44 protein-coding genes and 1 tRNA gene (1 of these 45 running past the window's edge) are annotated in these 57,671 nt (G+C 71.0%); 30 read left to right on the top strand and 15 right to left on the bottom strand.

What is annotated here, in order from left to right:
* A protein-coding gene (locus AB0F15_RS14020; protein ID WP_360269837.1) for an esterase-like activity of phytase family protein crosses the window boundary here: on the bottom strand, positions 1-1,041 show its 5' portion. It extends 120 nt beyond the left edge of the window; the window shows 1,041 of its 1,161 coding nt (coding positions 1-1,041); it begins with the start codon at positions 1,039-1,041; its stop codon lies beyond the left edge, outside the window.
* Between the two features lie 66 nt (positions 1,042-1,107).
* Here AB0F15_RS14020 and AB0F15_RS14015 point away from each other — a divergent pair, with 66 nt between their 5' ends.
* Positions 1,108-1,527 (top strand): SdpI family protein, encoded by a 420-nt coding sequence (locus AB0F15_RS14015; protein WP_360269835.1) that lies wholly within the window; start codon positions 1,108-1,110, stop codon positions 1,525-1,527.
* A gap of 10 nt (positions 1,528-1,537) precedes the next feature.
* Here AB0F15_RS14015 and AB0F15_RS14010 read toward each other — a convergent pair whose 3' ends face one another.
* Positions 1,538-2,119, bottom strand: a complete 582-nt coding sequence (locus AB0F15_RS14010) for a YqgE/AlgH family protein (protein WP_360269834.1) — start codon at positions 2,117-2,119, stop codon at positions 1,538-1,540.
* A gap of 202 nt (positions 2,120-2,321) precedes the next feature.
* Here AB0F15_RS14010 and AB0F15_RS14005 point away from each other — a divergent pair, with 202 nt between their 5' ends.
* The 9 genes from AB0F15_RS14005 to AB0F15_RS13965 all read left to right on the top strand — a co-directional run bounded on the left by AB0F15_RS14005 (position 2,322) and on the right by AB0F15_RS13965 (position 20,467).
* Complete coding sequence (locus AB0F15_RS14005; RefSeq protein WP_360269832.1) at positions 2,322-3,614, top strand: MFS transporter; 1,293 nt, start codon at positions 2,322-2,324, stop codon at positions 3,612-3,614.
* 144 nt (positions 3,615-3,758) lie between these two features.
* On the top strand, positions 3,759-4,292 hold the full coding sequence (locus tag AB0F15_RS14000; protein WP_360269830.1) for a YbaB/EbfC family nucleoid-associated protein: 534 nt from the start codon (positions 3,759-3,761) through the stop codon (positions 4,290-4,292).
* Positions 4,292-4,615, top strand: a complete 324-nt coding sequence (locus tag AB0F15_RS13995) for a WXG100 family type VII secretion target (protein ID WP_360269829.1) — start codon at positions 4,292-4,294, stop codon at positions 4,613-4,615. Before AB0F15_RS14000 ends, AB0F15_RS13995 begins: the two co-directional genes overlap by 1 nt.
* Positions 4,616-4,624: 9 nt before the next feature.
* A complete protein-coding gene (locus tag AB0F15_RS13990; protein ID WP_360269827.1) occupies positions 4,625-11,377 on the top strand; it encodes a toxin glutamine deamidase domain-containing protein in 6,753 nt (2,250 codons plus the stop codon).
* Entirely contained in the window at positions 11,374-11,811 is a 438-nt protein-coding gene (locus AB0F15_RS13985; protein WP_360269825.1) for a hypothetical protein, read from the top strand. The genes AB0F15_RS13990 and AB0F15_RS13985 overlap by 4 nt, the downstream gene beginning before the upstream one ends.
* Positions 11,808-13,223: a TNT domain-containing protein gene (locus AB0F15_RS13980; RefSeq protein ID WP_360269823.1), complete on the top strand. Its 1,416-nt coding sequence runs from the start codon at positions 11,808-11,810 to the stop codon at positions 13,221-13,223. Before AB0F15_RS13985 ends, AB0F15_RS13980 begins: the two co-directional genes overlap by 4 nt.
* A complete protein-coding gene (locus AB0F15_RS13975; protein ID WP_360269822.1) occupies positions 13,224-15,467 on the top strand; it encodes an ADP-ribosylglycohydrolase family protein in 2,244 nt (747 codons plus the stop codon).
* 16 nt (positions 15,468-15,483) lie between these two features.
* Complete coding sequence (locus AB0F15_RS13970) at positions 15,484-18,525, top strand: ADP-ribosylglycohydrolase family protein (protein ID WP_360269820.1); 3,042 nt, start codon at positions 15,484-15,486, stop codon at positions 18,523-18,525.
* 34 nt (positions 18,526-18,559) lie between these two features.
* Positions 18,560-20,467, top strand: coding sequence for a TNT domain-containing protein (locus AB0F15_RS13965; protein WP_360269818.1), 1,908 nt, complete (start codon positions 18,560-18,562; stop codon positions 20,465-20,467).
* Here AB0F15_RS13965 and AB0F15_RS13960 read toward each other — a convergent pair.
* The 3 genes from AB0F15_RS13960 to AB0F15_RS13950 are packed head-to-tail and all read right to left on the bottom strand — an operon-like array spanning position 20,454 to position 24,071.
* A complete protein-coding gene (locus AB0F15_RS13960; RefSeq protein WP_360269817.1) occupies positions 20,454-21,305 on the bottom strand; it encodes a class I SAM-dependent methyltransferase in 852 nt (283 codons plus the stop codon). The genes AB0F15_RS13965 and AB0F15_RS13960 overlap by 14 nt on opposite strands.
* 12 nt (positions 21,306-21,317) lie before the next feature.
* Complete coding sequence (locus tag AB0F15_RS13955; RefSeq protein WP_360269815.1) at positions 21,318-22,625, bottom strand: ATP-binding protein; 1,308 nt, start codon at positions 22,623-22,625, stop codon at positions 21,318-21,320.
* Positions 22,626-22,628: 3 nt separating this feature from the next.
* Entirely contained in the window at positions 22,629-24,071 is a 1,443-nt protein-coding gene (locus AB0F15_RS13950; protein ID WP_360269813.1) for a CCA tRNA nucleotidyltransferase, read from the bottom strand.
* A gap of 101 nt (positions 24,072-24,172) precedes the next feature.
* Here AB0F15_RS13950 and AB0F15_RS13945 point away from each other — a divergent pair, with 101 nt between their 5' ends.
* Together AB0F15_RS13945 and AB0F15_RS13940 are read left to right on the top strand one after the other, a co-directional pair.
* Positions 24,173-24,727: an NUDIX hydrolase gene (locus AB0F15_RS13945; RefSeq protein WP_360269811.1), complete on the top strand. Its 555-nt coding sequence runs from the start codon at positions 24,173-24,175 to the stop codon at positions 24,725-24,727.
* Positions 24,724-26,877, top strand: a complete 2,154-nt coding sequence (locus tag AB0F15_RS13940) for a DUF6049 family protein (RefSeq protein WP_360269809.1) — start codon at positions 24,724-24,726, stop codon at positions 26,875-26,877. Before AB0F15_RS13945 ends, AB0F15_RS13940 begins: the two co-directional genes overlap by 4 nt.
* Positions 26,878-27,001: 124 nt before the next feature.
* Here the strand turns inward: AB0F15_RS13940 and AB0F15_RS13935 are convergent, their stop codons facing one another.
* Positions 27,002-27,676, bottom strand: coding sequence for a hypothetical protein (locus tag AB0F15_RS13935; RefSeq protein ID WP_360269807.1), 675 nt, complete (start codon positions 27,674-27,676; stop codon positions 27,002-27,004).
* Positions 27,677-27,961: 285 nt separating this feature from the next.
* Here AB0F15_RS13935 and murJ point away from each other — a divergent pair, with 285 nt between their 5' ends.
* From murJ to AB0F15_RS13900, 7 genes are all read left to right on the top strand, one after another.
* Positions 27,962-29,686 carry a murein biosynthesis integral membrane protein MurJ gene (murJ, locus tag AB0F15_RS13930; protein ID WP_360270005.1) on the top strand — a complete coding sequence of 575 codons (1,725 nt, stop codon included), beginning with the start codon at positions 27,962-27,964 and terminating at the stop codon, positions 29,684-29,686.
* Between the two features lie 79 nt (positions 29,687-29,765).
* Positions 29,766-31,358: a protein kinase family protein gene (locus tag AB0F15_RS13925; RefSeq protein ID WP_360269806.1), complete on the top strand. Its 1,593-nt coding sequence runs from the start codon at positions 29,766-29,768 to the stop codon at positions 31,356-31,358.
* Between the two features lie 31 nt (positions 31,359-31,389).
* Positions 31,390-32,013: an RNA polymerase sigma factor SigM gene (gene sigM / locus AB0F15_RS13920; protein WP_360269804.1), complete on the top strand. Its 624-nt coding sequence runs from the start codon at positions 31,390-31,392 to the stop codon at positions 32,011-32,013.
* Positions 32,010-32,798 carry a hypothetical protein gene (locus AB0F15_RS13915; protein ID WP_360269803.1) on the top strand — a complete coding sequence of 263 codons (789 nt, stop codon included), beginning with the start codon at positions 32,010-32,012 and terminating at the stop codon, positions 32,796-32,798. Before sigM ends, AB0F15_RS13915 begins: the two co-directional genes overlap by 4 nt.
* A 122-nt stretch (positions 32,799-32,920) precedes the next feature.
* Positions 32,921-33,913 (top strand): thioredoxin-disulfide reductase, encoded by a 993-nt coding sequence (gene trxB, locus AB0F15_RS13910; protein WP_360269801.1) that lies wholly within the window; start codon positions 32,921-32,923, stop codon positions 33,911-33,913.
* 34 nt (positions 33,914-33,947) lie between these two features.
* On the top strand, positions 33,948-34,271 hold the full coding sequence (gene trxA, locus AB0F15_RS13905) for a thioredoxin (protein WP_020642536.1): 324 nt from the start codon (positions 33,948-33,950) through the stop codon (positions 34,269-34,271).
* Positions 34,272-34,552: 281 nt separating this feature from the next.
* Positions 34,553-35,704, top strand: a complete 1,152-nt coding sequence (locus AB0F15_RS13900) for an N-acetylmuramoyl-L-alanine amidase (RefSeq protein ID WP_360269798.1) — start codon at positions 34,553-34,555, stop codon at positions 35,702-35,704.
* A gap of 210 nt (positions 35,705-35,914) precedes the next feature.
* On the opposite strand, the gene AB0F15_RS13895 is transcribed toward AB0F15_RS13900, so the two are convergent.
* On the bottom strand, positions 35,915-36,559 hold the full coding sequence (locus tag AB0F15_RS13895) for a GNAT family N-acetyltransferase (protein WP_360269796.1): 645 nt from the start codon (positions 36,557-36,559) through the stop codon (positions 35,915-35,917).
* Between the two features lie 212 nt (positions 36,560-36,771).
* Between AB0F15_RS13895 and AB0F15_RS13890 the strand changes: the two genes are divergently transcribed.
* Positions 36,772-38,091 (top strand): PLP-dependent aminotransferase family protein, encoded by a 1,320-nt coding sequence (locus AB0F15_RS13890; RefSeq protein WP_360269794.1) that lies wholly within the window; start codon positions 36,772-36,774, stop codon positions 38,089-38,091.
* A 37-nt stretch (positions 38,092-38,128) separates the two neighbouring features.
* Positions 38,129-39,073 (top strand): D-alanine--D-alanine ligase, encoded by a 945-nt coding sequence (locus AB0F15_RS13885; protein WP_360269792.1) that lies wholly within the window; start codon positions 38,129-38,131, stop codon positions 39,071-39,073.
* 133 nt (positions 39,074-39,206) lie between these two features.
* Here the strand turns inward: AB0F15_RS13885 and AB0F15_RS13880 are convergent, their stop codons facing one another.
* From AB0F15_RS13880 to rpmH, 8 genes are all read right to left on the bottom strand, one after another.
* Positions 39,207-40,208 carry a ParB/RepB/Spo0J family partition protein gene (locus AB0F15_RS13880; protein WP_360269790.1) on the bottom strand — a complete coding sequence of 334 codons (1,002 nt, stop codon included), beginning with the start codon at positions 40,206-40,208 and terminating at the stop codon, positions 39,207-39,209.
* Positions 40,205-41,149 (bottom strand): ParA family protein, encoded by a 945-nt coding sequence (locus AB0F15_RS13875; RefSeq protein ID WP_360269789.1) that lies wholly within the window; start codon positions 41,147-41,149, stop codon positions 40,205-40,207. Before AB0F15_RS13875 ends, AB0F15_RS13880 begins: the two co-directional genes overlap by 4 nt.
* A 56-nt stretch (positions 41,150-41,205) precedes the next feature.
* Complete coding sequence (rsmG, locus tag AB0F15_RS13870; RefSeq protein ID WP_360269788.1) at positions 41,206-41,898, bottom strand: 16S rRNA (guanine(527)-N(7))-methyltransferase RsmG; 693 nt, start codon at positions 41,896-41,898, stop codon at positions 41,206-41,208.
* 299 nt (positions 41,899-42,197) lie between these two features.
* A complete protein-coding gene (locus AB0F15_RS13865; RefSeq protein WP_360269787.1) occupies positions 42,198-42,752 on the bottom strand; it encodes a R3H domain-containing nucleic acid-binding protein in 555 nt (184 codons plus the stop codon).
* Positions 42,753-42,782: 30 nt separating this feature from the next.
* A complete protein-coding gene (yidC, locus tag AB0F15_RS13860; RefSeq protein ID WP_360269785.1) occupies positions 42,783-43,943 on the bottom strand; it encodes a membrane protein insertase YidC in 1,161 nt (386 codons plus the stop codon).
* Between the two features lie 5 nt (positions 43,944-43,948).
* Positions 43,949-44,290 (bottom strand): membrane protein insertion efficiency factor YidD, encoded by a 342-nt coding sequence (yidD, locus tag AB0F15_RS13855; RefSeq protein ID WP_360270003.1) that lies wholly within the window; start codon positions 44,288-44,290, stop codon positions 43,949-43,951.
* 5 nt (positions 44,291-44,295) lie between these two features.
* Positions 44,296-44,733, bottom strand: coding sequence for a ribonuclease P protein component (gene rnpA, locus AB0F15_RS13850; protein ID WP_360269783.1), 438 nt, complete (start codon positions 44,731-44,733; stop codon positions 44,296-44,298).
* A gap of 20 nt (positions 44,734-44,753) precedes the next feature.
* A complete protein-coding gene (rpmH, locus tag AB0F15_RS13845) occupies positions 44,754-44,897 on the bottom strand; it encodes a 50S ribosomal protein L34 (RefSeq protein WP_013231070.1) in 144 nt (47 codons plus the stop codon).
* A gap of 606 nt (positions 44,898-45,503) precedes the next feature.
* Between rpmH and dnaA the strand changes: the two genes are divergently transcribed.
* The 9 genes from dnaA to AB0F15_RS13800 all read left to right on the top strand — a co-directional run bounded on the left by dnaA (position 45,504) and on the right by AB0F15_RS13800 (position 57,618).
* Entirely contained in the window at positions 45,504-47,117 is a 1,614-nt protein-coding gene (gene dnaA / locus AB0F15_RS13840) for a chromosomal replication initiator protein DnaA (protein WP_360269781.1), read from the top strand.
* A gap of 879 nt (positions 47,118-47,996) precedes the next feature.
* Positions 47,997-49,130, top strand: a complete 1,134-nt coding sequence (dnaN, locus tag AB0F15_RS13835) for a DNA polymerase III subunit beta (RefSeq protein ID WP_360269779.1) — start codon at positions 47,997-47,999, stop codon at positions 49,128-49,130.
* A 32-nt stretch (positions 49,131-49,162) separates the two neighbouring features.
* On the top strand, positions 49,163-50,053 hold the full coding sequence (gene gnd / locus AB0F15_RS13830; RefSeq protein WP_360269777.1) for a phosphogluconate dehydrogenase (NAD(+)-dependent, decarboxylating): 891 nt from the start codon (positions 49,163-49,165) through the stop codon (positions 50,051-50,053).
* Positions 50,054-50,080: 27 nt separating this feature from the next.
* Positions 50,081-51,235 (top strand): DNA replication/repair protein RecF, encoded by a 1,155-nt coding sequence (gene recF / locus AB0F15_RS13825; protein ID WP_360269775.1) that lies wholly within the window; start codon positions 50,081-50,083, stop codon positions 51,233-51,235.
* 259 nt (positions 51,236-51,494) lie between these two features.
* A complete protein-coding gene (locus AB0F15_RS13820) occupies positions 51,495-51,983 on the top strand; it encodes a DciA family protein (RefSeq protein WP_360270001.1) in 489 nt (162 codons plus the stop codon).
* Positions 51,984-52,180: 197 nt separating this feature from the next.
* Positions 52,181-54,148 (top strand): DNA topoisomerase (ATP-hydrolyzing) subunit B, encoded by a 1,968-nt coding sequence (gene gyrB / locus AB0F15_RS13815; RefSeq protein WP_360269774.1) that lies wholly within the window; start codon positions 52,181-52,183, stop codon positions 54,146-54,148.
* Positions 54,149-54,200: 52 nt separating this feature from the next.
* Positions 54,201-56,765 (top strand): DNA gyrase subunit A, encoded by a 2,565-nt coding sequence (gene gyrA, locus AB0F15_RS13810; protein WP_360269772.1) that lies wholly within the window; start codon positions 54,201-54,203, stop codon positions 56,763-56,765.
* A gap of 49 nt (positions 56,766-56,814) precedes the next feature.
* Positions 56,815-57,495 carry a DUF3566 domain-containing protein gene (locus AB0F15_RS13805; RefSeq protein WP_360269771.1) on the top strand — a complete coding sequence of 227 codons (681 nt, stop codon included), beginning with the start codon at positions 56,815-56,817 and terminating at the stop codon, positions 57,493-57,495.
* A gap of 49 nt (positions 57,496-57,544) precedes the next feature.
* Positions 57,545-57,618, top strand: a tRNA-Ile gene (locus AB0F15_RS13800).
* Positions 57,619-57,671 lie beyond the last annotated feature (53 nt).

Here is a 57,671-nt window from a genome sequence, read left to right as displayed (position 1 = left end):
CATGCCCTCCAGGTTGTCTACAGTGGACAGACCGAGGTCGGCGGCGTCGAAGAGGAACCGCTTCTTCACCGGCCTGACGTGCTTCGCGTCGGCCAGCGACTTCACGTCCAGGACGTTCGTCGCGCCCTTCGTGTCGATCTCGTAGACGCGCACCTTGTTGCCGACACCCGTGCTGAACGAACGCTCCATCATGAGGAACTTCGTCGGGTCGGCCTGGTCGACGGCCAGCATCGAGGACACGCCCGTGGTCGCGAACGCCGTCGAGGGCACCGGCGCGGCGAACAGCGGCTCCTGCGGGTAGGCGTACTGCGCCAGGACCGGGCCGAACCGGGACTGCAGCGTGATCCGCGAGAGCGCGCCGGTGGTCGTGGTCGCCTCCGGGCCGTCCTGGAGCAGCGGGCCCTCGACCTCGCTGGCCAGCAGCGAGCCGAAGCCGGTGAAGGTGATGCCCTCGAGCACGAGGTTCTGCCGCGGCCCCGCCGTCGGCGTCATCTTCTCGTTCGCGGGGATCGGCAGGTCACGGACGTACCGGCCGTCGCGGCGGGCCTCGCGGATCGACGGGTCGATCAACGTCGTCGCCGTCCGCTCCCCCTCCTGCGACCAGTAGTAATCACCGCTCCAGGGGTCGACGCGCAGCTCTTCGGGGTCGATCGTCTGCTCGTTCTGCGGCTGCGCCGGGTCGTTCCGCGCGAGCGGCGGGTACGGCGTGCCGTCCGGGCGCAGCAGCGGCTGGGTCCCGGTGAGGGTGACCGGGCCGACGCCGTTCACCGACACCGGGAAGTTCGCCGTGTAGAAGCGGGCCGGGTTGATCGCCGACCGGTCGTCGCAGATCAGCGCGTAACCGCCGGTCCGGGGGTCGTAGTCGATGCTGGACAGGCCGCCGACCGTCGTGCCCTGGACCTGAAGGGCGTTCGGGACGATCTGCTCGCCGAGCAGCCGGATCGGCCGCTGGTGACTCTGGGTGGCCTCGGCCGGCGCCGCGGCGAGGGTTCCCCCGATCAGGGCAGCGGCCAGGAGGGTGGGCAGTACACGCGGTGACATGGCCTGTAGCACAGTCGATCAGGGTATCCGGCAGGTTGCCGCGAGGTCACGCTTATCCTTGACCTCGTGTTCGCTATCGCGCTGGTTCCGATCGTGCTGGGTCTGCTCGTCGGCTTTGGTGGGTTGCTCGGGTTCCGCGAGCGCTTGACGCGCGAGGGCGGCACCGGGGTGCGCACGCAGGCGGCGTTGCGCAGCGAAGAAGCCTTCAAGCTGGCCAACCGCGTCGCGGGCCTGCCGACCATGGCCGGAGGCGCGATCTCCGTGCTCGCCGGGCTGGCCGGGCTCGCCATGCCGACGACCGGCGGCCTGATCGCCGCCGCGTTCGCGGGCGTGCTCGCCATGCTGCTGCTGGTCATGGGCGGTGGTGTGCTCGGCAACCGGGCCGCGCTGAGCGTGCCCGCCCCGGCTCCCGCGGCCCCCGCCGGGTGCAGCGGCTGCGCGTGCGGCGCAGGCGGCTGCGGCGTCTTCAAGAGGGAAGACGCCTAGCCTTGCCCGGCTAGTTCCGCTGGAGGTCGCCCGGGTGGGTGGCCAGCAGCGCCAGCGGGATGCCCTGACGGCGCAGCACCTGGCTCCACAGGTCGCCGTCCGGTGAGGCCAGGATGTCGCTCGGCAGCGCCGGCACGATGACCCAGTCGTCGCGCTCGATCTCGCCGGCCAGCTGCCCCGAGTCCCAGCCCGCGTAGCCGGCGAACACGCGCACGCCGCGGACCTTCGGCACCAGCACCTCGGGATCGGTGTCCAGGTCGACCAGCGCGACCGGCCCGCGGACCGCGATCACGCCCGGCACGCTCGCCGCCGTTTCTCCGGTGCGCAGCGCGGCCAGGCACAACGCCGTCTTCTTCTCGACCGGCCCGCCGACGAACACCGCCTGCGGCTCGGCGACGTGCCCGCCCCAGCTGGGCAGGACGTCGTGCACGGCGACGTCGCTCGGCCGGTTCAGGACCACGCCGAGCGTGCCTTCCTCGCGATGGTCGATGACGAACACCACGGTCCGGCGGAAGTTGGGGTCGACCATCGTGGGGGCGGCGACCAGGAGCGTTCCCGGTTCAACCTCGGCATCCGCTGGCACGCGACCCATGATCCCACCCTTGGCCCGGCGAATTACTTCGGCTCGGGAACAATCGTCCCAGCAGCCTCGTTTGAAACAGTGGTCGGTGCACTCCGTGTCCCCCGGGCTCACTGAAGAACCGCCTTTGTGGAATACCGTCCGGCTGGAGCCACACTGCGCATAGCCGCCGAGAGGCGACCTCAGTGCGCCGACCACCTACTACTCTGGTTCCGTGACGATCAGCGCCCACACGGCGACAGTGCGAAAAGGGCCGCGGGCACTGCTCAAGGACCCGGCGTTCCGCCGTCTGCTCTTCACCCGCTTCGCCGCCAGCTGGGGTGACGGCGTCTTCCGCGCCGGGCTCGCCGGCGCCGTGCTGTTCAACCCCGAGCGCGCTGCCGACCCGCTGGCCATCGCCGGTGGGTTCGCCGCGCTGCTGCTGCCGTACTCGGTCGTGGGGCCGTTCGCCGGAGCCCTGCTGGACCGCTGGGACCGCCGTCGCGTCCTGATCTTCGCGAACCTCCTGCGCGGGCTGGCGATCGCCGCCGCGTCCACCGCCGTCGGGCTCGGGTTCGGCGGCCTCGGCCTGTTTTCGCTGGCCCTGACCGCGGAAGGGATCTCGCGCTTCATCGGCTCCGGACTCTCGGCGTCCCTTCCCCACGTCGTCGAAGAAGAGAGCGTCGTGACGGCGAACGCGTTCGCCACGACACTCGGCTCGGTCGTCGCGGTACTCGGCGGCGGCTGCGCGATCGGCCTGCGGGCGCTGTTCGGCAGCGGCGACATCGGCTCGGCCTACACCACGGCGTTCGCCGTCCTCGGCACCCTGGTTTCGGCGTTCATCGCGCGCGGTTTCACGCGCGGAGTGCTCGGGCCGTCGGTGGTCGACGAGCCGCCGAACCCCGTGCTGGCCGTCGCGCGCGGGCTGGCCGACGGCGCGAAGCACGCGTGGCGCGCGCCGAGCGTCACCGCCGGGTTCGTCGCGCTGTTCGCGCACCGGGCGTCGTTCGGGGTGTCGCTGCTGGTCACGGTGCTGTTGATGCGCAACTACTTCACCGACCACGGCGTCTTCCGCTCCGGACTGCCCGGGCTGGGGCAGATGGCCGCGCTCGCCGGGGCCGGGCTCCTGCTGGCCGGGCTGCTGACCGCGCGGATCATCCGCGTCTTCGGCCGGTTGCGCGCGGTGCTCGGCGCGTTGCTGCTGGCGGCGATCGCGCAGTCCGCGCTGGGCCTGCCGATGGTGCTGCCGCTGGCGCTGGTCGCGTCGTTCGTGATCACCGGGGCCGGGCAGGTGCTCAAGCTCTGCGTCGATTCGTCGATCCAGCTCGACGTCGCCGACGAAGCCCGCGGCCGGGTGTTCGCGCTGTACGACACGCTGTTCAACATCACGCAGGTGGCAGCGGTTTCCCTGGGCGCGCTGGTGGTGCCGGACGACGGCCGTTCGCCGGGCCTGCTCATCGCCGCGACGGTCTGCTACCTGGTCGGCGGAGCGGGTTACGTGGTCGCTCGGCGTCGCACGATTCGCTGAGGCAAACCCCCGAACCGGTCACGGTGACTGCTCCATTGGCATTAGGGTGACGGGCAAGTCATCAGAAGGTTCGAGGGAACACCGGGGGCACCTGTGACCACCGCGGGCGACGACCGTGCTCGGCTCGAAGCACGCAATGCCGCGATGAAGGACCAGATGGACACCCTCCTGGAGAACTTCGAGCGGCAGACCGCGCAGCTGCGCGACGCCCAGGCCGCGGCGGCGGAAACCACCGCTCAGGTGCAGTCGCCCGACGGGCTGGTGCGCGCCACCATCGACGCCGGCGGCGGCCTCGCGAACCTCGAATTCGCCTCGAACACCTTCGAGCGCACGACGCCCGCCCAGCTCGCGACGACGGTCCAGACGTTGGTGCGCCAGGGATCGTTGCAGGTCAAGCAGAAGATCGCCGCCCTGATGGCGCCGATCACCGAGGGCCTGCCCGACCTCGCCGACCTGGTCGAGGGCGCGCCGTCGCTGGCCGGGCTGGTGCCACCGATGCCCGAGTTCGCCGAGGACGCTCCGGCACCGCGTCCGGAGTCGTTCGAAGACACCGGTTCGATCCTGCGCAACGAGCAGGCGCCGCCGGCTCCCGCGCCGAAGCCGGCTCCCCAGCGCGTCCGCCCGCCGCGTGACGAGGACGAGGAGCCACCGTCGTCCTGGATGACGAGGGGCGACTGATGCCGGACGGGGGTTCCGGGTTCACCGCGGAGCCGGACGCGGTCCTGCGCGCGTCGAACGGCCTGGTGACGGCGGCCGACGGGCTCGACAACGCGGCGAAGGCGCTGCAAGCCGCCCTCGCGTCGCAGGGCGAGTGCTGGGGCGGCGACGACTCCGGCAAGGAGTTCGCCAAGGACTACGTGCCGGGTGCGCAGGGCGCCGTCGAGGGGTTCACCAACCTCGTGCAGGGGTTGCGGGGGATGCAGCAGAACGTCGCCAAGTCGATGAAGGCCCTTTCGGGCGCCGACGAAGACGTGACGTCCCAGCTCGGCAAGGGGCAATGACGCGTGGGGATGGAGATGCCCGACGCGGTCAAGTGGCTGCTGCCGATCGTCGTCGGGGAGAGCTGGCCCGAGGGCGACGAGACCAAGCTGCGCGCCCTGCGCGACGCGTGGCACACGGCGTCGTCGGCGATCGGCCCGGTGTCGGAGACGGGTGGCCAAGCGGCGTCCGGCATCCGCGACAACTGGACGGGTGACGGCGCCGACGCGTTCGCGGAACAGTGGAAGAAGTTCGTCGAAGGCGACGAGGCGTACTTCAAGCAGCTGGCCGACGCGACGAAGGCCCTCGGGGATTCGTGCGATCAGACGGCACTGGACGTCGAGTACACGAAGTACATGATCATCATCTCGCTGATCGTGCTGGCGGCCCAGATCGCGGCGATGATCGCGGCGGCGGCGGTGACGTTCGGCGGCTCGACGGCCGGGATCGCGCCCGCCCAGATCGCCACCCGGATGACCGTGCAGATGCTGTTCCGGCAGCTGCTCGAGAAGCTGGCTCAGCAGGGGTTCAAGCAGGTCGCCAAGGAGCTGCTGGAGAAACTGCTCAAGCAGGGCCTCAAGAAGATCGGCATGGAGGTCCTGAAGAACGAGGCCATCAACCTCGGCATGGACGTGGGCATCCAGGGCCTGCAGATGGCGAAGGGCGATCGGCAGAGCTGGGACTGGTCCAAGACGTCCGACGCGGCGATTTCGGGCGCGGTGGGCGGAGTCGTGGGCGCGGCTTCGGGATCCATCGGCCGCGGCGCCACCGAGGGGCTTTCGCACAGCGCCGGCGGCCAGATCGCGGACGCCGCGATGCGCGCGGGAACCCGAGGCGCGGTCGAGGGCGTGGCGCAGACGGTCGGGCAGGCGGCGGTGACCGGCGATCTGGGGTCGCTGACGCCGGAGCAGCTGCTGATGGGTGCGTCCAGCGGGGCGGTGGGGGGTGCGGTCGGGGGCGCGAAGGAGCAGCTGCACTCGGTTCACGAGACGAATATTCCGGGGGAGCCGGGAGGTTCGGGTTCTTCGCCGGAGCGGTCGTCGCGGGGGGAAGACGCGTCGGGTGGGGAGCGGCCGGAGACCCGGGAGGCGCCTTCCGAGGCCGAGTCGCGGGGGGAGGACGCACGCCGGGAGCCGTCCGCGGAACCTGAGTCGCGCGGCGAGGGAACCCGGCGTGAAGCGTCGTCCGAGCCTGAAGAGCCACGGCGCGAGGCGTCGTCTGGACCGGAGACGCGGGCGGCTGCCGAACCGGAGGTTCAGCGGGAACCGCAGCGTGCGGACAGCGCGCCTGAACATCGCGCGCCCGAGGCATCGCGGCTGGGTGCCGATCCGGTTCACCAAGCGGAACGGCAACCCGAGGCACACCGCGCGGTTGCCGAGCAGGCCCCGCCGGCGGCCGGACCGTCGCAGGGCGGCTACGGCATGGCTCCACCACCGGGCTCCGGCCCGGAACCAGGTCGGCCGAGCGTCGGACGCCCGCAGGAAAACGTCGGAGCGGCCGGCTTCACCGGCGGCCCGAGCCAGCCGTTCGCGGCGGACGGGGGTGCGGCGCCGTTCCAGAACGGTCCGTCTCCGCAGCAGGTGCCCCCCGCGGGTGGGTTCACCCCGCCCCCGCCGGGTGGGATGCCGAACGCCGGCGGCCCGGGAAGCGCGGGTGGTCCCGGCCCTCGCTCGGGTGGGCCGACACCGCCGCCGATGGCACCGCGTGGTGGGCAGCCCACGCACGAACAGCCGCGACGGGTCCCACCGCAGGATCCCCGCCGGTTGTTGCAGGGTGGGCAGCCGCCCATGTCGCGTGGAGGCCAGCCGACGGCCCGGGCAACCGGCCGGCCGCCCCAGCCCGTCCAGCCCGGCGGGCAGCTTCACCAGGGCGGACAGCCGCCGGCCCAGCCGGGCTCGCAACCGCGCCACGGCGGGCCGCCCGCTCAGCCCGGACACCCACCGGTTCAGCCCGGCGGGCCGCCATATCAAGGCGGACCGCCGCACCAGAACGGGCAGCAATCCGTCCAGCCGGGAGGACAGCCGCCGCAGGGTGCGCGGCCACATCCAGGCAGGCAGGCATCGCCGGGTGGGCCACTGCCTCAGGGCGGGCAGCCGACGCAGGGTGGGCCGCCGCCGCAGCACGGTGGGCAGCCGCAGCACGGTGGGCCGCCGCCGCAGTGGGGGCCGCGGGTGGCCGGTCAGCCGCACTTCGGGCCGCCGGTACAGGGTGGGTTGCCGCCGCACGATCCGCGGGCGGTGCCGCCGGCGCGTCCGCCGGTGCCTCCTCACGGGGGGCCGCGGCCGCCGATGGCTGGGGGGCAGCGTCCTGCCGGGTATCCGAACCAGCCGCGGGGGCCGCAGGGACCCGGGCCCCATCCGGGTGGGCGGCCGCCCGTGCCGCCGCAGGATCCGCGGTTGGGGCCGTCGCGGCCGGCGGGAGCGCCTCAGGTTCCGCCGCCACGGTTCGGTCCGCCGCAAGAACACCTTCCGCGCGGTCCTGTCGAGCAGCCGCGGCCGACGGATCCGCGGATGCCCCACGAGCGGCCGTTCGAGCAACCGGTCGTGCAAGAGCGGCCGATGCCCGCAGCCGAATCGGGATCCGCTCCGGCAGAGCCCGCCGCCGAACCGGTGGCGCGCGAGCAGGCGGTGCGGGAGCAGCCGGCCAAGCACACGCCGGAGGCGGCCGACGCCCAAAGCCCCGTCCAGCACGAACAACCCGCCGGACACGGGACCGACGAGCCCTACCTCGCCGACCCGGGATTCCGCACCGAGGATCCCGCCGGGGTCCGGCGGATCGAGGACACCTTCCTGGACTCCGGGCGGCACAGCCCGGAGTCCGGCGAGTGGCGGCACGAACAGGTCCGGCGCGAAGCCCTCGCCAAGCGCGACGAATTCCACCCCGGTGTCTCCGATGCCGGCGCATTCGCCGTGCACGCCTACACCCGGTACGAAATGGTCGGTCCGCTCAACCACGCGCTGCGGACGGGCGGTCCCGAACTCCTCGACCTGGCTCCGCAAGCGGGCGCGCTCGTCTCCGGGCTGAACGAACTCCCGCCGCACGCCGGGACCGTTTCGCGGCGGATCGACTTCCACGGGGATCCCGCGCGGCTCCAGGCTTTCCTCGGGCGCTTCCACGGGGGTGCCCACATCACCGAACCGTCGTTCCTCAGCTCGTCGAAGGTCGACGCGGAGCATCCGCGCAGCAGCTTTCCCGGCGAGGTCGAGATGCGGATCCAGGCCAAGACCGGCCGGGACGTCGAAGCCCTGGCCAGCATCGGGCACGAGCGCGAAGTCCTCTTCAAAGCCGGGACGCAGTTCGAGATCACCGGCATCGAGAAGGGCCCCGGGCACCCGGACAACCCGAACCGGCGGCCCGGCGAGCCGCAGTGGGTCGTGCACGCCGAAGAGATCGCTCCCGGCGATCCGCGGCACCTCGGCGAGGCCGAGGCCCGGAACGCCGTCGAGCAGCGCCGGGCGGATGAGCGCGCCGACGAGGAACGCTTCCAGCGGGAAGCCGATGCCGAACTCGAGCAGTTCTACGCCGAGCACCCGCACCTGAAGCCGACCGGCGAGATGTTCAAGCTGACCGCCTTCGACGACCCGGGTGCGCCGCCCGCGCCCGTGCGGCGGCCGCCGGCCACGGGCGAGCCCGAAGGTGGCTGGGCTCAGCTCGCCGAGCCACTCCGCCCGGGCGGCGCGCCCGTGCTGCACGCCGGGTCCGTCGAGACGCCGCAGCAGCACGCTCGTCTCGTCCGCGACGCCGTTCCCGAGCTCGGCGCGGTCAACACCCGCAACCACTACAGCGCGGACGCGCTCGAAACCGGCTTCCGGACCAACGCCGCCGAGTCGATGGTTGCCTTCGAACGGCGGATGACCGGCGAGGACGTCGTCGCCGGGCCGGCCCGGCAGCAGAGCCTCGCGCACGTCGGCGACCAGCTCGGCGGGCGGTGGAGCAGCCGGGAGAGCTTCGACGGCGTCGCGCAGGAGCTGGGCGAACGCCCCGTCGGCGCGCGGACGGCCGTCGCGTTCGAGCATGTCACCGGGGAGCCGCCCCACGTCGAGTCGCGGCTGGTCGCCGCCGTGCACACCGAGCACGGGATCGTGTTCGCCGATCCGGTCACCGGACGGCTCGCCGAGCTGCCGCACGACGCCACCGGCATCCACGCCATGCCGCTCGGCGGCGGGGAAGTACCGCACCAAGCCATCGCCGACCGGCTCAACCCGGCGCCCGAGCGGGTGCCGCACGACGAGGGCTACCTCTTCGACGGTGACCACCGCGGCACGCCGGCCGACCACGAAAGCATCCGCCGCGCGGTCGGCGACGAGGGCATCTACCAGCAGATCCACGACCGCGCGCTGGCCCGCCGGGACGCCGCGGGCCTGCCCCTCACCGACGAGGGCGCCGTCGCGGTCCACGGCTACACGCGCGGTGAGTACGCCTACGACGTCAACGAGGCCCTGCGCCGCGGCCCCGGGCACCCCGGGTTCGACCTCGCGCAGGCGAACACCCGCGCCATCACCGACGGCCTCAACCAGGTCCCCCGCGAGTCCGGGGAGACCGTCCGCGGCATCGACGCCGGCGGCGATCCGCGGCTGGCCGAGCTCGTCGCCGGGCCGTACGAGCCGGGCGCGGTGGTCGTCGAACCCGCGTTCTCCAGCGCGTCGATCAAAACCGGCGAGTTCGCGACGTCCAAGTTCGGCGACGACGTCGAGCTGCACGTCCGGTCGGACAACCTCCGCGACATCTCGAAGCTCGCCGAGAACCCCTCCGAGCGCGAGTCGCTCTCGCCGCCCGGCACGCAGCTGCTGGTGCACGAGCGACGGCTCGAAGTCACACCCGAGGGCCGCCGCAAGTGGATCATCGAGGCCGAGGAGATCGGGCCCGGCCACCCGCGCTACCTCGACCCCGAGGCCGCGCAGCACAAGATGGCCGAGCGGCGGGCCGAAAACGACCACAACGCGGCCGAGTTCGAACGGCGCAAGCAGGCCGCGCTGATGGAACGCCTCGGCGGCTTCGGCGAGCCGGAGCACGTCGCCTCGCCGCCCGAGCACCCCTCGGTCAGCGACGCCCTCGACGGCTCGGAACCCCCCGTGGTCCCGCAGCCGCAGCCGGACTACGGGCACTTGGCGCGGGCAACGAACCCGCCGTTCGAACCGGCCATCCACGCCGGCTCGGCGACACCGGCGGAGCGCGCGGCCTACGTCCAGGACCGGCACCCGCACCTGCGCGACGTCAACCCGGGCTTCCACCAGCCGGGTGCGCTGGAGAACGGGTATATGGCCAACTGCACCCGCGGACCCGAGGCGTACGTGGACCGCCTGCGTGGCGGCGCCATGACGGCGGAACCGATCCTGTTCCACGAGATGGGCACCCGCGGCACGCTGGAGCACATCGAGGGCCGCTTCGGCGAGACGTTCTCCGAGCGTGGCAGCTACGACGACGTCATCCGCGAGATGCGCGACAAGCCGCTCGACCACCACGCCGTGGTCGCGGTGAAGTACGAGGGCCCGAACGGGGTCGTGTACGGGCACGTCGCGATGGTCGTGCACACCCGCGACGGCGTCGCGTTCATCGACCCGCAGTCCGGCGACCTCATGCACCTGCCGCAGCCGCCGAAGGGCATCAAGCTGATGCACGTCGGCACGCCGGACGAGGTGCACCTCCAGACCGGGCACACCTCGGACGAGACGCACGGTGGGTACGGGTCCGCGGAGCCGGCGAGCGCCCACGCGGCCGCGGAACGCTTCCTGGGCCGGGAAGACCTGCAGGCCGCGCTGGCGCACCCGGATCTGGCGAACGCGCGTGTCGAGGCCAAGGACGAGTTCGGCCGCGCCCACGACCTCGGCCCGCTCAAGGACTACCTCGAAGCGCAGCTGCCGAGCCGGCCGGAGCTGGTCCGGCTGCTGAACGACGAGGCCAACGCGTACATCGCCGGCTCGCTGGCGAAGCGTCCCCTCGCGCTGGGCAACCTGCTCGCGCACGACGAAGCCGTGCGGATCTTCGAAGACTCCCTCCAGGACGTCCAGGAGCAGCGGGAGCGCGGCACGCTCCCGGAGGAGATCCCGGCGGAACCCCAGCACATCGAGCTGGGCGAAACCGAGCGGCGGGTGTCCGAGGAAGCGACCGCGGACAACGCCCGGTACGAGGACGCCGACCGTCGTCAGCCGCCCTACCCGCGGGAGCACCTCGGCAACGCGACGGAGTTCAAGAGGTACCTGGACGACGTGTACGCCCGGGCCGAGGTCGCGATGGAGAAGCTGCGCGAGGTCGTGCCGGACATCGCCGCCGACACCGAGGGCGAAGCCGACCTGCGCAAGACTCTCAAGGGCCGCGGCCGCGCCGAGGACAAGATCGAGTCGAACTACGGCGGTGACCCGTCCCGGCTGACCGACATCGCCGGCGGCATCGTCCGCTTCGAGAAGATCGAGATGCTGTACGCCGCGCTGGAAAAGATCCGGGCGCGCGACGACATCGAGATCGTCGAGTTCGAGGACCGGTTCGTGAAGCCGCAGCCCGCCGGGTACAGCGATCTGCAGATGAAGGTCCGGATCGAGGGCCACGTCGCCGAGTTCCGGCTGCACCTCAAGGCGGTCGACGCCGTCTCGGCCTACGACCACGCGCTCTACGAGGTGCGCCGGGACATCAAGGCCCGGGCCGTCGACGAAGGCCCGGGGCCCGATCCGGAGACCGGGAAGAAGCGGCCGCGGCCGTACACCCCGGAGGAACAGGCTCTGCTCGACGCCCTGTTGAAGCGGGAGCGGGAAAAGTTCTGGGAAGCGCTGAACAAGAGGCCGGAGCAATGACGATCGAGACGCCGGCGTACTTCCGCCACCACGACAGCCCGTACCGGCTCGACACCACGGCCGGCGGCGGACTGGCCGGGTCCATCCTGAACTGGAAGACCGGGCGGTTCGTCGAGGACAACGACAAGATCGACGACGTCCTCTTCGCGCGGGCCGGTGACATCGGGACGCTCACCGAGCAGCAGTTCGTCATCCGGACCGAGGACCTCCGGCGGGAGTACCTCCGCGGCGGGGGCCCGATCTTCGCCCTCTACGACACGATCAGCGCCATGCACTCGGTGGCCAGGGAGGAAGGGCGGCCGCTCAGCCGGGAGGAGGCGGCGCTCAAGGTTTCGCTGTACCGCCGCACGTTCAAGATGTGGGAGGACGAGTTCGCCCGCCTCGACGCCGGGCAGCCGCCGACCTTCGGCTACACCTCGACGTTGGCGCAATGATTCACGTGGAACATCGGCTTTCCCCCGAAGAGCAGCGCACCCTCTTGGTGCGGCTGGGAAAGCTCGTGCGCGAGCACCGGACCGACGCCGCCGCGCCCGCCGTCGTCGACTTCCGGCAGATGGGGAAGCACACCGAGAGCGCGGGGCACAACACGGCGACGCCGGACGAGCTGACCGACCTGTTCACCGAGCTGCGGGCCGGCATGTACGCCGAGGACCGCGGCACCTGGCTGCAGGCGCGGTTCACGCTCGACCCCGACGGCACCTTCGACTTCGACTTCGCGCTCGACGACGATCCGGTGTGGACGGCGGCACCGGAGCCGGCCGCCTACCCGGAGGAGCTCGCCACCTTCCCGCGCGCCGACGAGCACATCCCGGACTGGTGGCGGCTGCGTGCCCAGCTCCCGCTGGGCGTGGTGTTCCGGCACGCCGAGGTCGGCGGCCCGGACGTCGAGCGGCCGCCGCTGACCGACACCGAGGTGCCGCTCGTGCTGCAGTACCTCGAGCGGGAAGCCGTCGTGCACGGAGAGGACGACGAACGCTTCCACACGGACGGCACCTGGATCTGGCCGGCCGCGGTGCCGGACCTCCTGGCGGAGTACGGCGTGCCGCCGGAGCCGGACCTGGTCGCGCACATCCGCCGCCACCACTTCCAGCCGCCGTACGTCGAGCCGCTGGTCCGCCGGACCGCCGAGGCCGACCTGCGGGGCACCCCGCGGCCGAAGCCCGGCCGGGCCGACGTGAAGAAGACCGCCGGAGACGTCCTCGCCGAGCTCGAGACAACGCCGGATCCGCGGCTCGCCGACGACGAGCTGCTGATCGTGCTGGTGCAGCGGCTCGGCGAACACGGGGTGTGGCCGGAGGCGTATCGGGTCGGTGCGCGCGCGGATGGCGCGTGGTGCCTCAACTTCACCGCCGACGGCTGGGAAGTCGCCGCCTACGCCGGCGGAAAACCCCGTGAGCCGAAGCACTTCGCCCGGCTCGAGGACGCCGCGCAGCAGCTGCTCGGCGCGTTGCTGCTGCACCCCGCCCGGATGACCGCCGGGCACGAAACCCCGTTGGAAACCGCGAAAGAGCTCGACGACTGGCCGGTGCACCCGGCGCCGGGTGAGCCTCCCCTCACCCTGCTCCGCAACAAGCGCATCACCAGGCTGGTGGCAGGTACGGTCGTGCTGCGCTTCGGCGAGGAACCCGGCAATCTCGTTCACCACGGCGAGGTACGGTTCGCCACGACGTCGCTGCCGCTCGAACGGGAGCGGGTGCGGCGGAGCTACCGGCTGAGACGCCCTCTGCACGTGATCACCGGCATCACGGTTCCGTGGGCGAACCTGCCGGGTGGCGCGGCGGCCTTCGTGCTGCCGAAGACGATCGCCGAGCACGAGTCCGACGGAAGCCTGGAGAGGATCGAGTAGGTGGAAGCGGCGGAAGCGATTGCCAAGGTCGGCCAGTGGCTGCGCGCGGTGCACGGCCCGGACGTCTCCGGCCCCGCCGGGCTCCGGGTGGACACCGAGAGGGTGCTGCGCATCCCCGAGGGCTGGTCGGTGCCCTACAACACCATCGCGTTCCTCGACGAGGGCCGGCCGGAAAAGGAGATCTTCCCGCCTCCGTCGGTCGTCGTCCGCGAGCCGGACGGCGAGCTGCGCCAGGCGCACCCGCACCCGGGCGGGCTGTCGGTGCCGGTGGCGTTCCCCGGCCAGGAGAACTGGCGCGAGGTCGTCGACCCCGAGTACGTCAAGGCCGGGCTCGGCGAGCTGGGCGTGCCGCTGCAGGCCGTCGCGGGCTGGGTGAAGGTCGACGCCGAGGGCAACCAGACCGGTGAAGAGCGGGAGAACCCCGAGTACAAGGCCGGCCCGATCCGGCGCGGCTACCCGAAGCCGGAGAACGCGCTCGAGACGCTGCTGTCGTTCGCCAGTGTCGGCTGGCTGACCCGCGAACTGCTGCTCATCGGGCTGATCCGCTGCGAGGTGTTCATCCCGCTCGACCTGGAAACCGGCAAGACCGACCGGTTCTACTTCGCCGAGGAACGCAACGAGCTCAAGGTGTTCAGCTCCACCCGGCACCTGCCCTCGCGCGAGCACGGCTGGTGGAAGGTCGACGTCGCGACGCTGGCCGAGTTCGAGCACCCGCCGAACCTGGTGATCAACGGCGGCCCGACGACCATCGAGGACGTCTCCAGCGGCGAGCTCGCCCAGATCGTCAAGCGGTTCCCGCGGCACGAGCCGCGTATCGACGTGCACGGCCGCTGCCCGGAGGCGGAGGAGGACCTGATCCGGGTCGCCACCGAGACCGCGGCCCGGATGGGCCTGCCGGATCCGGTGCAGCCGCCGCTCCTGGCGGCCGAGAAGGCCCGGCGGCGGGGCTTCGAGCTGACGGCCGAGGAATGCGCGAAGACCGTGCTCGGCGAGTCCTGGCTGAAGCGGCTGAGCATGCCCGAGCCGCCCCGCGCCAAGCCCAACGACCTGCGCTCCAACGGCCTGGCCCCGGCGTACGACAACGCCGGCCGCACCCAGCCACGGCTCGACACGTTCGGCAAGTACTTCGAGCGGGACCTCGACGGCTTCCGCTACGGCTGGCAGCGCGTCACGGGCGCGTACGTCGGCTTCGCGCTCGGTGAGGCGCTCGGCGCGGCCGTCGACCGGATGCCGCTGCACGACATCCACGCGAAGTACGGCATCGAAGGCATCGCCGACCTGATCCCTGCGTTCGACCAGCCCGGCCGGATCGGCTCGCTCACGCAGCGGCTGCTGTTCTACACCGAGGCCGTGATCCGCAGCCCGCACCGCGAGCAGCCGGAATCCCGCGAAGCCGAGCAGCTCTTCCCCGACGTCGTCCGCGGGGCGCTCCAGCGCTGGCTGCGCACCCAGGGCGCGCCGATGGACGCCCTGGACGGCTGGCTCGTGCAGGTCCCGGACCTGCACGCCCGGCGCGACGTCGACGACGCCGAGCTCAACGCCTACCACCAGCTCGCGACCGGTGCCGACGGCGCGCAGCCGATGACCGGCCCGGCCGCGCTGATCCCCGCGCTGCCCGCCGCGCTGACCATGGGCGGACCCGGCAGCGGGCTCAGCGGCGGCGCGCGGCAGGCAGTGCGCGAACTGGCCGGCGTCACGCACCCGGACGAGACCGATCTGGCCGCCGCGACCTACCTGACCTGGCTGTTCGAGCACGCGCTGACCAAGGACGCGTTCAGCTTCCCGATCTGGAACACCAGCCGCGAGGTGCTCAACCCGGACAACCAGTTCCAGCAGGGCCCGGAGTGGACGGCCATCGCCGAGACCGTCGCGGCGTCGGTGCCGTTCTTCGGCGAGCACGGGCTGCCCGACCTGCGGATGCCCGAGCTGATCGGCGACGGCAAGACGACGCTGTCGGTGCTCGGACGCGCTTTCGCCGCGTTGTCGGGCTTCGAAAACTACCCGGAGCAGGCGCTGCTTCGCGCCGTCAACCACTCCGGCCGCAGCGCGCTCACCGGGGCGATCGCCGGTGCCCTGCTCGGCGCGCGCACCGGGATCCCCGGGCTGCCGCAGAAGTGGGTCGACCAGCTGGAGCTGCGGTACCTGGTCGAAAACGTCGCTTCGGACGCCTTCTGGCACTTCGACCGGCACTCGGCGCTGAGCGCGCTCGGCGACGCGTGGATCGAGCGGTACCCGCGGCATTAGCGCGAGGATGGGGAGAATGGACGAACAGGACGCCGTCGCTCGCGTGCGGGAGTGGTTGCGCACGCGTCCCGGCGGTGACCGGCTGCGGATCCGGCCGCAGTACACCGCGCGCCGCCCGGACGGCTGGAGCTTCACGGTCAACGCGGCCGGTTACCTGGACGGCACCGACATCGGCGCGGGACTGTTCCCCAGCCCGGTGGTGTTCGTGCCGGACGACGGCGGCGAGGTCACGCTCGACCGGGCGGCGATGGCGAGCACACCCGCCGAACCGGGGTGGCGACCGGACGTCGACCCCGAGTTCGACGAAAAGGCGTTCCCCGAGCTGGACCTCCCGGTCCGGGCGATCCGGGGCTGGACCCGCTCGAACGGGGAGCACCGGGTCAACGAGCAGTACATCCCCGGCCCGGTCTGGCGCGGCTTCCCGGTGCCCACGACCGACGCCGAGAAGCTGCTGAACTACCTGGCCGTGAACTGGATCAGCCGCGCCGAGTTCGTCCGTGCCCTGCTGGACTGCGAGGTGTTCGTTCCGCTGCCGGACGGCGAGCCGCTGCTGCGGCCGGTCCCCGGCACGGGCGGCCGCGAAGTCATCGCCTACAGCTCGTCGGCGAAGGTACCCGGGCGGTACCCGCGCCGGTGGCGGGTGCCGGTCCGGGACCTGCCGCCGTCGTCCGGGCTGACGCTCGACCCCGGCACCGGGCTGGTCCGCAGCCTCACCGCCGCCGAACTGGGCACGACCGGGGAGCGCCGGCTCATCGTGGAGGAGCTCGCGCCGGAAGCGGGGCCCGAAGTCGCCGCGGCGCTGCCCGCGCTGGCCACGGAGTCCGGCGTCGAGCCACCCGGTCTGCTGGAACGGCACCTGCGGTACGCCGTGGACCACGCCCGCGACCAGCACTTCGAGCTGACGCCCGAGGAGTGCGTCCGGTACCTGCGCGGGTTCGCCCGGCAGTACCGCAACGGCGTTCGCCGCCGAGCCGGCCAGGAGCCGGAATGGCCCGCCGACCTGGGCGCGAACGGCCTGATCGCGCACGTGGACGAAGACGCCCGCCCCCGGCCGGTGCCGTGGACGTTCGGGAAGTTCTCCCCCTCCGGGACACCGGCCGACCGCTTCGCGTGGCACCGGATCGTCGGCGCGTACGTCGGCTTCGCGATCGGTGACGCCCTGGGCGGCGGCGCGGACCCGGCGAGCCCACTGCCCCTGGGCGGCCTGACGCGGCACCTGCTGTTCCACACCGACGCGCTGCTGCGCGGCCTGCCGCCGGTGCCGACCGGCGAGGTCCCGGCGACGCTGCCCGGACCGGACCCGGCCGGCTGGCTCGCCGTCGCGACCCGGCACGCCGGTCCGGCGCCCGCCGAGTTCTCCGCGCTGCTGGCCACGGCGCTGGCCGCGGCCCCGGCCGGGGCGGTGGCCCTGGCGGACGTCGACGGTGAGCGGTACGCGAAGGACGTCGCCCGCGAGCTGACCGGCAGCGCGGCCGGCGCCGAGGTCACCGAAGGCGTCGAGCTGCTGGTTTCCCTGTTCCAGGCCCTGCTGACGCGGGAGACGTTCGCGCTGCCGGTGCACGTCCGCCTGCACGAGGTGGGTGGTGACCTGGCGGCGTCGACGCTGGCGCTGCGCGAGGACCGCGACGCCGACGACGTCACGCAGCTGGAGTCCATCGGCGACGGCCGGAGCGTCCGGTCGGTGCTCGGCCGCGCGCTGTTCGCCGCGGCCAAGCGCGGCTACGACCCCGAAGCCGCGATCACCCTCGCCGCGCGATCCGGCCCGGTCGCGGGGGCGATCGCCGGCGCGCTGGTCGGCGCCCGGGTCGGGGTGCCCGGCCTGCCCCTGTCCACCGCGCTGGCCGACCTCGGCCTGCTCGACGACGTCGCGAGTGACGTCTTCTGGTACTTCAACCGCAACGGCCTCCGGACGGAGACCGCCGAGCACGCACGCTGGGAGCGCCGGTACCCGAGCGGCCGGTTCACCCCGAAACCGAAAGGACCGGACTTGCGAGCGCGACTGCGGGGGAGCCTGCTGGCCGGGGCGATCGGCGACGCACTGGGCGCCAAGACGGAGTTCGACTCGATCGACCGGATCCGCGAAATCGCCGGACCGGACGGCATCACCGACTTCATCCCCGCGTACGGCGGCATCGGGCGGATCACCGACGACACGCAGATGACGCTCTTCACGCTCGAAGCGCTGATCCGGGCGCACGCGCAGCGGCGGAAGACCGGAGCCGCCGACGTCGTCCACTCGCTGCAGCTGGCCTACCAGCGCTGGCTGCACACCCAGGGCGTCCCGTGGGACCGGGCCCGGGGCCCGCAGTCGGCGGTCGAGGAGGCCGACGGCTGGCTGATCACGCACCGGGAGCTGTTCAGCCGGCGCGCACCGGGGCTGACCTGCTTCGGCGAGCTGGAGGCGTACGGCCGCTCGGGCGTGCGGGGGACCATCGAGCGGCCGGTGAACAACTCGAAGGGCTGCGGCGGCGTGATGCGCGCGGCGCCGATCGCGCTGTGGTCGGACGACCTCGCCGAGGTGTTCCGGCTCGGGGCCGAGAGCGCGGCGCTGACCCACGGTCACCCGAGCGGGTATCTCTCGTCCGGGTGCTTCGCGGTGATCGTGCACGAGCTGCTGCACGGAAAGCCGCTGCTCGACGCGGTCGCGACCGCGCGGGCCGAACTCGTGAAGCACGCGGGGCACGAAGAGCAGAGCGCGGCCCTCGACGCGGCTTTGGCGATGGAGGGACCGCCGACGCCGGAGAAGCTGGAGCGGCTCGGACAGGGCAACGTCGGCGAGACGGCGTTGTCGATGTCGGTGTACGTCGCGCTGACCACCACGGACGCCGACTCGGCGTTGCTGGCGGCGGTCAACCACAGCGGCGACAGCGACTCGACCGGTTCGGTCTGCGGCAACCTCGTCGGCGCGATGTACGGCGAGGATGCCCTGCGGGAAAGCTGGCTGGACCAGCTGGAACTCCGCGACGTCATCGTCGGCCTCGCGGACGACGCGCTCATCGAGTTCGGCCCGGATGCGCCGGGCGACGACCGGTGGTTCGCTCGGTACCCGGTCGACTAGGTTCTTGGGGCTACTGGGGACGGGGAGGACAAACGTGCGTTACCGGGTTGAAGTGGCCGAACGCCCGGACGGCCTGTACGCGACATGGGGTGAGGGGACCTTCCGCGCGCAACGGTCGACCACGGACGGCACCGTGTTGCTGTCCGTGCTGCCGGAGGAAGAAGCTCCCGACGGCTTCGACAAGGAGTTCGAAGGCCGCCCGGCGCGGGTCGTGCCGGCGAGCGAGGTGCCGTCGACGTTCACGCTGCGCACCTTCGCCGAGTACGACGGCGAAGTCTTCGAGGTCGCGCCGGGCGCGCGGCCCGAGCTGACGCTGCGCTGGGTCCACGACGACGCCGCCCGCGCGGCGCAGCTGGGCCTGACCGACTTCTCGGTCATGGTGCCGGCCAAGCAAGTCACGGCGTTGTGGCAGACGCGGCTGGACTTCACCGAGGCGCCGGAGGCGCGGCCGCAGCCGGGGGCCGGCGACCAGAACGCGCTGCTGCGCGCCATCGGCCGGACGCTGCTGCACACCGTGCCCGGCGGCTGGGCGCGGGTCGGCGCGCAGTTCCGGCAGGTCGGGGACTACTCGGAGATCGAGGTCCGCGCGGTCGGCGACGAGGACGGCCCGGTGTCGGTGGCGCTGCCCGCCGCACCCCGGCTCGGCGGGCTCTTCGCGCGGCTGCGGGCGGCGATGTACCAGGCCGAGGCCGGTACGTGGTTCCAGGGCACGTTCACCCTCGACGCCGAGTCGAAGTTCGACTTCGACTTCGACGCCGACCGCGAGCCCGACTGGCGGGTGCCGCCCAACGACGGCGGCCGCCCGTCGACCGCCGCCTACGAGCTGGAGCTGGCGACCTTCTCGCGGACGTCGAAGCACCTGCCCGCGTGGCTGACGGCGAAGGCGGGGCTGCCGCTGGACGTCGTGTTCCGGCACGCGCGGGTCGCCGACTCGCACGTCGAGGGCGAACGCCCGGTGGTCACCCGGCCGCCGGTACCGCCGGACCAGGTCCGCGGCCTGCTCGACTACCTGTTCCGGGCGCCGGTGGCGTTGCACCGGCCCGCGCCGCTGCCGGACATCTTCGGCGCGCCGGGGGCGCCGCCGGACGTGCCGAACGCGTTCCACACCGACGGCACCTGGATCTGGCCCGCCGCCGTACCGCACTACCTGCGCAAGTACGGGGTGCCACCGGAGCCGGAGCTGGTCGAGCACGCGCGCGCCGCGGGCTGGCGACCACCGTTCGTCGGGGAGCTCGTCCGCGCGACGGCGGAGGCGGAAGTCCTCGGCACGCCGCGGCCACCGCAGACGACCGCCGACCTGCCGGACGAGCGCGCGCTCACCCGGGCCACCCGCGGTGAGCAGGTGCGGAACCTGCGCGGCGCGGAAACTCTGGAGCTCCTGCAGCAGCGGCTCGCCGAGCACGGTGTGCCGCTCGCGGCGTACCGGATCGGCGCCAAGGAGATCCCCGCCGAAGGCGTCTGGACGCTGCGTCGCGCCGAGAACGGCTGGGAGGTGTCGCGGCCGCCGTCCGACGAGCCGGTGGCGTTCGGCTCGCTCGGCGACGCGGCCCGGTTCCTGCTGGGTGTGCTGCTGATGCTGCCGCCGCGGCCGGCGGAGGAGTCCGACCTGCCCGCCGACTGGCCGATCCTGCCGATGCGCGGCGAACCGCCGTTGAACTTCTACCGCGGCAAGCGCCTGATCGTGCTCCCGCCGGGAACGACGGTGGTCCGGTTCGGCACCGAGACCGGCAACCTGGTGCACGCCGGCGGCTCGCGGTTCGTCGAGACGGCGCTGGCGTTCGAGCGGGAACGCGAGAGGCGGCTGTACCGGGTGCACCGCGCGGTGCGGGTGCTGACCGGCGTGGCGGCGCCGTGGGGCGGGATGCCCGGCGGCGCGATCGCCTACCTGCTGCCCCGGCCGCTCGCCCAGCACCTCGAGACGGGCTCGCTCAGCAGGCAGTGATCAGGACGGCGGGCGACCACCAGTAGTCGGCGAGCGGTTCGACGCCGACCTCGGCGAAGCCCGCCGTCGTCAGCTGCTCGGCCCAGACCGACGCCGGGTGTTCCCAGTTCGTCCGCTGCTGCCCGGAGACGATCCCGAGCAGCACCGGCAGCAGGAAGCCCTGCGCGACCAGCGTGGCGTCTTCGCCGTACTCGGCCACGCCACGCTCGTAGCGCTCGACGAGCGACCGGAGGTGTTCCGGCGAGCCTTCCTCGAATTCGGGGACGTCGAATTCGGCGAGCACCAGCGTCCCGGTGCGCGGCTGCAGCGCGCGCAGCACCTCCGCCCGCTGCTCCGGCTCGATGGACTGCAGCGCGAACGTCGACTGGACGAAGTCCCACCCGAGGTCGTCCCGCGCCAGGAAGTCCTGGGCGGTCGACTGCCAGCACTGGGCGGAGGGCACCCGCTCGTGGACGCCCTCGAGCAGCGCGGCCGACGGTTCGACCAGGTCGATCCGCGGCGGGAGGTGCGACGCCTGCTCCAGCGCGGGCACGACGGCGAGGCCGTCACCACAGCCCAGGTCGAGCAGCGACTCCGGCTTCCCGGCGTCGTACCGGGCGGCCAGCTCGGCGCTCAGCGCCCGGTACAGCTCGACGTTGCCGCCGCCGCGGATGAACGCCGTGAACGCGCTCGGCTGGTCGTACACCGGCGTCGAGTCTTCCCCGGCCAGGTACGTCCGCAGTTCGTCCGCCAGCGTGGAGCCGGCCCGCCCGGCCTGGGCCGCGAGTTCGGCGGCCTGGTCGCGGTCACCGGACCGGTAGGCGGCGAGGGCGTCGGCGAGCAACTCGATCGAGGTCATGGTCAGGAGATATCAGAACGGGACCCACAACGTCACCCGCGTGCCGCCTCCGGCGAGTCCCGACTCGACCAGCGACGTCCCGCCGACCTCGGCCAGCCGCGCGGTGATCGACTCGCTGATGCCGAACCCGGCGGGCCGCTCGGCCGCGCTGAACCCGGCGCCGTGGTCGCGCGTGATCACCGCGATCCCGCCGTCGCGCTCCTCGACCCGGACCACGACCCGGTCGGTGCCGGAGTGCTTCATCGTGTTCCGCAGGGCCTCGCGCACGGCGTCACGGATGGCGATCTGCCGCACTTCCGACAGCGTGTCGTCGTCCAGTTCGGCCACCACGAGCTGGGCGCGCAGCCCGTCGCGGGCCATCTCGGCGGCGAGCGCGGCGAGCTTCTCGCCCAGCGGCCGCACGCCGGCTTCGGCCCGCTCGGCCGCCGCCGACTCGATCGTGTGCCGGATCTCCATCGCCTGCGCCCGCGCCAGCCGCCGGATTTCCACCAGCCGCTCCTCGGCGTCGGAGGTGCCGGACAGCGCCATCGCCTCCAGCGTCTGCAGCACGGTGTCGTGCAGCATCCGGTGCTGCTGGGCGCGTTCGGCGAGCCGCCCGTTGCGGGTGCCGTAGGCCAGGGCCAAGCGCGTGCCGAGGCCGGTCAGCACCAGCGCGGCGGTGGCCAGGAACAGCTCCGCGAGCAGCACGGAGTACGTCGAGAAGGCGGCGCCGACCTGGAACCGGCCGGTGTTCAGCCAGTTCGCCAGCATCCGCAGCGGGAACCCGAGCAGCCCGAACACCACGCCGCTCGGCAGGCCCAGCGCGAGCGTCAGCAAGCCGACCTCGCCGAACACGTGGACGCTGCTGACCGCCAGCGCGTCGAGGTACACCTCCGACGGCACGGTCAGGGCCAGGACGAGCGGCGACAGCACCGTGAAGGCCAGGTCGACAGCCAGGAGCTTCCCCGCGTTGCGGCCGCGGAACGGCGCCGAGCGGAACATCCAGCGGAGGCCGGCGACGTTCAGCGCAACCGACAGCAGGGTGAACACGCCGACCGGCAGCAGCCCGGTCGCGCCGTGCTGGAGGACGTAGACGCCGAACTGGCCTGGCACCGCGAGCAGCCGGTAGGCCAGCGGGATGAGCACGACGTAGCGGGTCGCGCGCAGCATCAGGCCGTCGCGCTCGGTCGGGTCGATCGGCCCCGACATCCGCGAGATGCGCCGCAGCGCGTGCATCGGGGCCGGGTCGGCGATCTCGTCGGGCAGTTCACTCGTGGCGGTGGCGATCGCCGGGGCGCCGCGCCTCAGCAGCGCCACCAGGAAGCTGCCCCCGCCCGCCACGTCTCACGCGTCCCCGACGCCGTTTTCCGCGGCCCACTTCTTCAGCTCGGCGACGGCCACGTCGTGCTCCAGCGGGCCGCGGTCCAGGCGCAGCTCCTTGAGGAACTTCCACGCCTTCCCGACGTCCGGCCCCGGCTTGAGGCCGAGCAGTTCCATGATCTCCTCACCGTTGAGGTCCGGCCGCACGCGGTCGAGGTCCTCCTTGGCCTTGAGCGCGGCGATCCGGGCCTCGAGATCGTCGTAGGTCGCCTGCAGCGCGGCCGCCTTCCGGCGGTTGCGGGTGGTGCAGTCGGCGCGGACCAGCTTGTGCAGCCGGGTCAGGAGCGGCCCGGCGTCGGTCACGTACCGGCGCACCGCCGAATCTGTCCACTCGCCCTTGCCGTAGCCGTGGAACCGCAGGTGGAGGAACACGAGCTGGGAGACGTCGTCGATGATCTCCTTCGAGAACTTCAGCGCCCGCAAACGTTTGCGGGCCATCCGCGCGCCGACCACCTCGTGGTGGTGGAAGCTGACGCCGCCCCCGGGCTGGAACTCCCGGGTCGCCGGCTTGCCGACGTCGTGCAGCAGCGCCGCCAGCCGCAGGATCAGATCGGGCTCCGACGCCGGCTCGTGCGAGGTCTCCAGGTCGATCGCCTGGGCGAGCACGGTCAGGGAGTGCTGGTAGACGTCCTTGTGCTGGTGGTGCTCGTCGATCGCCAGCCGCATCCCGGGCACTTCGGGCAGCACCTGGTCGGCCAGCCCGGTGTCGACCAGCAGCTCCAGCCCCGGCTGCGGGTCGGCCGCCAGCAGCAGCTTCGACAGCTCCGCCTGCACCCGCTCGGCGGTGATCCGGTCGATTTCGGCCGCCATCGACGTCATCGCGTCGACCACCCGCGGGGCGGCGGTGAACCCGAGCTGCGCGGCGAAGCGGGCGGCGCGCAGCATCCGCAGCGGGTCGTCGGCGAACGACTCCTGCGGCGTCGCCGGCGTGTCCAGGACCTTCTCCCGGAGCGCGCTCAGGCCGTCGTGCGGGTCGATGAACGTCTTCGACGCCAGCTCCACGGCCATCGCGTTGACCGTGAAGTCGCGGCGCAGCAGGTCGCCCTCGATGCTGTCGCCGAAGCTGACCTCGGGGTTCCGGCCGACCCGGTCGTAGCTGTCGGCGCGGAAGGTCGTGATCTCGAGCTGCATGCCCTTCTTCGTCACGCCGACCGTGCCGAAGGCGATCCCGACGTCCCACACCGCGTCGCCCCACCCGCTGACGATCTTCAGCACGCGGTCGGGCCGCGCGTCGGTGGTGAAGTCGAGGTCGACGGACCGGCGGCCGAGCAGCGCGTCGCGCACGCTGCCGCCCACCAGGTACAGGCGATGCCCCGCCTTGGCGAACTTTTCCGCCAGCTCCTCCGCCAGGGGGGAAACCCGCATCAGCTCCACCACGGCGTTCTGCTTGGCGACCACGTCGTTCACTAAAATCCCACTACGTTCCAGGTGCGATTGCTCCAGGCACCGCCGGACACGGACACGGAGAGCCAGCCTACCGGGGCAACCGTTTGCTCTAGCATCGCAGCATGTCTGGATCAGCCGGCCGCCCCGGCGCCTCGAAGCCGCGCAGGCGGCGGAGGCGTCAGCGCGGCAGGCGCCTGACCACCGTCGACGAGACGTCGTGCGGTGGCCTCGTGGTGGACGTGGAGCGCGAACAGGCGGTGCTGATCGGCCGGCTCGACCGGCACGGCAGACTGCTGTGGTCGCTGCCCAAGGGCCATATCGAGGACGGTGAGACGGTGGAACAGACGGCCGTGCGCGAGGTGAAGGAGGAAACCGGCATCTCCGCGCGTGTCATGCAGCCGCTGGGCACCATCGACTACTGGTTCGTGGCCGAGAAGCGGCGCATCCACAAGACCGTGCACCACTTCCTGCTCGAAGCGCTCGGCGGTGAGCTGTCCGACGAAGACGTCGAGGTCACCGAGGTGGCCTGGGTCCCGCTGGCCGAGCTGGAGACCAAACTCGCCTACTCCGACGAGCGCAAGCTCGTCCGGAAGGCCAGTCAGCTGTTCAAGGAACTTTTCGCGCGCCCGGACGTCCACGGACGAGACGAGCACGCCCCTGAGGGAGCCCCCGAGTGAAGCGGTTCGCCGCAGCCTTCCTTTCCGCCCTCTTCCTGGCGGTCCCCGCCCTCGCCGGGGCCTCGGTGGCCCAGGCGGAGGAGGGCGCCCGCCTGCGCGTCGACCTGGCCGAGCTGAGCCCGCGCGTGATCACGACCTCGACGACGACGCTGACCATCGCGGGCACGGTGACCAACACCGGCGACCGCAGGATCACCCGGCCGCAGGTGCGGTTGCAGGTCGGGGACCGGGCGACGACCGAACGCGGGATCGGCGACGTGCTGTCCGGCGCGGTCATCAGGGACAGCCCGCTGACCGACTTCACGCCGGTCGCCGACGCGCTGGCCCCCGGGCAGAGCGCCCCGCTGAACATCACCGTGAACCTCACCGGTCCACGGGCGGACCGGTTCAGCCGCCCCGGCGTCTACCCGCTGCTGGTCAACGTCAACGGCACGCCCGAGTTCGGCGGCCCCGCGCGGCTCGGCGCGGTCAGCATGCTGATGCCGGTGCTGACCGGGCCGGGCAAGCAGGTCACCAGCCACGCCGGCGCGCCGAGCATGACCCTGCTTTGGCCGCTGACCAGCAACGTCCCGCACGTCTACGCGGCGCCGTACGGCAGCCCGCTGGTGCTGGCCGACGACCGGGTGACCGGCGAGATCTCCGCCGACGGGCGGCTGAACGCGCTGGTCACCTCGGCCGCGTCGGTCGTGCGGAGCAACTCGGACCTGGCGAAGTCGATGTGCTTCGCCCTCGACCCGGACCTGCTGGCCACCGTCGACGCGATGAGCCGCGGCTACCTCGTCCACACGGAATCCGGGAACGTCGACGGCAAGGGCGCCGACGCCGCGAAGACGTGGCTGGCCGAGCTCCGCACGCTGGTCGGCAACCGCTGCGTGGTGGCGCTGCCGTTCGCCGACGCCGACCTCGACGCCCTCACCCGCATCCGGCCCGGCGACTCCACCCTGGTCACCCGGGCGGCCGCCGGCGCCGCGACCATCCAGCAGCTGACCGGCGTCACCCCGCAGACCGGCGTGCTCTGGCCGGACGGCACGCCCAGCACCTCGGTGCTCACCGCGCTGAGCGAGGCCGGCGTGCACTCCGTGCTCACCGACGCGGGCAAGCTCGCCCCCGCGGCGGCCGGCGGCGGCGTCACCGTGCCGGGCAGCACCGTCCGCGTGCAGCCGACCGACTCGCTGATCTCGGCCGCGATGGCGGGCGTCCCGAGCGTGCCGGACTCCGTCACGGTGGCCGCCACGACCGAGCGGGCCGTCGCGAGCCAGAACGGCCTCGGCGCCCTCGCCTTCCGCGCCGGGCTGGGCCAGCCCGCGGGCCAGCAGCGGCCGAACCACCTGCTGGTCGCGCCGCCGCGGCGCTGGGACGCCTCGGCCGAGGAGTTCACCGCGTACCTGCGGCAGGTCGGCGGCTTCCTGGACGCGGGCGTGGTCAACCCGACCGGGCTCGCCACGCTGCTCGCCACCGATCCGGCGACCTCCGGGGCGGTCGGCGACGGCGGCCAGGACCCGGCCGCGGGCATCGACCCCGCCGTCGTCTCGACGCTGTCGACCCTCGACGTCCAGGCCACCGGCCTGGCGTCCGCGATGCAGCTCGATCCCACCAAACGGGTGAAACCGGACGACATCGTCGAGCCGGTCCGGCTGGCCGAGCTGCGCGGTGCCTCCACGGCGTGGCGTGGCCTGCCCGCGGACGCGGCGACCACGAACGCCCAGGCCGAGCTCACGGCGATCAGCGGGCGGGTGACCGTCTCGCAGCCGAAGCAGACCATCGCGCTGGCGTCCGGCAACTCGCCGCTGCCGGTGTACGTCAGCAACGACCTCCCGGTCGGGATCAACGCCCGGTTCGCGCTCAGCAACAACACCGGCCTGCGTCCGGAGGACGCCAAGGACGGGTTCTTCCCGGCCAGCGGCGGCAAGAACTACTTCCTCCCCGTCGAGGCGCTGCGGGCCGGCCGGTTCAGCGTCGATGTGTCGTTGCGCACGCCCACCGGTACCCCGCTCGGGTCATCCGCGCGGTTCGAGCTGACGTCCACCGACTACGGCGCCATCACCATCATCGCGACCGTCGCCGCAGGTGTAGCCCTGCTTCTGCTCGCGTCCCGGCGGATCTACCGGCGGGTCAAGGACGCCCGCGCCGGGCGCGACGTCGTGGACTGATCGCTCGGCCTTTGAGTGTTCCGGGCCGTTCGCGATTACCCTTGGTCCGCACGTGCGCGGCACCGGGCCGCGGCACCGGGGAAGAGCACCGAGGATTGGGCACGCGTTGGAGAGAGAGCCGGGCTTACCACCCGAGCGTGCGGGTCGTCCTCGGCGCGAAGGCCCCCCGCCCCCGAACCGGGGTGACGGGCCCCCGCGGGCGTCGCAGCCGGGCCGCCGCCAGCCGCCGCCGCAGACACCGCCACAGCAGCCGCCGCCGGTCCCGCCGGAGCGCGGTCGCCGCCAGCCGCCCCGCAACGGCCACACGCGGCAGATGCCGCCGCCCGACGACGCGACGGTGCGTGACCGCCGTCCGGTCCGCGACGACGGCTCCCCCCGGCGCCCGGCCCGCGAAGAAGACCCCGCCCGGCGCCGCGACCAGCGGCGGGCACGCGACGACGCGCCCGCCCGTGACGGACGTGGACCACGACCGCCCCGCGACGACGGACCGGCTCGCGAGGGCCGTCCCGTCCGCGACGACGGCCCCCCGCGCGACGGCTGGCCCGTCCACGACGAGGCCCCGATCCGCCCCGTAGGCGACGAAGCCCTCCGCGACGGCCGCCCGGTCCGTGAACCGCGTCCGGTCGGCGACGACGGCCCCGGCCGCCCGGTGCGGCGCGTCCCGCCGCCTCCGGGCCCGCCGCAGCCGCCACGAGGGGGTCAGCCGCCGCGCGGTGCGGGCCCGGCGCCCACCCGCGTCCAGCCCGTGCCGCCGCCGAACCAGCCGGGTCCGCCGCCGCAGCAGGGCGCGTCGCTCCAAGGGCGGCTGCCGCAGCCGTCCCCGCCGCCGCCGCTGCCACCGCCGGCGACCCCGCCGCCGGGCAATCCGGCGCCCGGCACCCCGCCTTCCGGCGGCCCGGCCCTCGGCACCCCGCCGCCGGGCGGTCCCGCGCCCGGTACCCCACCGCCGGGCACGCCGGTGCCGCCCCGCGGCCGCGGTTCCCGGCGTCCGGCACCGGTCCGGCCGTGGCAGGAGGAGGCCCAGCAGGCCCCGCCGCGCGACCCGGAGGCGACGCGGTTCATCCCGCGCACCGCCGGCGTCCCGATGAACTCGCGCTGGCCGGTCGCCGACCCCGACGTCATGCGCCCGTACGATGCGCTGGCCACCCAGGTCATGCCGGCGTTCAAGGGGCCACTGGTCAAGCCCCGGCCGGGCGAGGACGCGCCGGAGGCCCCGGCCAAGGCGCCGTCACTGGCGAAGGCGTCCGGGCGGATGGCCATCGCGTCGCTGATCAGCCGGATCACCGGCTTCCTGTGGAAGCTGCTGCTGGTCGGCGCGATCGGCCAGGGCATCGCGAACGACTCGTTCAACGTCGCCAACACGATGCCGAACATCATCTTCGAGCTGCTGATGGGTGGCGTGCTCGCCAGCGTGGTGGTGCCGCTGCTGGTGCGTTCGCAGGACGAGCCCGACGGCGGCGCGGCCTACACCCAGCGGCTCATCACGGTGGCGTTCACGTTGCTGCTGGTCGGCACGATCGTCGCGGTGATCGCCGCGCCGGCGTTCACGAGTCTCTACGTCGACTCGTCGGGCAAGGCCAGTTCCGACCTGACCACGGCGTTCGCCTACCTGCTGTTGCCGGAGATCTTCTTCTACGGCGTGTTCGCGCTGCTCTCGGCCGTGCTCAACGCCAAGCAGATCTTCGGGCCGACGGCGTGGGCACCGGTGATCAACAACCTGGTCGTCATCTTCACGATCCTGGTCGTCTGGATCATGCCGGGCGACATCGACACCGGGCACGTCTCGATCACCGACCCGAAGGTGCTGACGCTGGGCATCGGCGTCACCACCGGCATCGTCGCCCAGGCGCTGCTGCTGGTCCCGCCGCTGCTGCGGTCCGGTTTCCGGTTCAAGTGGCGCTGGGGCATCGACAAGCAGATGAAGGAGTTCGGCGGGCTCGCGCTGTGGATCCTCGGCTACGTCGCGGTGAGCCAGATCGGCTACACGATCAACACGCGCGTGCTGACCAGCGGTTCGCCCGGTGGTGTGACGGCCTACAGCAACGCCTGGCTGCTCTTCCAGCTGCCGTACGGCGTCATCGGCGTCTCGCTGCTGACGGCGATCATGCCGCGGATGAGCCGCGCGGCCGCCGACGGCGACCACAAGAAGCTGATCGGCGACCTGTCGTACGCGTCCCGGATCTCGACGGTGATGCTCGTGCCGATCTCCGCGGTGATGACCGTGGTCGGCGGCTCGATCGGCATCGCGCTGTTCACGTTCGGCAAGGGCACGGTCGAAACGGCCGAGCGGCTCGGCGACGCGCTCGCGATCTCGGCGTTCGCCCTGCTGCCGTACGCGCTGGTGATGCTCCAGATGCGCGTGTTCTACGCGATGAAGGACGCCCGCACACCGACGCTGATCATGATCGTGATGACGCTGGTCAAGGTGCCCTTGCTGTACCTGTGCCCGGTGCTGCTGACGCCGGACAACGTCGTGCTCGGCGTGATGATGGTCAACGCGCTGACGTTCGTGGTCGGCGCGATCCTCGGCCAGGTTTGGCTCTGGGTGACGCTGGGCAACTTGCGCAGCAAGCGGGTGATCGGCGTGATCCTGTTCACGGTCGTGGCGAGCGTCCTCGGTGTCGCCGCCGCGTGGGTCGCGGGCAAGCTCGTGCCGGACTCTTTCGGGCCTACTTTGGGGGCGTGGGCGAAGCTTCTCCTGCAGAGCATCGTGGGCATCGTCGTCTCGTTCGGCGTGCTGATGGCCTTGAAGGTGGAAGAACTGGCGCCGGCCACTTCCCGATTCAGCCGGCTGATCAAGCGCGGGTAACGATTCCGGTACGGATGACGACGACTCCCGCGTCGTATTCTGGGTAACCTTGGAGCGGGGAGCTAACGGGAGAGTGCGGGTGGACACGAGGCGGAGCGAACAGGCGGGGGGTGCGAACCACGTGGGCAAGGCCCAGGTCGGATCGCTGGCCCCCGGGCGTGTGGTCGGCGACGGCCGCTATCGCCTCCTCGCGCAGTTCGGCGTGGACGAGCGGGGCGACGCGCACCTCTGGCGTGCCCGTGACGGGCAGCTCAAGCGGGACGTCGCGCTGACCTTGCTGGTCGGCGATCCGGCGGACCCCGAAGCCGCCCGGCTGGCCCGGCGGACTCTCGAACGCGCGACCCACGCGTCCAAGTTCGGCCACGGCGGCGTCGCCCGCGTGCTGGACGTGCTCGCCCTCGGCAGCGGCATCACGTCGAGCGAGGGCCTGCTCGGTGTCGTCGTCGCGGAGTGGACCAAGGGCAGCGACCTGGTCGACCTCGTCGCGCAGCGGCCGGTGGCGCCCGCCGCGGCCGCGCGGATGGTGCAGGCGCTGGCCGAAGCCGTCGAGCAGGCGCACCAGAACGGGCTCGTCCTCGGGCTCGACCACCCCCAGCGCCTGCGGCTGACGCCGAGCGGCGCGCTCAAGCTCGCGTTCCCCGGCCCGCTGCCGGAGTCGACGCTGCGTGACGACGTCAAGGCGCTCGGCGCGGTCCTGTACCTGCTGCTGACCGGCCGCTGGGCGCTGCCCGGCGGGCCGCCCGCGATCCCGCCGGCCCCGATGACGCCACAGGGCCGGATCGTCCCGCCGCGCCAGCTGGTGCCCACGATCCCGGCCGACCTGTCGTCGCTGGCCGTGCGCACGATCGAGGACGGCGGCAACGGCGGCATCCGCACCAGCGCGGCCATCCTCCGCGTCCTCGACCAGGTGGCCGAGGAAGAGGAGCGCACCCAGCTGATCAAGGCCGTCGGTGGGGACGTCGCGGAGCCCGACGGCACGATCTGGACGACGAAGAAGCCGGTCAAGGACGTCGCCCGGCGGCGCAAGCTCGCCCTCGGCGTCACCGTGCTGGTGGTCGCGACCGTCGTCATCCTCGCCTGGGGCGGCCTGATGCTGATCAACGTCTTCCAGGGCGATTCCAAAGCGAGCGGGCCGTCGATCAACGTCGCCGCGCCGCCCGCGTCCAGCCAGCAGAGCGCGGCGCCGCCCGCGTCTTCGTCGGCACCGGCTCCGCCGCCGTCGCCGTCCGTGGGCGCCGCGGTGCCCGCCCAGTCGGTGGCCGTCTACAACCCCGAGGGCCGGGGCGACAACACCAGCCGGGCGAAGTACGCGATCGACGGCAAGGCCGAGACGGAGTGGCGGACCGAGAAGTACAGGCAGCAGTTCCCCACCATCAAGCCGGGCGTCGGGCTGGTCGTCTCCTTCGAGAACCCGATCAACCTCAGCCAGGTGAAGGTGACCGGGGGCACCCCGGGTTCGAAGGTCGAGATCCGCTCCACGACCGAGAAGAACCCGGACCTGGCCGACACGAAGGTGGTCGGCAACGGCGACCTGAAGGACGGCGAGACGACGATCCCCCTGGCCCAGCCGACGCAGGGCGAGTTCTTCATCATCTGGATCACCCAGCTGGGCGACGCGGACGGGCAGTTCATGACCAAAATAGGCGACCTGTCCTTCCTGCCTGCGGGGTGACGCACCCGACAGGGTCAGTAGGCTCTGGCGGGTGACAGCTGCAGCTCCCACGGATGCGGATCTGATAGCGGCTCACGCCGCGGGGGACCCCCATGCGTTCAGCGAACTCGTCCAGCGACATCGCGACCGCATGTGGGCAGTCGCCCTGCGCACGGTCCGCGACCCGGAAGAGGCCGCCGACGCGTTGCAGGACGCCTTCATCTCGGCGTTCCGCGCGGCCGGGAACTTCCGGGCGGAGTCGCAGGTCACGACGTGGCTGCACCGGATCGTGGTGAACGCCTGCCTCGACCGGATCCGCCGCCGCCAGGCGCGTCCGACCGTGCCGTTGCCGGAGACCGGCTTCAACGAGCCGGCCACCCCCCGTGACTCGATGGCCGAGCGGGAGACCAGCCTGCTCGTGCGCGCGGCCCTCGACCAGCTGCCCGAAGACCAGCGTGCCCCGATCGTGCTCGTCGACGTGGAGGGATACTCCGTCGCCGAGACGGCCAAGATGCTCGGCATCGCCGAAGGCACGGTGAAGAGCCGCTGCGCGCGGGGGCGGGGCAAACTCGCGAAGGTTCTCGGGCACCTGCGGAACCCCGATGCGATTGCGAACGTCCCAACTCACGAAAGCAAACGGGCCGGGCGTCAGCCGGGTAGCGGGGAGGGACGATGACGGACGAAAGCCGGGGGATCGGGGGGACCGTCGGTCCGCCCTGGTCTGTCGACGTGCTCGCCGACCTCCACGCCGGTGTCCTGGACGACACGCGGGCGGCCGAGCTGTGGCCGCTGGTCACCGCCGACCCCGAAGCCAGGGCGATCCTGGACGCCCTCGACGCCACGCAGGCCGACCTGGCCTCGCTCGCGGACGCGCCGGCCCCGCCGATGCCCGCGGAGTTCGCCGCCCGGCTGGACGCGGCACTGGCCGCCGAAGCAGCCGCCCGGTTTCCCCGCCGGACGCCGTCGATCCCCCAGCAGGCAGCCCCGGCACCGCAGGACGCCCCGGTGGTGGACCTCGCGGCGGCCCGGCGGCGCCGGAACAAGCGGCTCGGCTGGGCCGCCGGCGTCCTGACCGCGGCCGCGGCGGCGGTCGTCGCCGTGACCGTCGCGCTCCCGGACACGTCCCAGCAGACCGGCACCCCGAACGTCGCGGCGCCGACCGGCCCCACGGTGGGCAGCGACGGCGCCGGCGCGCAGGCGCTGGTCGGCAAGGCGGTCGGCGTCCGCGACTTCGGCCCGCTGCAGAACGAGGACCGCCTCGACGCCTGCATCGCGGCCGCCGGCCTCGACCCGAAGGTGCGGCCGGAAGGCGTCCGCCCGGTGAACGTCGGCGGCAAGGCAGGCGTCATGATCATCCTGACCACCGGCAAGCTGGCCCAGTTCCGGCTCGTGGCCTTCGGCGCGGACTGCGGGCCGGGAAATCCGGCCGTGCTGTTCGACAAGGTCGTCGGGGAGAAGTAGCGGCTGTGACCTATCCGGGGCTTCGCCACCCGGAACCCCCATGAGCGGTGTCACGGCCGGGAACAGGGCCACCTACGATCGTGTTGAGCCTGGTACAGGTCACTACGAGCGGAGGTCCACCGGTGGCTGCCGAAGAAATCAGGAACCTGATCATCGTCGGGTCGGGTCCTGCCGGATACACCGCTGCCGTTTACGCGGCGCGGGCGCAGCTTGAACCGCTGGTGTTCGAGGGCACGCAGTTCGGCGGCGCGCTGATGACGACGACCGAGGTCGAGAACTTCCCCGGGTTCCGCGACGGCATCATGGGTCCGGACCTGATGGAGGAGATGCGCAAGCAGGCGGAGCGCTTCGGTGCCGAGCTGCGCGCGGAGGACGTCGAGTCGCTGGAGCTGACCGGGGACGTCAAGTACGTCCACGCGAACGGCAAGCGCTACGCGGCCCGTGCGGTCATCCTCGCCATGGGCGCGGCGGCGCGGTACCTGAACGTGCCGGGTGAGCAGGAGCTGCTCGGCCGCGGTGTGTCGGCCTGTGCGACCTGTGACGGCTTCTTCTTCCGCGACCACGACATCGTGGTCGCCGGCGGCGGCGACTCGGCGATGGAGGAGGCGACCTTCCTGACGAAGTTCGCGAAGTCCGTCACGATCGTCCACCGGCGCGAGGAGTTCCGCGCGTCCAAGATCATGATCGAGCGCGCCCGCGCGAACGAGAAGATCAAGTGGAAGCTGAACTCGCAGATCACCGGGGTGCTCGGCGACGGCAAGGTCGAAGCCCTGCAGCTGAAGGACACCAAGGACGGCTCCGAGTCGACGCTCGACGTGTCGGGCTTCTTCGTCGCGATCGGCCACGACCCCCGCAGCCAGCTCGTGAAGGGGCAGGTCGAGCTGGACGAGGACGGCTACGTGCTCACCCAGGGGCGTACTTCGTTCACGAACCTGGACGGCGTCTTCGCGGCCGGTGACCTGGTGGACCGCACCTACCGGCAGGCGATCACCGCCGCCGGCTCGGGGTGCAGCGCCGCGATCGACGCGGAACGATGGCTCGCGGAGCACGGCGAGGCCGACGCCCACGAGGCCGCCGAGCTGGTCGGCGGCGGCTACGGCGCGGGCACCAACTGACTTTCCCGGCGTTCAACCACTCGAAGGAGAAACCATGTCCAACACCGTGAAGGTGACCGACGCGACGTTCGTCGACGAGGTCCTGACCAGCGAGAAGCCGGTTCTGGTCGACTTCTGGGCCACCTGGTGCGGGCCGTGCAAGATGGTTGCCCCGGTGCTCGAGGAGATCGCGGCCGAGAACGGCGAGAAGCTGACGATCGCCAAGATCGACATCGACGAGAACCCGAACACGCCGCGTGACTACCAGGTGATGTCCATCCCGACGCTGATCCTGTTCCAGGGCGGCAAGCCGGTGAAGCAGATCGTGGGCGCGAAGCCGAAGGCCGCGCTGCTGTCGGACCTCGCCGACGTCCTCTGAACCGACCAAGCCCGGCGAACCCGGGGCCTGCGGGAATCGTCCTGTAGGCCCCGGGTTCTTCGTCGTTCGGGTGAATCTGGTCCGCGTGGGTGAATCGAGCGTGACGGCGGCCACGGTGGGTACTCCACGAATGGGTCCTTGACCTACCTACCGGGCCTACGCTGTCACCCAGAGTTGGCAAGGCACAATAGAGCACCTGGGCTCGTCCCAGTGAAGGTTTTCCCGAAGTCCTGCCACGCACCGAGCCCCCGAGTCGGTGCCTTAGGAAGAGCGAGGAGTGCATGCGGGTACTCCGCCGCGGTGACGCCGGTCCGGACGTCGCCGAGATCAGGTCCATCCTGGCCGGGATGGACCTGCTTCCGCCGGTCACCGGCACCGACGACGACTACGGCACGTTCGACGTCGCCGTCGAAGGCGCCATCCGCGCCTTCCAGCAGCGTCGTGGGCTGATGACCGACGGCATCGTGGGTCCGGCGACCTTCCAGGCGCTCAAGGGCGCCAGCTACCACCTGGGCAGCCGCCCGCTGTCGTACATGATCGCGTCGCCCGTCCACGGAGACGACGTCTTCACGCTGCAGGAGCGGCTCACCGAACTCGGCTTCGACGCCGGCCGCCCCGACGGCTACTTCGGCCCGCAGACCGAGCGCGCCCTCAAGACGTTCCAGCGCGACATGCGCCTGACGCCGGACGGCATGTGCGGTCCCGCGACCATCCGTGAGCTGCACCGCCTGTCCTCGCCGCGGGCACGGGGCGGCCGCCCCGTGTTCCTGCGCGAGCAGGAGCAGGTGCGCCAGGCCGGGCCGCGGCTGCGCGGCAAGCGCATCGTGATCGACCCCGGCCACGGCGGCGACGACCTCGGCGTGGTCGCCGGCTCGCTCCGCGAGGCCGACATCGCGTGGGACCTGGCGCGCCGCCTGGAGGGCCGGATGAAGGCCACCGGCATGGAGGCACTGATCTCCCGCGGCCCGAACCACAGCCCCACCGAGCTGGAGCGCGCCGCCTTCGCCAACGACGCGGGCGCCGACCTGTTCCTGTCCCTGCACAGCGACGGCAACCGCTCGCCGCGCGCCCAGGGCATCGCGAGCTTCCACTTCGGCACCGGCAACGGCACCACGTCCACCGTCGGTGAGCTGCTGGCCGGCTTCATCCAGCGGGAGGTCGCGGCCCGCACGGGCATGCTGGACTGCCGCACCCACTACAAGACCTGGGAGATCTTCACCCGCACCCGCTGCCCGGCGGTCCGGGTCGAGATCGGCTACCTGACGAACCCGGACGACGCCCGCAAGCTCGGCGACCCGGCGTTCCGCGACATCGTCGCCGAGGGCATCCTCATCGCCGTGAAGCGCCTGTACCTCCTCGGCGAGGGCGACCAGCCGACGGGCACGTTCACCTTCGCCGACGTCTTGGCGCACGAGCTCGCCAAGGCCGAATAGGGCCGACCACAACCCCTAGCGGCTTCCCTGCACCTGCCCCACCACCCCTGGGGACGCCATCGGCGCGTCCCCAGGTTTCGGGGCAGTCATCCACAGCTTTTCCACCGCTCCTAGCAGCGCTCTGTGGATAACTCGGTCGTTTTTCCACAGTTGTGCACAGGCGCGTTCAGGCACGCCGCAGCACCGGCGCAAACGTTTGCGAACAGGGAGTCAGGCGCGGCCGAGGCTCGGCTCGGCGGTGGTGATCGTCACCTGGCCGAGCAGCCGCTCCAGCGCCGCCTCGACGTCTTCCTTCCAGGTGATCGCCGAGCGCAGTTCCAGGCGCAGGCGAGGCCACTTCTGGTGCGGGCGGACCGTCTTGAAGCCCACGCTCTGCAGGAAGGCCGCCGGCAGCACGCAGCTGTGGCCGCCGTCCGGATCGGCCTCGTCGGGGCGAGCGTCGCCGAACGCCTCGATCGCGCGGACACCGCGCTTGGTGAGGTCCTTGGCGACCGCCTGCACCAGCATCCGGCCGAGACCGCCGCCGCGGAACTCCGGGAGGATCTGGAACGCGGTGAGCAGGACGGCGTCCGCGCTCGGCGGCGACGTCGGGAAGGCCAGCGAGCGCGGAACGGCGTTCGGCGGGGCGTACAGCACGAACCCGACCGGCAGCGTGTCGCTGTAGACGATGCGGCCGCAGGAACCCCACTCGAGCAGCACGCTCGAGACCCAGGCTTCCTTCTCGACCTCGGTGGCACCGAACTCCTCCGCCTGGTGCTTCAGGTGAGGGGCGAGTTCCCAGTACACGCACCGGCGACAGCTCTTCGGCAGGTGCTCCAGGTTGTCCAGTGTGACGCCCACGACGCGACGCGACACCCGCGACCTCCCTGACCTGCGCTCCCGACGGGCTGCCCGGTCGTCAAGCCGCGCACCATCCGCAGCACGACACAGGAGCCACGGTCGAGGATAGGCCGATGTGACGAGCACCGAAAGGTCAGGGGGTCCTGATGGGTGCCCGGTTACACTCGATGGGATCCATCAGCTCCCGCGAGAGTGACCGTGTCCACCGAGCCCCGGGTGAATCGTCGATGACCGAGAACCGCCCCAGCAAGCCGCACAGCGGCCGCCAGAACCTCGACCCGCACCTCGAGCGGTACGCCGCTCGCACCGCCGGGATGACCGCCTCCGAGATCCGGGCGCTGTTCGCGGTGGCCAGCCGGCCCGAGGTGGTTTCACTGGCCGGCGGCATGCCGAACCTGGCGGCGCTCCCGCTCGACACGCTGTCGGCGCAGGTCGCGGAGATCATCGCCGAAGACGGCATGGTGGCCCTTCAGTACGGCTCGGCGCACGGCATTCCGGTGCTGCGCGAGCAGATCTGCGAGATCATGGCCCTGGAGGGCATCAAGGCGCACCCGGACGACGTCGTGGTGACCGTCGGCTCGCAGATGGGCCTGGACATGGTCACGCGGCTGTTCTGCGACCCCGGGGACGTCGTGATCGCCGAAGGCCCGTCGTACGTCGGCGCGCTGGGCTCGTTCGCCGCCTACCAGGCGCAGGTCGTGCACGTGGCGATGGATGAACACGGCCTGGTGCCCGAAGGACTGCGCGCGGCGCTCGCCCAGACCGAGAAAGCCGGCCGCCGGGTCAAGTTCCTCTACACGATCCCGAACTTCCACAACCCCGCCGGCGTCACGCTGGCCGTCGAACGCCGCGCGGAGATCCTCGAGATCTGCCGCACCCACGGCGTCCTGATCGTGGAAGACAACCCGTACGGGCTGCTCGGCTTCGACGGGCAGACGTACCCGGCGCTGCGCTCGACGGACCCGGACAACGTCGTGTACCTCGGCTCGTTCTCGAAGACGTTCGCCTCCGGGCTGCGCGTCGGCTGGGTCCTCGCGCCGCACGCGGTGCGCGAGAAGCTGGTGCTCGCCGCGGAGTCGGCGACCCTGTGCCCGCCGACGTTCAACCAGATGATCGTGTCGCGCTACCTGGCCACGCACGACTGGAAGGGCCAGATCAAGAAGTTCCGCGAGAACTACCGCGAGCGGCGCGACGCGATCCTGTCCGCGCTCGACCAGTACCTGCCCCCTGGCTGCTCGTGGACCAAGCCGGACGGTGGTTTCTACGTCTGGGTGACGGTGCCGGAAGGCGTCGACACGAAAGCGATGCTGCCGCGCGCGGTGACCGCCCGGGTGGCGTACGCGTCCGGGACGGGTTTCTACGCCGACGGCTTCGGCAGCCGCCAGATGCGGCTGTCCTACTGCTACCCGACGCCGGAGCGGATCCGCGAGGGCGTGCGGCGGCTGGCCGCCGTGCTGGAGTCCGAAATGGACCTCGCCCGCACCTTCGGTAGCGTGGTCTCGCGCCAGATCCAGGGGCCGCAGAACCCTTCCCCGGACACGGTCTGATCGACCGCGTTCCGGTTCTAGCTAAGGAGTTTCCACGGTGGTCGACCGTACCGTTGCCGTGCTCGCCGGCGGGCTCTCGCACGAACGCGACGTCTCGCTGAGGTCCGGACGACGGCTCTCCGCGGCGTTGAAGTCCGAGAGCTTCGGCATCGAGGAGTGGGACACCGACGCGGGACTGCTGGAGCGGCTGCGCACGCAGCGCCCGGACGCGGTGGTCGTCGCACTGCACGGCGGCGAGGGCGAGAACGGCTCGGTGCAGACGGTGCTGGAGATGCTGGACGTGCCGTTCGTCGGCACCGGCTCCCAGGGTTGCCGCCGCGCGTGGGACAAGCCGACGGCCAAGGCGCTGATCGAGAACGCCGGGTTCGTGACACCGGCCTGGATCGTGCTGCCGCACAGCACGTTCCGCGAGCTCGGCGCCCAGGCGGTGCTCGACGCGATGGTCGAGACGCTCGGCCTGCCGCTGATCCTCAAGCCGGACCAGGGCGGCTCCGCACTCGGCACGCAGGTGGTGCGCGAGGCGGCCGAACTGCCGGCGGCGATGGTCGGCTGCTTCGCCTACGGCGACACCGTCCTCGCGGAACGGTACGTCGACGGCGTGGAGGTGGCCGTGACGGTCATCGAGGGTGAGGACGGCCCCGAGGCCCTCCCCGCGGTCGAGATCGTCCCGGAGAGCGGCGTGTACGACTACACGGCCCGCTACACGGCCGGCCTGACCGACTTCTTCACCCCGGCCCGCCTCGACGACGCCGCGGCCAAGGCCGTGGCCGAACTGGCGGTCGCCGCGCACCGCGTGCTCGGCCTCCGCGACATCTCCCGCACCGACGCGGTCGTGCTGGCGGACGGCACGGTGCACTTCCTGGAAGTGAACCCGTCGCCGGGTCTCACCGAGACGTCGACGGTCCCGATGGCGATCGAGGCGGCGGGCAAGTCGCTCGGCGCGGTGTTCGCCGAACTGATCGCGCGCGCGATTTCTCGCTGACTCCGGACCCGCGAAAGGCCACTACCGAACTTCGGTGGTGGCCTTTTTCGTGTCGCGAATGATCATCACCGAGAGTGCTTCTCACCGCTCCGATCCGCAATCATCACCGTGACGAAACACCCTGGGGTGATCCCTAATCGGTTTCCGGTGTCCGATTCGCCCCATTCGCGTCGATGATCGAGACGATCCGCTCGAGGTCGTCGACCGAGCCGAACTCGAGCACGATCCGCCCCTTGCGGCGGCCGAGGTCGACCTTCACGCGGGTGTCGAAGCGGTCCGAAAGCCGGTTCGCGAGCTCCTGCAACCCCGGCGCCTGGATCGGCTTGCGCGGCGCGGCCTTCGGCTTGGCCGGCTTCTCGCTCTTCTTGAGCGTGACGGCTTCCTCGGTCGCCCGGACCGACATGCCCTCCGCGACGATGCGCGCGGCGAGCTCTTCCTGGCTCTCTGCGTCCTCGAGCGACAGCAGGGCACGCGCGTGCCCGGCCGACAGGACACCCGCGGCCACCCGGCGCTGCACCGGCAGGGGGAGCTTGAGGAGCCGGATCGTGTTGGTGATGACCGGGCGGCTGCGGCCGATCCGGCTCGCCAGCTCCTCGTGGGTGACCGCGAACTCGTCGAGCAGCTGCTGGTACGCCGCCGCCTCTTCGAGCGGGTTCAACTGGACGCGGTGGATGTTCTCCAGGAGCGCGTCGCGCAGCATCGACTCGTCGGCGGTCTGCCGGACGATCGCCGGAATCGCTTCGAGCTCCGCCTGCTGCGAAGCGCGTAGCCGCCGCTCGCCCATGACGAGCTCGTACTCGTCGTTCCCGAGCTCGCGAACCACGATGGGCTGCATGAGCCCGAACGCGCGGATCGAGTGCTCGAGTTCGGCGAGCGCGTCTTCGTCGAAGACCTGGCGCGGCTGCTTCGGGTTCGGCTTGATCGAGCCGACGGGGATCTCGCGGTAGACGGCCCCGGCGACCTCGCCGCTGTGCTGCTTCGCCTGACCGTTCGCCGCAAACCAGCCCTTGTCCTCAGCCGCCTTCTTCTCGGCCGCCGACCCGTCGCCGGGCGCGGGCAGGGGACCACTGCCGGTGGGTCCGGTCGGGATCAGGGCGGCGAGGCCGCGCCCCAGCCCTCCTCGACGCTCGGTCATGTCGAACTACCCTTCTCCATCTGGGCGCCGCGCTCGGCGATCTCCTTGGCCGCGTCGACGTAGCTCAGCGCCCCGCGCGAACCGGGATCGTAGGCGAGCACGGTCTGGCCGTACCCGGGCGCCTCGGACACCTTCACGCTGCGGGGGATGACGGTCTTCAGCACGGTGTCGCCGAAGTGGTTCCGCACCTCGTTCGTCACCTGGTCGGCCAGCTTGGTGCGGCCGTCGTACATGGTGAGGAGGATCGTCGAGACGCGGAGCTCGCGGTTGAGGTGCTGCTGCACGAGCTCGATGTTGCTCAGCAGCTGCCCGAGACCTTCGAGCGCGTAGTACTCGCACTGGATCGGGATGAGCACCTCCTGCGCGGCGACCATCGCGTTGACCGTCAGCAGCCCCAGCGACGGCGGGCAGTCGATGAGGACGTAGTCGACCCCGAGCTCGTCGAGGATCTCCGAGGAGATGGCCTCCTTGAGCCGGGACTCGCGGGACGCCATCGAGACGAGCTCGATCTCGGCGCCGGCGAGGTCGATCGTCGCGGGGACGCAGAAGAGGTTGGGGGACTGCTCGGTTGGCTGCGCCGCCTCCGCGAGCGTCACCTCGCCGATGAGCACCTCGTAGATGGAGGGGGTTCCGGACCGGTGGTCGACGTCGAGCGCGGTGCTCGCGTTGCCCTGCGGGTCGAGGTCGACGACGAGTGTCTTCAGGCCGTGGACGGCGAGCGCGGCGGCGAGGTTGACCGTACTGGTGGTCTTGCCGACGCCGCCCTTCTGGTTGGCGACGGTCATCACCCGGCGGCGGCCCGGGCGGGGAAGCGTCCGCTCCGGGTGCAGCAGGCGCGCGGCGCGGGTGGCTTCTTCGGCGATCGGCGTCCAGCCCACGTCGTGGCTGGTCTCCGTGGAGTCGGACGGCGGGGGATTCACCGGTCTCGACACCTCCTCCATCTAGACGTCTGGTCGGTGGTCGAGTCGCGTCGTTTCACGTGGAACATCGCGGCCCGTTAGCGCTTCCTGCTCCGTGCCCTCGGCTGGCCCGGCGCCGTCTTCGACGGCAGGCGACGGATCTTCACGACCGTGCTGGGGACCTCGAGCACCGCCGCACCACACTCGATGATCAAGGGGTCGGCCCCACCGGCGTTGCGGATGGCGGCACCGTCCCGCTCGATCTCGTCCGCCGCGCTGGCGCCCTTGAGGGCGACCAGAAAGCCATCGGCACGGACCAGCGGCAGGCACCACTCCGCGAGACGAGCGAGCGGGGCGACCGCGCGAGCGGTGACGATGTCGGCGCCACCCAGCTGCTCACGCACAGGCCGCTCCTCCGCGCGTCCACGGACGACGGTGATCGGGAGTTCCAGCTTCTCGGCCACCTCGGCCAGCCAGTCCACCCGGCGGGCCATCGGTTCGAGCAAGACGATATCGAGGTCCGGTCGCGCGATCGCCAGCGGTACACCCGGAAGCCCAGCCCCCGACCCGACGTCGACGACGCGAGCGCCTTCGGGCAGCTGCTCACCGATCACCGCCGAGTTGAGCACGTGCCGCTCCCACAGCCGGTCGACCTCCCGCGGACCGATCAGCCCACGCTCGACGCCGTGCAGCTCGAGGAGTTCGACGTACCGGGCCGCTTGCTCGAGATGCTCGCCGAACACTCGCTCCGCCGCGGCCCGCACCGCATCGGCGGCCTGCTCCAAGCTCACTCCGTCTACTCCTCGTCCGCCGGTTTCACGTGAAACCGCGCTCGATCGATTGTCCCCGATGTCGACGCGAAAACGAGCCGACAGACCGCAGATGTGGACAACTCCACTCACCCGGCCGCAACCTTGGCCCGTTCCACGTGAAACATCACGCGTGTAATTCGCGCGGGCGGGCGCCGGGAGCCGCGGGGAACTCATCCGGCCCGCTACGCATCAACCCTCCAGCGCACAAGAAGGTCCAGCGCACAAGAAAGCGGCCCCACCCGAACCAGTCGGATGAGGCCGCTTCCGTAGACCGAAGCTCAGTCTTCCGGGAAGATCACCACACGGCGCTTCGGGTCTTCGCCCTCGCTCTCGCTCGTGACACCCGAGACCGTCGCCACCGCGTCGTGGACCACCTTGCGCTCGAACGGGCTCATCGGCTGCAGCCGCACCCGCTCGCCGCTCTTCAGGACCGACTCCGCCGTCGAACGGCCGAGCTCACGCAGCTCCTCGCGACGGTCCGCGCGCCAGCCCGCGATGTCCAGCATCAGGCGGCTGCGGGAGCCCGTCTCCTGCTGGACCGCCAGGCGGGTCAGTTCCTGCAGCGCCTCGAGCACCGTGCCACGCGGCCCGACGAGCTTCTCGAGGTCCTCGCCGCCGTCGATGCTCACGATCGCGCGGCCGGCTTCCACATCCAGGTCGATGTCACCGTCGTAGTCGAGCAGGTCCAGCAGGCGCTCGAGGTAGTCGCCGGCGATGTCACCCTCTTGCACGAGGATGTCCTCGCCACCTCCAGCCTTCTGCTCGCCCGCTTCGCCGTCGGCCGGGGTCACGTCTTCCTGATCGGCGTCGATCGTGTCGATCGTCTCCGACATCATTCGTCTCCTCTCCGAACCGGTCGCGCCTCAGCGGCGCTTCCGGCCCGACTTCCTGGTCGAGTCTTTGAGGAGGCCCGGCACGCCCGTGCCGTTCTCCTGCGAGCCGTTCTGGCCGTTCGCGGCAGCCGAGCTGTGCTCCGCCGTCTTCTCGCCGTCCGCCTTGGCGGTCTCAGCGGCCTCCGCGGCCTTGGCGGCCGCCTCCGCCGGCGTGGTCTGGGCGAAGCCGTGGGCCGAGCCCGCCTTCATGACCTTCTTCTGCGAGCCGCCCTGCGCCGGCTGGTTCTTCTTCTGCTGGACCGGCTTCTGCCCGACCTTCGGCGCGGCCGGCTTCTGCCCCGGCTTCGGGCCGAGCGACGCGCGCTTCTCGGCGGCCTCCGCCTTGCGGGCCGCCTCTTCCTTGTCGATCTTCGTGTAGACGAGCCGCTGCTGCATCAGGGTCCAGCCGTTGTTCGCCAGCCAGTAGAAGAGGAGGCCGAGCGGGAACAGCGCACCGAAGACGAGCACACCGAGCGGGAAGATGTACATCGTCAGCTTGTTCATGATCGCGGTCTGCGGGGTGGCCGACGCGACGTTCTGCCGGGCCACCGAGTGACGTGCGGTGAGGTGCGTGGCGATGGACGCGACGATCATCAGCGGCAGTGCGACCGGGAGCACGCTCCACTGGAAGCCGACGTTCGCGGCCCCGCCGCTGACGACGCCGACACCGTTGTAGACAGCTTCACCGAGGTTGACGCCGAAGAGCTTCGCGCTGACGTACGAGTGGACGTCGGCCTGGTTGAAGAAGTAGTTCTCGGTCTTGTCGCCGCCTCCGGGCGGCGGCATGGTGAACGCGCGGAGAACGTGGTTCAGGCCGATGAACACCGGGATCTGGAGCACCATCGGCAGGCAGCTGCCCAGCGGGTTGACACCGTGCTCCTTCTGGAGCTTCTGCATCTCCGCGGCCTGGCGCTGCCGGTCGTTCGCGTACTTCTTCTGGAGCTTCTTCATCTCCGGCGCGAAGTCCTGCATCTTCTTCATCGACCGGACCTGGTTCACGAACGGCTTGAACATGATGCCGCGGACGGTGAACGTCAGGAAGATGATGCCGAGGATCCAGGAGATCGCCGTCGCTTCCCCGAAGACGAGCCCGAAGACCTTGTGCCAACACCAGAGGATGAAGGACACGGGGTAGTAGATGAAATCGAGCACTGCTGCTACTCCTCGATCGGGGTTTCAGGTCTGCGGTGTCGCCACGAGAACGTCTCGGGCACGGGATCGCGGCCGGGTGGCGTCCAGGGGCCGCAGCGCAGCAGCCGGCGCAACGCGAGGTAGGAGCCGCGGCCGGCACCGTGCCGGGTGAGGGCTTCGACTGCGTACGCGCTGCAGCTCGGGTAGAACCGGCAAGCCGGTGGGAGGAAAGGCGAGATCGCCTTGCGGTAGAGCTTGATGGGGAGCAGCAGAACCCAGGCGACGGGACCGGGCCTCGGCGGCTCGGGTTCGCCCGTGCCGTCATCGAAGTGGTCGTGCGCTGAGTCGTGCTCGGGACTGGCTCGCATGTCGGTCACACCGCTGATCCGTGGTCGGGGGCCGCGTCCGCGGGACGCGTCGGGCAGGGGACATCCCCGGCCGGACGGCGCGACGACAGAAGCCCCAGCCGACGCAACGCGGCGTCGAGATCGGACCCGAGCTCGGCGCTGGAAGCGGTCGACGACGGCGGCAATGCCCGTACGACCAACGCCGTGCCGGCGGGCAGTGTTCCGAGTCTGGCCGAAACGAGATGACGCAACCGCCGGCTGACGCGGTGGCGGACCACCGAGTTCCCGACGGCCTTGCTCACCACAAAACCCGCCCTGGCCGCCGACTGCACAGCGTCGGCGGCCGCGGACGGGTCCGTGGTCAGGGCGTGGACGACGAGGCGGCGCCTGCCTGCCCGGGACCCGCGACGGAGAACCACGCGGAAATCCTCACTTCGCCGCAGGCGTGCGGCAGCCGGCAGCACGGCGCGCCCCGATCGTGCGATCAGGCGGACAGCGCGCCGCGGCCCTTGCGACGGCGGGCCGCCAGGATGGCCCGGCCGGCGCGGGTCCGCATGCGCAAGCGGAACCCGTGGGTCTTCGCGCGGCGGCGGTTGTTCGGCTGGAAGGTGCGCTTACCCTTGCTCACTGCTTCTCCTGTGTCTCGCGGTGTCCGTGTTCCCACCAGCCCTGGGGAGGAATTCCTTCCCCAGCGCCTGGCGTGTCGTGCGGGCGCACGGCAGTCTCTGGTGTCTCCTACCAACGTGTGGCCTCGTCACGACGAGCGACGACAACGTGGGCACGCGAAACGCACCCGTCGCATACGGGAGACCTTACGAGGGTACGCACCCCCGTCGGGCGGCCGGTAAGCACCCCCTCGGCCACGGTACGCGACCGGGCGCCGGGCACGGCGAAGTCGACGCCGTGGCACCGAATGGCCACCGGCCGTGCACCGTGAAATGCTGGCCGTCCAGGATGCCTTGTGGCCACGAGCCGGGCTTGTTAGCGTGCCTCTCTCGGGTCACCGGTCGAGGTGCACGAGTATCCGGGTGGTGGAGTGCCCACCGGCGTACGACGAGCCCGCAGGTGGCAGCACCGCGGGTCGCCGTACATTAGTGCACAGCTGTGGACAACTATGTGGATATGCGCTGTGCCGGTGCGCGGGCAGGTCTCCTGTGATCGCCGGGTGGAGTGACCGGGGAGTTCCGGGGCCGGTTCGGCCGTCCACGCCGACGAGGGGAGGGGAGCCAGACAGGTGTCGGATCACCAGCACAATCTGGGTGTCATCTGGGAACAGGTGGTACGCGAACTGTCCGACGGGACCCTGTCCCCCCAGCAGCGTGCCTGGATGCGCGTGACCCGCCCCATCGGCCTGCTCGACGGCACGGCACTCCTGGCGGCCCCCAGCGACTTCGCGAAGGAAGCGATCGAACGCGGGCTGCGCGGCGCGATCACCGACGCCCTCTCCCGGCGGCTCGGCCGCGCCATCTCGCTCGCGGTGAAGGTCGACAACACCGAGGCGGTCGCCCCGGCCGCCGCACCGCGCTACGCCCCGTCACCCGGCCGAGTGGAAAACGGCGCGAGCCTCGAAGCCGCACCGCCGCTGGCGGCCAACGGCACCCCGATGATGCCGCCGCCGCGCCCCGCCGAACCCGCGCCGCCGCTGCCCCCGCACCAGTCCCTCGCGCAGAAGCCGGACGACGGCGACGACACCGACGAAGAGGTGGACGAAGAAGGCGAGGCGCTCGCCGCGGTCCACGAGATCTGGCCGACGTTCTCCGGCCAGCCGATCGCCGGCCAGCCGTACACCGCGCCGGCGCAGCCGCAGACGTCGAAGACGAAGCTGAACGAGAAGTACACCTTCGACACGTTCGTCATCGGCGCGTCCAACCGCTTCGCCCACGCGGCCGCGGTCGCCGTCGCCGAAGCACCCGCCCGTGCGTACAACCCCCTCTTCATCTGGGGCGAGTCCGGCCTCGGCAAGACGCACCTGCTGCACGCGGTCGGCCACTACGCGCAACGGCTCTTCCCGGGCATGCGCGTCCGGTACGTCTCGACCGAAGAGTTCACGAACGACTTCATCAACTCCCTGCGCGACGACCGCAAGGTCGCCTTCCAGCGGCGGTACCGCGACATCGACATCCTGCTCGTCGACGACATCCAGTTCCTGGAGGGTAAAGAAGGTACGCAGGAAGAGTTCTTCCACACCTTCAACACGCTCCACAACGCGAACAAGCAGATCGTCGTCAGCTCCGACCGGCCGCCCAAGCGCCTCGAGACGCTGGAGGACCGGCTGCGGACGCGGTTCGAGTGGGGCCTGATCACCGACATCCAGCCGCCCGAGCTGGAGACGCGCATCGCGATCCTCCGCAAGAAGGCGGCGCAGGATCGGCTGGCGGTGCCGGGCGACGTCCTGGAGTTCATCGCCTCGCGGGTCGAGGCGAACATCCGGGAGCTCGAAGGCGCGCTGATCCGCGTCACCGCGTTCGCGTCGCTGAACCAGCAGCCGGTGGACAGCGCACTCGCCGAGATCGTGCTGCGCGACCTCATCCCCGACTCCCACGCCCCGGAGATCACCGCGCCGACCATCATGGGCGTCATCTCCGAATTCTTCGACGTGACGCTCGACGACCTCTGCGGTCCCGGCAAGACGAAGGCGCTCGCCACGGCCCGGCAGATCGCGATGTACCTCTGCCGCGAGCTGACCGACATGTCCCTGCCGAAGATCGGGCAGACCTTCGGCGGCCGCGACCACACGACCGTCATGCACGCGGACAAGAAGATCCGCAAGGAGATGGCCGAGCGCCGGCGCATCTACGACCAGGTGCAGGAGCTGACCTCGCGCATCAAGCAGCGCGCCCGCCAGTAGCAGTTCTCCCTTACCTCCCAACGACTTCGGGGCGTCCACATTGAGTGGACGCCCCTTTGTCGTCGTTGCACCCCGTCGTCATTGGACACAGTCGTCTTTGGAGTGTCTGAAGCAGCGTAGGCCGGCGAAGCAGCGAAGCGTGCGTACGCGCGCTTCGCAAACTCGTCAAAATTGTTTGTACACAAGGGGTTTTCCCCACCGTGTGGGCAGATTGCCCACAGTGCCAACGGATCTCCTACCAGCGATGACGCGGATTCGGTCCACACCCCGCCCACAGGCCATCCACAGCGCATCCACACCTTTGTCCACGCTGATTCCACAGGTTGCCCACATGCTGTGCACAGGAGGGGCCGATCACTCGGAAGGGCGATTCGGCCCCCTCCAGGTACCCCCAGACCCTGGGTACAAATCACCCCACACCTGGGGACAACTGTGGGGACAACTGGGGACAACTGTGGACGAATCGGGGGTCGGCCGAAACCATCCACGGACGCCCCGAGTTACCCACAGATCCACCACCAGGGTTCTCCACATGGCCGCAGGCCGTCCCACCTGCGCGAACGAGCTCAATCCACACAATCCACAACGCCTATTACTGCTACTGCCTTTAGATCTCTTGGAAGAGAGAAAAAGATAAAAACAGGCGGAGGACGAAGTTGGGGACAGCCGCGAGATCGTGTCGTCAAGTCGACAAAGTCAAGGGGAGGCCGAGGTGACGCCGACCGCCACGACGGCCTAACGTGGATGCCTGCACCTGGTCCGTGCTCCGGTCGCCGACGCGGAGAGCGGACCGGCCGGACGAGGCAGCCGGTCACTGCCCAGCCAGAACCGAGGCCTGGCCCGAGCCGACCCCGGCTCGGTCGTCGAAAGGATGCGCGCATGAAGATCCGCGTCGAGCGTGATGGGCTCGCCGACGCCGTCGCGTGGGTGGCCAGAAGCCTCCCTTCCCGGCCTCCGGTGCCGGTGCTGGGCGGTGTCCTCCTCGACGCTGGTTCGGATGGCGACACCGACGCGCTGACGGTCTCCGGCTTCGACTACGAGGTCTCCGCCACGGTCGGGGTCCCGGCGACGATCGCCGACGGCGGCCGCCTGCTGGTGTCCGGGCGCCTGCTCGCCGACATCACCAAGTCGCTGCCCGCGCAGCCGGTCGAGATCTCCGTCGACGGCGCGCGCGCCACCATCACCTGCGGCAGTGCGCGGTTCTCTCTGCCGACCATGCCGGTCGAGGATTACCCGCAGCTGCCGTCGCAGCCCGCCTTCGCGGGGGAGCTCGCCGGCGACGCGTTCGGCCAGGCCGTCACCCAGGTCGTCGTCGCCGCGGGCAAGGACGACACGCTGCCGATGCTCACCGGCATGCGGCTCGAGATCTCCGGCAGCTCGCTGACCCTGGTCGCGACCGACCGGTTCCGGCTCGCCATGCGCGAGTTCACCTGGCAGCCGGCCGAGGGGCTCGCCGACGCCGCGGTGCTCGTCCCGGCACGCACCCTCGCCGAAGCGGCCAAGACGCTCGGCGCGAGCGGCGCCACGATCCGCCTCGCCCTCGCCAGCGGCGAAGGCCTGCTCGGTCTGTCCGGTTCCGGGCGCTACACGACGACCCGGCTGCTCGACGCGGAATTCCCGCCGTACCGCCAGCTGCTGCCGGCGACGCACACCTCGCGCGCGGTCATCGAAGTGTCGGCGCTCACCGAGTCCATCAAGCGCGTTTCGCTGGTCGCGGAGCGGGGGACTCAGGTACGACTGGAATTCGGGGACAACACGCTGCGGTTGTCCGCGGGTGGTGACGACGAGGGCAGCGCAGAAGAGGAGCTGCAGGTCGAGTACGAAGGTGAGCCGGTGACCATCGCGTTCAACCCGGGGTACCTCGTCGACGGCCTCGGCGCGCTCCACAGCGACCGGGCGGAGCTGACGTTCACGACACCGAACCGGCCCGCGCTCATCAAGCCCGCCGATCCGGAGGGCAACGTCGTCCCCGGCTACCTCTACCTCCTGATGCCGGTCCGCCTCCCGGGCTGACCGTCACTTTCTTGAGCACGTAAGGGGATCTCATGGTTCAGCTCGGTCTGATCGGCCTGGGCAAGATGGGCTTCAACATGCGTGAGCGGCTGCGTGCGGCCGGTCACGAGGTGGTCGGCTACGACCGCAACCCGGACGTCAGCGACACGACTTCGCTCGAAGACCTCGTGTCCAAACTGGACGCTCCGCGGATCGTGTGGATCATGGTGCCGGCCGGCGAGCCGACCCGGCAGACGGTCACGGAGCTGGGCAACCTGCTCTCCGCCGGCGACATGGTCATCGACGGTGGCAACTCCAAGTACACCGACGACAAGCTGAACGCCGACCTGCTGGCCGCGAAGAGCATCGGCTACGCCGACTGCGGTGTCTCCGGCGGTGTGTGGGGCAAGGACAACGGCTACGGCCTGATGGTCGGTGGCGCGGCCGCCGACGTCGAGCGGGCGATGCCGATCTTCGACGCGCTGCGTCCCGAGGGGCCCCGCGAAGAGGGCTTCTCGCACGCGGGCGACGTCGGCGCGGGTCACTACGCGAAGATGATCCACAACGGCATCGAGTACGGCATGATGCAGGCCTTCGCCGAGGGCTTCGAGCTGCTCGAGGCGGCCAAGGTCGTCAACGACGTGCCCGCGGTGATCAAGGGCTGGCAGCGCGGCACGGTCGTCCGGTCCTGGCTGCTCGACCTGCTCGTGCGCGCGCTCGACGAGGACCCGGAGCTGGACGACCTCGAGGGCTACGTCGAGGATTCGGGCGAAGGCCGCTGGACGCTGGAAGAGGCGATCAACAACGCGGTGCCGGCGCCGGTCATCTCGGCCGCGCTGTTCGCGCGATTCGCCTCGCGGCAGGAGCACTCGGCCGCGATGCGCGCGGTCGCGGCACTGCGCAACCAGTTCGGCGGGCACGCCGTGAAGAAGGCCGGCGGATAAGGGGCGCGGTCCCCGAAAGCAGGCACCGTGTATCTGCGACACCTGCAGGTCACCGACTTCCGCTCCTGGCCACAGGCCGATCTCGCCCTCGAACCGGGGCCGACCGTGCTGGTCGGCCAGAACGGCCGCGGCAAGACCAACCTGCTGGAGGCGATCGGGTACGTCGCGACACTGGGCTCGCACCGCGTCGCGACGGACGCGCCGCTGATCCGGCACGGCTGCGAGCGCGCGCTGGTGCGGGTCGCGGTGGTCAACGACGACCGCGAGCTGACCGTCGAACTCGAGATCACCGCCGGCCGGGCGAACCGCGCCCGGGTCAACCGCGGTGCGGTCGGCAGGCCGCGTGACGTGCTCGGGATCCTGCGCACGGTGCTGTTCTCGCCGGAGGACCTCGCGCTCGTGCGTGGCGACCCGGGTGAGCGGCGCCGGTTCCTCGACGAGCTGCTGGTGCTGCGCGCGCCGCGCTACGCCGGGGTCCGCGCGGACTACGAGAAGGTGCTGAAGCAGCGCAACGCCCTGCTCAAGACGGCGGGCAAGCGCCGGACCGGCCGCGAAGACCCGTATGCGCTGTCGACGCTCGAGGTCTGGGACGACCACCTCGCGGTGACGGGCGCGGAGCTGCTGGCCGCGCGCCTGAACCTCGTCGCCGACCTCGCGCCGTACGCCGCTTCGGCGTACATGGGGGTCGCGCCCGACTCGCGGCCGGCGAAGATCGCCTACCGGTCGTCGCTGGGTGCGGGCCTGCCGGAGACGTACGGCGTCCCGGACGGTGAACGGGCGCAACCCGAGGTCGTGAAGGACGTCTTACTGAAGGCGCTCGGAGAGGCCAGGAAGGCCGAGCTCGAGCGCGGGATCAGCCTGGTCGGCCCGCACCGGGACGAGCTGGAGCTGATCCTGGGCGACGCGCCGGCCAAGGGCTACGCGAGTCACGGCGAGTCGTGGTCGTTCGCGCTCAGCCTCCGACTCGGCAGCTACGAGCTGCTGCGCGGGGAGGCGGGCGAGCCGGTGCTGCTGCTCGACGACGTGTTCGCCGAGCTGGACCGGAAGCGCCGGGCCCGGCTGGCCGAGGTGGCCGCGAGCGCCGAACAGGTGCTGGTGACCGCGGCCGTCGACGAAGACGTACCCCGGGAGCTGACCGGCCACCGGTTCGTGGTGGCGGACGGTGAGATCTCGGGTGGCTGAGCAGGGCGGACGGAGACCGGCTAGATCGAACCGGGCACCGCGTGTGATCGTCGACACAGCAGTTACCCACCGATCTGGGGACAAACCTGTGGACAGTGTGGATAAACCCGTGCCCGAGTTATCGCCCGGCGTCACCAAACCGCCGAAACAGCCGCTTGACACCCCTCGCACGGGCGATAACCCAGCAGGGAAGCGACCACCGAGCACGCAGAGTGAAGGCGGCGCTGCTCCGAACGGGACGCCTCCGACGGGCCGCGACCTGGCGCACGCCGCGCTCGAGGCCGCGAAAGCCAAGGCGAAGGAACGGGGCACCCCGCCCGGGCGACGTCCCGCGGTCCGCGGGACGTCGCAGAACCCGCGTCGTCGCCGCTGGTCGGGGCCGGGCGCGGACGCGCGCGACCCCCAGCCGCTCGGCCGGCTCGTGCGGAACCTGGTCAACAACAGCGGCTGGGGCGGGAGCATGGCCACCGCCCAGGTGTTCGCGCAGTGGGCGAAGCTCGTCGGGGAGGACGTCGCCGAACACGCCCAGCCGGTCGTGCTGAAAGACGGTGAGCTCACCGTCCGCGCCAGCTCGACGGCGTGGGCCACCCAGCTCCGGTTGCTGCAGGGAAAGCTGCTGGCCAAGATCGCGGCGGGGGTCGGCAACGGGGTCGTGAAGCGGATGCGGATCCAGGGGCCGACCGCCCCGAGCTGGCGGAAAGGGCCCCGTCACGTGCCGGGTCGCGGCCCTCGTGACACGTACGGCTGACCCGGGTTGCGCCAAGCTCGGTTGAATGCGCCGAGAACGCATCCAGACCCGCCGAAATACGTCAAGACTTGGCTCGAACCGATTTCGTCCGTCTGTGACGCGTTCAGGGGTGTCCTTGCCGCATGTCAGCGGACGCGGCCAAGTACACTGGGAGGGAGCGAACGTCCGCTCGGGCTAGACGAGGAGAAACAAGGCCTGTGACCGAGAACAAGAGCGAGTACAACGCGTCGTCGATCACGGTGCTCGAAGGCCTCGAGGCGGTCCGCAAGCGCCCTGGCATGTACATCGGTTCCACCAGCGAACGCGGGCTGCACCACCTCGTCCAGGAGGTCGTCGACAACTCGGTCGACGAGGCGATGGCCGGTCACGCCACCAAGGTCGAGGTTACTCTTCTCGCCGACGGCGGGGTGCGCGTCGTCGACGACGGCCGCGGCATCCCGGTCGACATGCACCCCAAGGAGAAGAAGCCGACCCTCGAGGTCGTGCTCACCGTCCTCCACGCGGGCGGCAAGTTCGACAGCGACTCGTACGCGGTGTCCGGCGGCCTGCACGGCGTCGGCGTCTCCGTGGTGAACGCGCTCTCGACGAGACTGCTCGCCGAGGTCAAGTACGGCGGCCGCAGCTGGCGCCAGCTGTACACCGATCAGATCCCTGGAACCCTCGAAGACCTCGGCCCGGCGAACGAGACCGGCACCACGATCACGTTCTGGGCCGACAGCGGCATCTTCGAGACGACGACCTACAACTTCGAGACCATCTCGCGCCGGCTCCAGGAGATGGCGTTCCTCAACAAGGGGCTGACGCTGTCGCTGCGCGACGAACGCGTCGCCGACGAGGAGACCGAAGCGGACGCCGAGGGCAAGGTCGCCCGGATCAAGGAAAAGACCTACTGCTACCCGGGCGGGCTCGAGGACTTCGTCAAGCACATCAACGGCAGCAAGGACCCGATCCACCCCAGCGTGATCTCCTTCGACGCCAAGGGCCCCGGCCTCGAGGTCGAGGTCGCGATGCAGTGGAACACCGGGTTCACGCCGTCGGTGTACACGTTCGCCAACACGATCAACACCCACGAGGGCGGCACCCACGAAGAGGGCTTCCGCGCCGCGCTGACCCGCGTCGTCAACACGTACGCGCGCGACAAGAAGCTCCTCAAGGAGAAGGACACCAACCTGACCGGTGACGACGTGCGCGAGGGTCTCGCCGCGATCGTCTCGATCAAGCTGTCCGAGCCGCAGTTCGAGGGCCAGACCAAGACCAAGCTGGGCAACAGCGAGGCCAAGACGTTCGTGCAGCAGACGTCGAACGAGTGGCTGGCCGACTGGTTCGAGCGCAACCCCACCGAGGCGAAGACGATCATCAACAAGTCGATCTCTTCGGCGCAGGCCCGGATGGCCGCGCGCAAGGCGCGTGACCTGGTCCGCCGCAAGGGCGCGCTCGACATCGGCGGCCTGCCCGGCAAGCTCAAGGACTGCCGCTCCACCAAGCCGGAGGAGTGCGAGCTCTACATCGTCGAGGGTGACTCGGCCGGCGGCTCGGCCAAGGAGGGCCGGGACTCGATGTACCAGGCGATCCTGCCGATCCGCGGCAAGATCATCAACGTCGAGAAGGCCCGCATCGACCGCGTCCTCAAGAACACCGAGGTCCAGTCGCTGATCACCGCGCTCGGCACCGGCATCCACGACGAGTTCGACCTCTCGAAGCTGCGCTACCACAAGATCGTGCTGATGGCCGACGCCGACGTCGACGGCCAGCACATCACCACACTGCTGCTCACCCTGCTGTTCCGGTTCATGACGCCGCTGATCGAGCACGGCCACGTCTTCCTGTCGCGGCCGCCGCTGTACAAGATCAAGTGGCCGCGGGCCGAGCCGGAGTACGCGTACTCCGACCGCGAGCGCGACGCCGTCATCCGGGCGGGGGTCGAGGCCGGCAAGCGGCTGCCGAAGGACGACGCGATCCAGCGCTACAAGGGTCTCGGCGAGATGAACGCCGAAGAGCTGTGGGAGACCACGATGGACCCGGCCAACCGGCTGCTGGGCCGGGTCACCCTCGATGACGCCGCCCAGGCCGACGACCTGTTCTCGGTCCTGATGGGCGAGGACGTCGAGGCCCGCCGCTCGTTCATCACGCGCAACGCCAAGGACGTGCGCTTCCTGGACGTGTAGGCGTCCCCCCGTTCTTCGTCCCGCCAGGACCCCCGCACTCGAGAAGGACCTCATGACGGAAACCTTGCCGCCGGCTCCGGACCACGACCGGATCGAACCGGTCGACATCCAGCAGGAGATGCAGCGCTCCTACATCGACTACGCGATGAGCGTCATCGTGTCGCGCGCGTTGCCGGACGTCCGGGACGGGCTCAAGCCGGTGCACCGGCGGGTGCTGTACTCGATGTTCGACTCCGGTTTCCGGCCGGACCGCGGGTACAACAAGTGTTCCCGCGTCGTCGGCGACGTCATGGGCAACTACCACCCGCACGGTGACTCGGCGATCTACGACGCGCTGGTCCGGCTCGCGCAGCCGTGGTCGATGCGGTACCCGCTGATCGACGGGCAGGGCAACTTCGGCTCGCCGGGCAACGACCCCGCGGCCGCCATGCGGTACACGGAGTCCCGGCTCGCGCCGCTGGCCATGCAGATGCTGGCCGACATCGAAGAAGACACCGTCGACTTCTCCGACAACTACGACGGCCGTACGCAGGAGCCGGACGTCCTGCCGTCCCGGTTCCCGAACCTGCTGGTCAACGGTGGTTCCGGGATCGCGGTCGGGATGGCGACGAACATCCCGCCGCACAACCTGCGGGAGGTCTCCGAGGGCGTCGTCTGGGCGTTGGAGAACCCCGAAGCGACCGACGACGAGCTGCTGGCCGCGCTGCTGGTGCGGGTCAAGGGCCCGGACTTCCCGACGAAGGCGATGATCCTCGGCACGTCCGGCATCGAGGACGCCTACCGCACCGGCCGCGGCTCGGTCCGGATGCGCGCGATCGTCGAGGTGGAAGAGGACGCGAAGGGCCGCACGATCCTGGTCGTGTCCGAGCTGCCTTACCAGGTCAACCCGGACAACCTGGTCGAGAACATCGCGAACCTGGTCCGCGACGGCAAGCTCACCGGCATCTCCGACATCGCCGACGAGTCCAACAGCCGTTCGGGCATGCGGATCGTCGTCACGATCAAGCGGGACGCGGTCGCGAAGGTCGTGCTGAACAACCTGTTCAAGCACACCCAGCTGCAGCAGAACTTCGGCGTCAACATGCTGGCGCTGGTCGACGGCGTGCCGCGCACGCTGCGGCTCGACCAGATCATCCGGCACTACGTGAACCACCAGGTCGAAGTCATCGTCCGGCGGACCCGCTTCCGCCTGAAGAAGGCCGAAGAGCGGGCCCACATCCTGCGTGGGTACGTCAAGGCGCTGGACATGCTCGACGAGGTCATTGCCCTCATCCGGCGGTCGCCCTCGGCGGACGAAGCCCGGCCGGCCCTGATGGAGCTGCTGGACGTCGACGAAATCCAGGCGACCGCGATCCTCGACATGCAGCTGCGGCGCCTCGCCGCACTGGAGCGCCAGCGGATCATCGACCAGCTGGCCGAGATCGAACTGGAGATCGCCGACCTCAAGGACATCCTCGAGAAGCCGGAGCGCCAGCGCGCGATCATCCGCGACGAGCTGATGGCGATCGTCGAGAAGTACGGCGACGACCGGCGCACGAAGATCATCGGCTTCAGCGGCGACGTCACCGACGAAGAGCTCATCGCGGTCGAGGACGTCGTCGTCACCATCACCCGCACGGGGTACGCCAAGCGGACGAAAACGGATCTCTACCGCTCGCAGAAGCGCGGCGGCAAGGGCGTGCAGGGCGCGACGCTCAAGCAGGACGACATCGTCCAGCACTTCTTCGTCTGCTCGACGCACGACTGGATCCTGTTCTTCACGAACAAGGGCCGCGTCTACCGGACCAAGGCGTACGACCTGCCCGAGGCCAACCGCAACGCGCGCGGCCAGCACGTGGCGAACCTGATGGCGTTCCAGCCGGACGAGAAGATCGCCCAGGTCATCCAGATCAAGAACTACGAGGTCGCGCCGTACCTGGTGCTCGCCACCAAGCGCGGCCTGGTGAAGAAGACCAAGCTCACCGACTTCGACTCCAACCGCTCCGGCGGCCTCATCGCCATCAACCTCCGCGAAGGCGACGAGCTGGTCGGCGCGGTGCTGGCAGCGGCCGAGGACGACCTGCTGCTGGTGTCGGCGGAAGGCCAGTCCATCCGCTTCCACGCGACCGACGAGGCGCTGCGGCCGATGGGCCGCCCGACGTCCGGCGTGATGGGCATGCGGTTCAACGACGGTGACGAGCTGCTGGGTATCAGCGTGGTCAAGGAGGGCAAGTTCCTGCTGGTGGCCACCGACGGCGGCTACTCGAAGCGCACGGCGATCGAGGACTACCCGGTCCAGGGCCGCGGCGGCAAGGGCGTGCTCACCATTCAGCACGACCGGAAACGTGGCAGGCTGGTGGGTGCGCTCATCGTCGACGCCGAGGACGAGCTCTACGCGATCACCTCGAGCGGCGGCGTGATCCGGACGCCGGCGGGCGACGTGCGCAAGGCAGGACGGCAGACGAAGGGGGTCCGGCTGATGAATCTCGGCGAAGGCACCACTCTTCTCGCGGTCGCACGCAACGCGGACGAGCCCTCGGACGTCGCCAATGGTGACACCCCCGAGGACACCACCGGTGAAGTCGCCGGTGACGCCCCGGAAGCACCTGAAGCGGGTGAAGAAACGACGGCGCAGTAAGTTCGGCTACGGACAGCGCCCCCACGGCACGGGTAAGGACTGACTCTTCGTGACACCATCCGAGAATCCCGAGGCAGCGGGTTCGAACGGAACGCCGGCGAGCCCGCCTTGGCAGCGGGTCGACAAGGAAGGCGACGCCGAAGCGACGGTCAAGCTGGCCACGGACGAGGCGCTGTACAAAGCCGAGCCCCCGGCCGGGGAGACGCAGCCCGTCACCGCCGAACAACGCCCGGTGGTGACGGGAAGTGCGGCACCCCGCCTCTTCGGCGGCGCCGGCGACACGCCACCGGGCGGCGAACAGGCCGTCCCATCGGCCTCGACGCAGCGAGCTCGCCCGAGCGCGCTGCGCCGCCCGGGCCGCGGCCCCCGCCGCGCGTCGCTGCAGGTGAAGCGGTTCGACCCGTGGTCGGTGCTCAAGCTGTCCCTGGTACTGGGCGTCGCGATGTTCTTCGTCTGGCTGGTGGCGGTCGGCGTGCTGTACACGGTCCTCGACGGCATGGGCGTCTGGGACAAGCTGAACGGCACGTACTCGTCCTTGGTGGGCGGCGAAGGCCCCAACGCCTCGGCCGAACCGCTGATCAGCGCGGGCCGGGTGTTCGGCATCGCGGCCATCCTCGGCGCGATCAACATCGTCTTGGTCTCGGCGCTGGCCACGGTGAGCGCCTTCATCTACAACGTGTCGGCAGACCTGGCGGGCGGCCTCGAGGTCACCCTGTCCGAACGCGAGTGACCCCGTTGCAGGGCCCCTTCGGGGGTCCTGTAAAGTTCTTCTCGTTCGAGGGCCTATAGCTCAGGCGGTTAGAGCGCTTCGCTGATAACGAAGAGGTCCCAGGTTCAAGTCCTGGTAGGCCCACGCAGGTCAAGCCCGGTTCACCTCACTGGTGAGTCGGGCTTTTTGCTGCCTGC

Source organism: Amycolatopsis sp. NPDC026612 (genome assembly GCF_040638285.1).
Lineage (GTDB): Bacteria > Actinomycetota > Actinomycetes > Mycobacteriales > Pseudonocardiaceae > Amycolatopsis.
Note: the sequence above shows the minus strand (reverse complement) of the source record. Positions and strands in the feature narration are given on the sequence as shown.

What these genes read in the sequence shown, in the direction of transcription:
- AB0F15_RS14010 (WP_360269834.1), bottom strand. Translation starts at nt 2,119, where the DNA reads ATGGGTCGCGTGCCAGCGGATGCCGAGGTTGAACCGGGAACGCTCCTG.
- AB0F15_RS14000 (WP_360269830.1), top strand. Translation starts at nt 3,759, where the DNA reads ATGAAGGACCAGATGGACACCCTCCTGGAGAACTTCGAGCGGCAGACC.
- AB0F15_RS13995 (WP_360269829.1), top strand. Translation starts at nt 4,292, where the DNA reads ATGCCGGACGGGGGTTCCGGGTTCACCGCGGAGCCGGACGCGGTCCTG.
- AB0F15_RS13990 (WP_360269827.1), top strand. Translation starts at nt 4,625, where the DNA reads ATGGAGATGCCCGACGCGGTCAAGTGGCTGCTGCCGATCGTCGTCGGG.
- AB0F15_RS13985 (WP_360269825.1), top strand. Translation starts at nt 11,374, where the DNA reads ATGACGATCGAGACGCCGGCGTACTTCCGCCACCACGACAGCCCGTAC.
- AB0F15_RS13980 (WP_360269823.1), top strand. Translation starts at nt 11,808, where the DNA reads ATGATTCACGTGGAACATCGGCTTTCCCCCGAAGAGCAGCGCACCCTC.
- AB0F15_RS13970 (WP_360269820.1), top strand. Translation starts at nt 15,484, where the DNA reads ATGGACGAACAGGACGCCGTCGCTCGCGTGCGGGAGTGGTTGCGCACG.
- AB0F15_RS13960 (WP_360269817.1), bottom strand. Translation starts at nt 21,305, where the DNA reads ATGACCTCGATCGAGTTGCTCGCCGACGCCCTCGCCGCCTACCGGTCC.
- AB0F15_RS13945 (WP_360269811.1), top strand. Translation starts at nt 24,173, where the DNA reads ATGTCTGGATCAGCCGGCCGCCCCGGCGCCTCGAAGCCGCGCAGGCGG.
- murJ (WP_360270005.1), top strand. Translation starts at nt 27,962, where the DNA reads ATGAACTCGCGCTGGCCGGTCGCCGACCCCGACGTCATGCGCCCGTAC.
- AB0F15_RS13915 (WP_360269803.1), top strand. Translation starts at nt 32,010, where the DNA reads ATGACGGACGAAAGCCGGGGGATCGGGGGGACCGTCGGTCCGCCCTGG.
- trxA (WP_020642536.1), top strand. Translation starts at nt 33,948, where the DNA reads ATGTCCAACACCGTGAAGGTGACCGACGCGACGTTCGTCGACGAGGTC.
- AB0F15_RS13900 (WP_360269798.1), top strand. Translation starts at nt 34,553, where the DNA reads ATGCGGGTACTCCGCCGCGGTGACGCCGGTCCGGACGTCGCCGAGATC.
- AB0F15_RS13890 (WP_360269794.1), top strand. Translation starts at nt 36,772, where the DNA reads ATGACCGAGAACCGCCCCAGCAAGCCGCACAGCGGCCGCCAGAACCTC.
- AB0F15_RS13880 (WP_360269790.1), bottom strand. Translation starts at nt 40,208, where the DNA reads ATGACCGAGCGTCGAGGAGGGCTGGGGCGCGGCCTCGCCGCCCTGATC.
- AB0F15_RS13875 (WP_360269789.1), bottom strand. Translation starts at nt 41,149, where the DNA reads ATGGAGGAGGTGTCGAGACCGGTGAATCCCCCGCCGTCCGACTCCACG.
- AB0F15_RS13865 (WP_360269787.1), bottom strand. Translation starts at nt 42,752, where the DNA reads ATGTCGGAGACGATCGACACGATCGACGCCGATCAGGAAGACGTGACC.
- yidD (WP_360270003.1), bottom strand. Translation starts at nt 44,290, where the DNA reads ATGCGAGCCAGTCCCGAGCACGACTCAGCGCACGACCACTTCGATGAC.
- dnaN (WP_360269779.1), top strand. Translation starts at nt 47,997, where the DNA reads ATGAAGATCCGCGTCGAGCGTGATGGGCTCGCCGACGCCGTCGCGTGG.
- gnd (WP_360269777.1), top strand. Translation starts at nt 49,163, where the DNA reads ATGGTTCAGCTCGGTCTGATCGGCCTGGGCAAGATGGGCTTCAACATG.
- gyrA (WP_360269772.1), top strand. Translation starts at nt 54,201, where the DNA reads ATGACGGAAACCTTGCCGCCGGCTCCGGACCACGACCGGATCGAACCG.